This is a genomic window from Fibrobacter sp., assembly GCF_017545445.1.
Lineage (GTDB): Bacteria > Fibrobacterota > Fibrobacteria > Fibrobacterales > Fibrobacteraceae > Fibrobacter.
The window spans coordinates 1-57,110 of record NZ_JAFWOM010000136.1 but is presented as its reverse complement, the minus strand read 5'-3'; the positions used below and the strand labels follow the sequence as shown (position 1 = coordinate 57,110).

Genomic DNA, 57,110 nt, shown 5'->3' with positions numbered 1-57,110 from the left:
TCATTTATAGACTTGCCAACTTTTTGAGCGTAAGCAACGAGCGCACGATGATCATACCTACAAGACGGAGCATCTTTATAGGGATTCGGGAAACCCAAATATTCGCTTTGAATATCCGCTAAATTCATGGTCTTTTTATCAATTCCACTCATAAGTGTAATTCTCCAAAAGCTTTTGGAAGTCTTACTTGATTACGCCCATGTTTTTGAGGTCGGCTAGGATTTCGGTCTTGACACGAGTGGCGACTTTGGTCTCGAAGTCTTCTAACCCCTGTTGATGAGCGACAAGGATGCCGGGATCATTTGACATTTCCGGTGGAAGCTGAGACAAGCCGGAGGAATTTTGGAGAAGTTTATCAGCGCATTCCTTGCCAAAAAGTTCTTCGGCAGTCGCACCGTTATCAATAAGCCTTACAATTTTTTCATAGCTCGGCACAGCCTTGTTTGAAGCCCACATTCCAACCAAACCACAAGAAACTCCTATAAGAGAAGCAGCATCTTTCTGCTTCAACTGTTTGCGGTTCATAAAGTGGTTAAAATCGAATTTAGACTTCATATTCACAAAAAAAATAATTTTTTTTAATCAAACTAGGCGTATTTCAAAACGTAATTGAAAAAAAATAACGAAATTGATAGTTTTGAGCGATTAGAGAGCAGTTACAATAAGCAAAAAAGCTTTCTGACCGCCCAAAATCAAGCTTATAAAAATGCTCGCAGTAATGCGGGCGTTTTTTGTTATATATTACTCAGAAGCACAAGGAGTCTGACATGAAAAATGATAACGTAAAGGTAAATGAAATCAAATTATTAGATGCTATAAAAAACGTTGTCAAAGAAGACGTGACTCTAAAGAAAAATATTTCTCTAAGCAAATGGCTTGAACTCAAAAAAGCATTAAGTCCAATCAATAATTATATCACAAAAGAATTAACAAATAGATTTATAGAAGTTCTACCCAAACTATTCAAAAATACATCTAATATTTTTGAAAACATCGACATAAAAAAATTAAAAGACAATAACAGCATTGTAAATGTAAACGCTAACGGATATGATTTTGTTTATTCATCCGTCACAGCCGAAGTTAAGGCAAACATCCCCTATGAAAAGAAGAAATACGGAGGAAGCCAAAAAACAGGATTAAAAAAAGACATCAACGGCTTACTGAGCCCAATAAAAAAAACAAAAGACAAACATGATCCAACACAAGATTATAAGTTTCTTATTGTACTAGATTATAAATACAGCGATTATGACACATCAAAAGCCGTTGACGACCTTATAAAAAACGAAGAAAGAGTTAAAAAAATCGAGGATCTAAACAATCCTCCCAATTTAAGTACTAATAAAGTCTATATCATAATGCTAGAAGTACAAGAAAGCTTGAGTAAAGACATTGAATAGCAAAACATAATATCAACTTGCCGAGGTGGTCAAAAATTTTTACCACCTTTTTTATAGTTCCATAGGAAACACCAACAACACTTTTTCAATATTTCATCTTGTAAACAAGACAGTAACCCAATACATTTCTATTTTACTTGTCATGAGAAACATTTTTGAAGAAATTGGTAAGACTCCCGCCGAAATCGAGGCTAAACTCAACAAGGCTTTCACACAACTGTTCGAAGGCGACCGCGAAAACGAACGCATTTGCTTTGACAAAGGCGACGACATGGCGTACATCGTGGATATCGGTCACAACGACATCCGCTCCGAAGGCATGAGCTACGGCATGACGGTTGCCGCACTCCTCGGCAAGCAAGACCTTTTTGACAAGCTTTGGAAATTTGCCAAAACATACATGAAAAACACCGAAGGCGACCTCGCCGGTTATTACGCTTGGCAGGTATCAACAGCCGATTTCACGATGATGGACCCGGGTGCCGCCCCGGATGGCGAAGAATACTTTGCCGCGGCGCTCCTTTTCGCTGCCAAGATTTTCAAAAACGAACAATACAAACGCGACGCCGTCGAGCTCATCAACGACATGGCACACAAGCCGCAAGCTGGCGATGTTTATACAATGATGGATGCGAATGCAGGTCTCGTGCGATTTTCGCCAATGAAGGGCAACGATTACACCGACCCGAGCTACAACACAGTCGCGTTTTACAGAATGTACGGCGAAGCCAGCGGCGATGAAATTTGGAACAAAATTGCAGACAACAGCGTCGCCTACTTGAAAAAGGCTTGCCACCCGGTCACGGGACTTGCCGCCGACTACAGCGAATTTGATGGCTCACCGAAGAAAACACCGTGGCATCCAGAAAGCGATTGTTTCTGCGGTGACGCTTGGCGCGTCGTGTGGAACATCGGGCTTGATGCCGCAAAATTGCAAGACAAGTGCGAACGCACCGACGTTAGCGAATGGGAAGTTTCTGAAGTCCGTAAGATTCTCGGCTACCTCCACGGGCGTCGTCCGTATCTCGCCGACATGCGAGTTGACGGGAGTGCATTCCCGCGCGAGGCAAGGCTAGCAACAGGCGGCCTCATTGCAATGAACGGAGCTGCAACAATAGCACTCCCCGCCGGCGATCCGCTCATCAAGCCATTCGCCGAAGACTTGTGGAACATGGAAGTTCCGACAGGAACTTGGCGTTACTACGACGGATTGCTTTATATGCTCGGGCTCCTCGCCTGCTCCGCGAAGTTTGATGTTTAATTTTTATCGCATTCCGAAACTTAACTGGATTCCTCACTTCGTTCGGAATGACGAACACGTAACGTCATCCTGACACCGAAGGCGTAAGGATTCAGTAATGTCTAGTGTTTCTCGACAACTCTTCCGAGCGGGGTTTGCATCTGGCGGCGCTGTTCTGCATAGATGGTCGGCGCAACGATATGGTAAATAGCTTCTTTCACCATCGTCCCGACATTAAACGCAAACGAATCAAAAACATAGCGATAACTTTCAATCGTATCGTCAAAGCCGACCACGTACGGCGCCGGTAACTTTTTCGCCTTGAAGTAATCAATCAGCGAAGCTGCCACCCAGTCATTTGAACACACAAATCTATCCAAAATTGCGTTTTTCAAAAGCGATTCCAAAATGCGGTCCAAAAGCACCTGACGTTCAACGCCCTCACGCTCTGCGGTATCCGCCAAATCAAACGGAGAAGCAAAACGTACATCGACAAGCGGAACAACGTCCGTACCCGCATCAAGCAGACCCTGTAACCGTGCTTTCGACCAAAAGCTCGCATGGTACGGTGACAAGTAATGCACAGGCCCCACTTTTTTGCTCTTGAGGTAACGCCCGACAATCACGCCAGCTTCTTTGCCAAATGCAACATTATAGAATGCCCACTTTTTGCGGTTTCTCGCACTCACGGGCACCATATCCGGAGCATATTCCCACCACACCGAAATAGGGTTTTTGAATGTTGCAAAATGAGCAAAAAGTTTCGACGCATCATCGACTAGCCATGTTGAAAGGAATACGCCCAAACAATGCAATTCGTTCTTGATTGCATAGCAATCCCCGTTCGACAAATAGAACTGATTCGATGGTTCGTGATACCCGATAAACTTTACTGCAATTTTCTGCTCAGCGGCAATCTGTGCAAATGTGCGAAACACATCGGACTCGCGTTCCGATTCAATTCTCAAACGGCCAAATTCGTCCGAGCGATGGATAAACAAGACGTAATCAGACTTTTCAACAGGGCGTTCTTCACTAAAGAAAAAACGATGCCCGACGTGACGCAAAATTCCCTGTGCACTTTTTTGCATAAGGAACTTTTTGACAATATAAGGCGAAACATTGTAACGGTTCGAAAGTTCCTTGCACGAAGGGAGTTCATCGAATGCGTTCAAAAATCCGCTATCTAAATCATTCAAAAAATGACGTTCGACTACAGAATAAACGCTTTCTTCGGGCTTGACATCGAACGAAGGAGCAACACCCCAAAAACATCCTTTGCCGTGAACCAGCTGGATGATTTTTTCTTCAGACAACAACTTGTACGCCTTGTGAACCGTATTCACAGAAAGACCAAGCCGCACAGCCATTTTCCGCACAGAAGGCAATTTTTCGCCCTCGCGGAACCCTGCACTTATAATTGATTTTTTTACATCTTCGATTAGCAACTTTTAAAACCTCTACAATTCATAAAATAAAAATTTTTCAGCAATCAAATTTTGTACATTTGACCTTATGAGATTTGGATTAGTAATAACACTTTTAGTAACAAGTATCGCCATTGCCGCCCCCTCCAAAAAAGCGCCTTCGAAAAAAACATTCAAGGATCCTCGCGACGGACATACTTATAGAATCGTAAAAATCGGAAACCACAATTGGCTTGCCGAAAACCTCACGTACAAGACACGTGGCAGCTACTGCTACGACGATGACGACAAGAACTGCAACAAGTACGGTCGTCTCTATACGTGGAAAGCCGCCATGAACGCATGCCCTACAGGCTGGAGGCTCCCCGACCGCAAGGACTGGAATTTTTTGAGCAAGTATCTCGGTTCCAGCAAGAAAAACGGTTTCAGGGTCAAGCAAGTCGGGCAGCGAATCTGCTTTGGCAACAACGAAATGTGGAGTCCATACTGTGAAGCCACCAAAGCATTTGGAGCATCCGGTCAAAACGGCACTCACTTTGCTTACGAAGATATGGACAAGTCCGCATTTTTTTGGACAGCAACAGAAGAAACAACCTATATTGCAAATTTCGTAACCATCGGCGGCTATAATGAACGTTATGCGGAACGAGCCATCGAAGAAAACAACGCATTCTCTGTCAGATGCATAGAGAAATAGCGGCTATTTGGTCGCGTTTTCATGAACAACAGAAGGCAAATCGACTCCGCTGTCTGTTATGACGTTGCATTAAGAACGAATGATTAAAAGCAAGTCTCTAGGGTTAGAGGCTCGCTTTTTTTGAGCAAATTATTTTCATTTACTATAACAATTTACTATAGCAAAAACCCCGGAAGCAAATGCTTTCGGGGTTTGCAAATTGGAACGCAAGCAATTAGCGGAAGTCGCGATGTTTGTGGTGCTTGCGCGGCGGTTCCGGGCGGTTGGCTCGATTCTGGAGGTCTTCGCATTCGCGAATAGAACGAGCGGCAAAGAACTTCTTAGTACGCGGATCCATGCATTCGATACGGTCTGCACGGTCGCGACGGTAATCGATTTTCATCCAGACGTCACCGTTGTTGCAATAGAAATCGAAATTGCGTTCCTTTTCACCACGCATGCATTCGCCGCGACTAAACATTTTCTGATCGTTGTCGTAACGTTCTGCATGAATTCTATCATTGCGATCGCACCTCGGTTCCGCAAACTTACAGCTAATCACAGCTGACTGAGAATGTGGCGGAGGCGGAGGAGGAACCGGCGAAGTTCTAGGGACCGTTGCCGGAGGTGGCGGTGGCGGAGGAGGTGCTACACGGGTGTTTTCCTCCTTCTTGGGTTCAACGTTAATCGTCAACGCCATAGCAGAAGTGCTCAGCAACATGAACGACATAGCGAAGGTAAGCATAAGCTTATTCATAAAAGACCTCGTTATACTTTGATTGTTACAACAAAAATAATATATTAAAAAATTTATCACAAAACCAATTTTTTTTTACAAAAAAATAAGTTTAACCACTAGCCACGGATCACCAGCCAATAAATTTTTTCTAACATTTCCATCATGGTTTTAAACGTCATTTGGCTCATTTTCTTTTTCGGTGCATTTATCGCCTGCATCGTCCAGTGGCTCGCATTCGGCGATACCGGCATTTTCAACAAAGCAATCATCGGAGCGTTCGACATGTCCAAGACCGCGTTCGAGATTGCACTCGGCCTCACGGGCATCCTAAGCCTTTGGCTCGGCATCTTGAAAATCGGAGAAAAAGCGGGAGCAGTCCAAATTCTCGCCAAAATCGTACAGCCGCTCTTTTCAAGGCTCTTCCCCGAAATTCCGAAAGGCCACCCCGTCGTGGGCACGATGCTCATGAACATCAGCGCGAACATGCTCGGCCTCGACAACGCCGCGACACCGATGGGCCTCCAAGCGATGAAACAGTTGCAAGAGCTGAACCCGAACGAAGACAAGACCGTCGCAAGCGATTCGCAAATCATGTTCCTCGTCCTCAATGCAAGCGGACTTACGCTAATTCCTGTTAGCATAATGACTTACCGAGCTCAGCTCGGAGCCTCAAATCCAAGCGATGTTTTTCTGCCGCTTCTTTTATCCACATTTTTCAGCACAATCGCAGGTATTTTCGCCCTCAGTTTTTTCCAAAAAATCAAGCTCAAAGATCCCATCACCGTAGCATGGCTCGGCGGCATCAGCGCATGCGTCATCGCCATCATGTTCTACTTTAGCCACCTCACCGCAGAAGCCATCGGAACTACAAGCCTATTCATTAGCGGAATCGTGCTGTTCGGCATCATCGTTGCATTCCTTGGCCTCGCCTGCTACAAGAAGGTCCAAGCATACGAAGCGTTCGTCGAAGGAGCCAAAGAAGGCTTCAATACCGCCGTAATGATCATCCCAAACCTCGTCGCGATTCTCGTGGGCGTCGCCGTGTTCCGTGCAAGCGGCGCGATGGACCTCGTGATGAACGGAATTTCTTATTTACTCGGGCTCATTGGTGTCGGAAACGATGTCGTCCCGGCTCTCCCCACCGCGCTCATGAAGCCTCTCAGTGGAAGCGGAGCCCGCGGCATGATGATCGACGCCATGAAGAACTTAGGTCCGGACAGCTTTGCCGGTCGCCTCAGCTGCATGTTCCAAGGAGCCGCCGACACGACATTCTACATCATCGCCGTCTATTTCGGTTCCGTCGGAGTCAAAAAGACACGCCATGCCGTCACCTGTGCTTTAATCGCGGATGCAGTTGGCGTAATTGCTGCTATCATAATAGCTTACATATTCTTCCCGCCGGTTTAGACGAGAGACGATAGAGGATAGAGGGAAACTTTTGGGCTCGTCATCCCGAGGCGAAGCCGAAGGATCCAGTCACAGTTTTAATAAGCGCTAAAGGGCTAGAGCCCGTCATGATTTGTTTGCCATGACGTTGTTCTCTAATTATAAAATCACCGAAGCAATAAATACAATCTTCACTCCAAAAGATTAAGAAAAAATTACTTTGAAAAAATCCTGTTGTTTTTTTGAAAATTTTATTTACATTTAGAAACAAATTTGGTGTATATGAGATTTAATGCTTAGGGACGAGAAAATGGATCTAATCATTTTCAGTAGTGAATACAAAAATTTTAGGGAAGCGATTTTAGACAATATTCCCGATATTTTCGGGATGATGCGTCGTATTAGCATTGCAATCGGTCCAATTTGTAATATTCTAAATATCGGTTTTGTAAAAGTCAAACTCGTCGCCCCGGTTTCAATTATCGCGAGACACGGCACCAATGATGAAAAAATAATTTACGAAGATCCGAACGGTTACGAGACAGCCCCCATCATTCAGACATACAGAACTGGCGAAAACGGCATCTTTACCGTCGAAGTTCGAGCGAAGAAAAAACATAAATTCATAAACACTGAAATTCAAGCCGCGAAACTGATTTGTGACGATTTGTTCATCATCTTGGGCAGATGCCGTTTGATGAGCGCCGTCCACTACGCAAGCCACACCGATACCTTGACGGGCGCCCCCAACATGTCGAGACTCGTCCAACACTGTATCGGACTCAAAGCAGCGCAAAAGCTGCAAAATTTCGCCGGTCTTTTCATCAACCTCAAAAATTACAAGTACGTAAACCAGTCCAAATCCCCTGCTGTAGGAGACAAGGGAATCATCACGTTTGCCCGCACTGTCATGTCGATGTGCCACGAAGACGAAATGATTGCTAGACTGGGTGGCGATAATTTCTTTATTCTTGTCAGAAAAGAAAATAGGGACATGTTCATCCGCCAACTTACCCCCATGCGGATAGAAATCTTGATGCCCCAAATGCCAGTCTTTTCGCTGACCATCCATTGTAGGATTGGCGTCTATGACGCGAAGCCGACCGATACGTTGAACGAAATATTGCATTGTTCGTCCATCGCGATGAACGAATCGAGAATGCACCCCGGAATGGACGTCGTCTTCTTCGAAAAACGCATGTTCGAAACGGTATCGCACGAAAAAGAAATCTCGGCAATGTTCCAAGAGGCTTTGAACCGCAAGGAATTTGTGGTCTATTACCAGCCGAAGGTTTCTGTGAACGAACAAAGCCTGTGCGGCTGCGAAGCCCTCGTACGATGGAACCGCAATGGGCAAATTATTTCACCGGGTGAATTTTTGCCGATTCTCGAAAAAGAAGCCTCCGTCTGCCAGTTGGACTTTTACGTGTTCCACAGAGTGTGCGAAGACATTCGCTCCTGGCTGAACATGGGCTTTGACCCTGTCCGTGTTTCATCGAATTTTTCGAGACGTCACTTGAGCAACCCGCACCTTGCCCAAGACATTCTCGATATCATGAAAGAATTCAATATCGACAGCAAGTACATCGAAATTGAATTGACCGAAGCTTCGGATTTTGAAGATAAAGTCGCTATGCAAAAATTCGTGAACGAACTCCGCAGTCACGGAATTTCCGTTTCCATAGACGATTTCGGTACGGGCTACTCCACGTTCAACGCACTCAAGGACTTGAACGTGAACGTCATCAAGCTGGACAAATCCCTCCTCGACCACATTGGCGAAGAGAAGCATCATGACGAAGTAGTCGTAAAGAACATGGTCAACATGATCAACGAACTCCATCTCGAAGTCGTTGCGGAAGGTGTCGAAAACTCCAAGCAACTGGACTTTTTGCACGACGCCAAATGTTCGACGGTCCAAGGTTTTATTTACGACAAGCCCCTTTCGAAAGATGAATTTGAGCAGAGGCTTTCGAATAAATCGGGCTATAAGGATGCGCTCTAAAAGAACATCCAGACGGCCATCCACAAGACAATCAGCCCGAACTCAATTTCTCTTGAAATTCTGACCATAAAGCAGCAGCCGAGTCCTATTTCGGCAATTGCAGCCAAACGTAGCCACGGGGCATCCATTCCCGTTTGCAACAAAGAAACATTCCCGACAAGTTCCACCCAAAGCCAGAACGCCTGCGCAAGCACCATGAAGCGGCGGCGGTTTTCGCGCAACCCCGTTGTAAAAACGCACATCGTAAGAGCGAACATACGGAACGGGTAATTTTCTAAAGTTTCTATCGAAAAGTTCCCTGCAAAAGCCGTATAAAGGCAACTCGTCATGACGACAACGAACATCATGAGAGTAACATGAAGCATCCCCTTCTGTTTCCAGAGGAACGCTGCAAAGAACAGGCATAGGAGGCATGCCACAGCATTGGCAAACATGCTCATTTGCGGCCCTCCTCCCTGCGTTTTCTAAAAAAGCCCAAATGGACAAATGGTTTCAAGCAAACCAGTAAGCAACTCACATAAGCTCCAAACGGCCCAGCAAGATTGATCCAGTCTGAAGTAAAATAACCATACGCCACGGCGGCAAGGACTCCGCACAACACGGGCAAACGCACCACCTTGAATTCTGGAGCCGAAAACGAAGGATAATACTTCTTTTCGTTTTCGTCAGGAACTTCGCCGTCCGAAGAATCCAAGCTAGAATCCACCTCGCCCATCAGAATTTCGTCATTTTCAAAGAATCGCGATAACAAAAAACGTACACCCAAGAAAAGACAAACAAACAGCATCGCTCCAGCAAGAATCAGACTTACATCGGCAAAATTTGCATTTGAAAAGAAAAGCAATTCGTTAGAATTCACCAAGTAGTCACATTTAAGCAAAACCCCAAATAAAATAGACATCACAACAATCAAGCGCCCCCATACGTTTTCACGAACCGCTTCGATAAACAAAAGCTGCGGAACCAAACAGCAAAATACAAACGATGTAAAGCACCCCTCCCCTTTCAATAGAATAATCCACAAGAACATCAATAACATGAACCAGCTGCAAAGCACGAGAAGGCGTTCTATCAAGCGATTGAAGTAATTTTCAAACAAGAGAAGCGCGACCGCAATCGCAAGGCCTAAATAAAATGTACAAGCGACCAAGTACAGCGGAAAAAACGCACCTTGCCAAAAGGAATTCTCGACACGAGCAAAATCAAGGCCGAACGCCGACACGACCCAAAACACTGTCGGAAGAATGATCCATGCGAGCGGTCGCCTGATTTTTGCCAACTCCTTGCAAAGCGTGAGGTCTTCGGCGGAATCTGCTGCAATAAGATGCGTCACGAAATACAGTAGCGAAATAAAGCCGACAATGCCAATGCTATAAACATTGCAGTTCATCGCAAGGGAATTTTCATAAAGCCATGCGTAAAGGAACGATACGGCCAAACAGCAAAAAGAACTTAGCTCCAACAGAAGTGACGTACGCCGATGGATTCTCACCTTCATGATAAGCAAAAACGCAGAAAGCAGAATGCCAGACGGCGACAAGCCCAGCCAAAAGACAAATAACGTCTTGGGGAACTTCCAGCTACCGTTGTCGTGCAAAAGCAAATCAATGGAACCATCCCAAAACGAGCCCCCCACAGAAAGCAGGAGCATCAAGCTCAAGGCGACAAAAAATATGGTAACAATTTTGCTGTTCAATTTTAAGCTGCTATTTTTAGGTTATAGGAGTTAGGTGAATTAAGCATACTTAGCACAATCAATATTGCGCTCCCCCCCCTATTACCTAATACCTAAGACCTAATAACTACAATATATTTTTTATTTTTGGAATCGTTTTTCGATTTTTCTAAAAAAAGCAAATCATGACTGTTTTTGAAATCATTATCATTGCAATTGTCGAGGCGATGGACTGCTTCGCGGTCGCCATTTCTACCGGTCTTTGCAAATCGTGCGTCAAGCGTTCGCGTGCGTTGCTCCAAGCGGTTTCGTTCGGAGTTTTTCAAGGCGGCATGACGCTCCTCGGTTATTTTTTCGGGCTGTTCGCCGAACGCTGGTTCAATGCGGTCGGAACGCCGATTGCCTGCACCATTCTCTGCGTGCTGGGTTTACGCATGATTTGGGAAGCCATCAAGGGAGGCGAAGCGACCGCCGCCAAAGCACACTTGAGCATCATGAACATTTTGCTTTTGTCTATCGCGACAAGCATCGATGCGTTTGCCGTCGGCATCTCGTTTGCATTCATGAACGTCAACATGAGTTTTGCAGTAACAGCCATCGCCTTGGCAAGCTTTGTAATGGGAGTCATCGGCTTTGAAATCGGTCGCCATGCTTCCAAGCGATTCAAGACGAAGATTCCCGAAATTATTGCAGGACTTATTCTGATTGGAATCGGCGTGAAGATGTTTATTTAGCCGATGTTTCGTAATGGACAAAAGCCCAACAATTTTCTAAATTTGCCCAGCAAATAAGCATAAAGATTCTTGATCTCATTTATCACTCTGGAAAGCCCTGTAAGGGTTCGATAGGGGCTAAGGTGGCAAGAATCGAAAACCTAAAAGAGATAAATCTATGGGAAAATCACTCTATCAGAAAATTTTCGAAAGCCACACGGTAGCTAAGCTCCCGAGCGGTCAGTGCCAGCTCTTTATCGGGCTTCACCTCTGCCACGAAGTGACGAGTCCGCAGGCCTTCGCCCAGCTCCGCGAAGAAGGCCAGAAGGTGCTGTTCCCGGAACGCACTTTTGCAACGGTCGATCACATTATTCCGACCACTTTCCCGGAACGCAACCGCCCGCTCCAGGACGGCATTTCCGAAGAGATGTTCTCCCACATTGAAAACAACACCAAGAACAACGGCATCAAGTTCTTTGGCCCCGCTACCGCCGAACAGGGCGTTATCCACATCGTGGGCCCCGAAGAAGGCGTGACCCAGCCGGGCATGACCGTTGCCTGCGGTGACTCTCACACGGCAACGCACGGTGCATTCGGCGCAATCGCGTTCGGTATCGGTACGAGCCAGGTGGCAGACGTTTTGGCCACCCAGACGCTCGCCATGAGCCCGCTCAAGACTCGCCGCATCAAGTTCACCGGCAAGCTCAAGCCGGGTGTGACCGCCAAGGACGTGGCCCTCGCCTACATCGCTAAGCTCGGCGTGAACGGTGGTGTTGGCTACGCTTACGAATTTGCCGGTCCGGTCATCGAAGAAATGGGCATGGAAGGCCGTATGACGGTCTGCAACATGGCTATCGAAGGTGGCGCCCGCGTCGGTTACTGCAACCCCGACGAAAAGACTTTCGAATACCTCAAGGGCCGTCCGTACGCCCCGAAGGCCGACAAGTGGGACGAAGCCGTCGCTTACTGGAAGTCCGTGGCTACCGACGCCGACGCCCAGTTTGACGACGAAGTCGAAATCAACTGCGACAACCTCGAACCGATGGTCACTTGGGGCATTACGCCTGCCCAGGCCATTCCGCTCAACGGCAACATGCCGAAGATTGACGAATTCGAAGGCAGCGAAAAGAAGGTCATCTCCGAAGCTTATGAATACATGGGCTGGGAAGAAGGTTCCAAGATGATTGGCCGCCCGATCGACATCGCTTTCGTGGGTAGCTGCACCAACGGCCGCCTCAGCGACTTGCAGGCCGCCGCCGAAATCATCAAGGGCCACAAGGTTGCCCCGACGGTGAAGATGTGGGTCGTTCCGGGCTCCATGAAGATCAAGGTGGAAGCCGAAGCTCTCGGTCTCGACAAGATTTTCAAGGAAGCCGGTGCCGAATGGCGCGAAGCAGGCTGCTCGCTCTGCCTCGCCATGAACCCGGACAAGCTCAAGGGTCGCCAGGTGAGTGCCTCCTCCAGCAACCGTAACTTCAAGGGCCGTCAAGGCAGCCCTTCGGGCCGCACCATCCTCATGAGCCCCGCCATGGTGGCCGCCGCCGCCATCGAAGGCTGTGTCACCGACGTCCGCAAGTACATCAAGTAACGCTAAGGAGATTTAAAAAATGAATTCTATCGACATTGTTAAAGGTTCCGGCGTTCCTGTACGCGGCAACGACATCGACACTGACCGTATCATCCCGGCACGCTTCCTCAAGTGCGTCACCTTCGAAGGCCTCGGCGACAACGCCTTTGCCGACGATATCGCAGGCCTCGCCGCTCAGGGCAAGGTTCACCCGTTCCGCGATCCGGCCTACAAGAACGGCTCCATCCTCGTCTCGAACCAGAACTTCGGTTGCGGTTCCAGCCGTGAACACGCTCCGCAGGCTCTCAAGCGCTGGGGCATCCGTGCCATCATCGCCGAAAGCTACTCCGAAATCTTCTTCGGTAACTGCGTCGCTATCGGCGTTCCTTGCTACAAGGTAAGCCACGAAATTGCAGACAAAATCCTCGCCTGGATCGAAGCACACCCGAGCGAAGAACTCGTCACCAGCACCGAAAGCCGCACGCTCAAGATGGGTGACGAAACCATCGAGCTCACGCTTGCTGACGGCCCCCGCGGCCAGTTCCTCGACGGTTCTTGGCACGCACGTTCCGCCCTCATGGCCAACGCCGACAAGGTGCAGGAACTTGCAAGCAAGCTGCCGTATATGCAGTTCTTGAAGTAAACAGTGGTTAGTGGTTAGGAACAGCCATCCGGCCATAAGCTATGAGGTCGGCACTTCGTGCCTTTGAGCGATGAGCAAAAAGCATCAAGGGCACTGAGCTTGCCGAAGTGCTCTTACGACGAAGTGTCATCCTGAGCGAAGGGCGCCAGCCCGAAGTCGAAGGATCCAGACCAGCATTACAAAGCGCCCGGTTTAAAAGCCGGGTGTTTTTATAATTGACGAACGTAAAAAAAACTACATTCGTTTGCAGAGGATTTATCATGAAAATTTCAACCATCATCTCAACATTGAGCATCATCGCACTTATCGGCTGCGCAGGAGGCCATCGTCAACGCAGCATCAACGAAATTCCTGAATATGGCAACCAACCCAAGAGTCCAGAATTGTTGCAGGCCGACCAAGAATTTCTAAACACAGTCAAAGGCAAGGAAAAAGAATCCTTTGACCACATGATGAAAGTCGGATGGTCCTTTTTCCAACGTGGCGATATAGGTACGGCAATCAAGCGTTTTAACCAGGCATGGCTCATCGATTCTACCCGCTACGAGTCATACTGGGGGTTCGCTGCCGCCGAAGGCCGTCTAAACAATCTAGAAACATCTAAGCACTATTACGAAAAAGCGCTCAGCCATAACGGCGACACGAAAATTCTAAATCCGGAATACGCCATCGTGCTCCGCGAATCAGCCAAAAAAGAAAACAACAGCGAAAAACTAGCCGAAGCGGACAACCTATTCAAGAGCGAAATCGAAGCGGGAAACGAGAAAGCGGCCTGCATCTATGCCTATCAACTTTTCCGCGAAAAGAAGAACGAAGAGGTATGCCAAATCATGACATCTTCTTGCAAAAGCGACCGCGACAACATCAAGAAACGTGCAGGCTGCAACTAATTCGCCAAGCTGAGTTCATACAAGCTTATCGCCACAAGTATTACAAAGCGTCCAGGTTCAAAGCCTGGGCGTTTTTTATTTAAATTTCACCAAAGTCATGCTTATCTCACCCATCGACAACATTCTCGTAGAAAAGGCGAAGCGCCAAATGCACTTGCGCAACGGTGATAAAGTTGTCAAGACATACAGAATTTCTTTGGTCAAGAATCCTGTGGGAGCGAAAGTCAAATCCGGTGACAACAAGACACCCGAAGGTGAGTACACCATCAAACGTCACAACCCCAAAAGCAAGTTTCATTTGTCGCTGAAGATTTCGTATCCGAACGCAGAGCAAATCAAGGCCGCGAAAGAAGGCAACTACGAGCCCGGCGGCGACATCATGATCCACGGCTTTCCGAACAAAAAATCAGCGTTTCTCTTTAAATTCAAGCACAGGTGGAAAGACTGGACAGCAGGTTGCATTGCCGTCACGAACGACGAAATCGAAGAAATCTACGACGCCGTCAAGGACGGAACGCCGATAACCATCAAGCCTTAGAATTCACCCACATGCTCAAATATTAGCGATTTTCGATTAAATTCTAGCAAAAACGCCAATATATTAGCTGTTTTCATCCTAAGCTTCAAAAACATAGATTCTTTACTTGACCATTCACTTAACATTTTGTATATTACAAAATGTTAAACGGAGGCGTATATGGAAAATCCATTTGTCTTGCAACCTTACAAAAACGCAGAACTTTTTTGCGATCGAGAAAAAGAAACTCAGGAAATCATCGATGACTTGCTAAACGGAGTCAACGTTACGCTGATTTCCCCAAGACGCTATGGGAAAACAGGACTGATTTACCATGTCTTCAATGAAATCGCCCGTACACGCCCATCCATCACGCTTTGTTACTGCGATATTTATGCAGCAGACTGTCTCGATGGATTCATCAAACTTTTATCGGAATCAATCTTAGCAAGCACAAAGACTGAGTCCCTCATCAAAAAATTCTTTTCGGCTTTGAGCGGGATCCGTCCTCTGGTTTCTTTTGATCCAATTTCAGGAGATCCGCAAGTAAGTATCACATATCAAAATGAAGGTCAGAAGCAAACCACATTAAAAAATATTTTTGATTTTCTAGGAAGTCAAAAGAAATCATTTATCATCGCCTTTGATGAATTTCAAACTATTCGAAACTTCAAGGGTGTGAATATGGAAGCCTTATTGCGAACATACATGCAGCCTTTAAAAAATGTCCGATTCGTCTTTTGCGGCAGCCAGAAGCACGTTATGGCAGATATGTTCGTAAACGAAAAAAGCCCTTTCTACGAAAGCACGCACATCGTCTATCTTGATAAAATCAATCCAGAAATCTACGCAGTCTTCATCAAGAAACTTTTCGGCATGGATAAACGGCATATCGATGACGAAACAATCAATTTTATTTTAGAATGGTGCCGTTGCCACACCTTTTACGTCCAGTATCTTTGCCACCGAATTTTCCGCAACGGAAGCAAGGATATCACCTTAAATGATGTCCGTCAAGCTTGTTCAGAGATTTTGAACGAAAATGTAAACAGCTTCTTGGAACGCCGAAACTTGCTAACCGATAAGCAATGGCAATTTCTAAAAGCCGTAGCCAAAGAAGAAACGGTATTGCAGCCAACTGCAGGCAGTTTCATCAACAAATACAAATTAGGAACCAGTGCCGCTGTAAAACGTGTACTCACATCTTTGATTGACAAAGAACTCTTGTTAGAAACACTTTCTCTTGAAAGCAAGAGCTACTCTGTTTACAATGTATTTCTAAGCCGCTGGTTGGAAACCATTTAACATTTTGTATATTACAAAATGTTTAACACATAACATTTCAAAACATCTAATGATAATTAAACGAACACCCCTCTTACTTTTACTCTCATTTCTTGTGTTCTCTTGCTCTTCAGAAAAGGAATCTCCTAAAGCCATGACCACCTCACCCATCGACAACATTCTCGTAGAAAAGGCGAAGCGCCAAATGCACTTGCGCAACGGCGATAGTGTTGTCAAGACGTACAGAATTTCATTGGGCAAGAATCCTGTGGGAACGAAAGTCAAATCCGGCGACAACAAGACGCCCGAGGGCAATTATACCATCGAACTGCACAACCCCAAAAGCATTTTTCATTTATCGCTGAAGATTTCGTACCCGAACGCGGAGCAAATCAAAGCCGCGAAAGAAGGCAACTACGAGCCCGGCGGCGACATCATAATCCACGGCTACCCGAACAAAGTTCCTGCATTCCTCTTTAAATTCTGGCACAAGTGGAAAGACTGGACCGCCGGCTGCATCGCAGTCACGAACGACGAAATCGAAGAAATCTACGATGCCGTCAAAGATGGCACGCCGATAACAATTAAACCCTAGGCGGCTAGACCCATTCGACTTCGTGCTACGCACGACGCTCAGGGTGACAAGGAAACCACATTCTTGACCTCGCCCATTATCGTGCGGCAGCGTTCCATATTCAGCTTGCAGTTTTCGGCTACGGCGAGGATATCTTTTTCGCACGGTTTTCCGTTCCCGTTGACAGACATTTCGTGTTCAGCCTTCTCGGGTGTTTTCGTGATGTCGTATGCAGGCGAAAGCTTGTAGCCGCTAAGACATTCATCGTACAGGAAAGCAAAATTCTTGCCGTGATCGTCCTTGTTGCCGAATAACACATTAAAGCACATTCGTCTAAAAGCTTCGTAGAGGTCTTCCTTATTGATGCAAATTTTTTCGATGACTTGCAACAGGTGCGTGTAATCGAGGTTCGGAATCCGGTGCGATGTTTCTAGAACAGAAGAAAGCGAAATCATGTGGACTCGCCCGCCATCGCAGTAATCGAAGCGTTTCGCGCCAAAGAATCCCTTATACTTTTTTGACGGGAACAGTTTGAAATCGTTCGTGCAGATTCCCGCTGTACGGGCTAGCGTATTCGCATGAAACTCGTGCTTACCGATATTCGGGACATCATAAGAGCAAGGGAACTTAACAATCCAATGGTCGCCCTTTATATTGAGATGTACCTTCGGGCGCGCGCCGCCGCTGGAGCCGCCCAGCTTGTAGATTTCATCAAGATTCACGCCGTCGTCGCGATCTTTCCAGATGGTTTCCGCCTCTTGCGACAGTTCATCTAAATCAAAGTGTTCCGTCGCCGTCATTTCGGCATAATTCGGTTCATAGCGCAGCCCACCCAAACCGAATTCATTGACAAGCGAAAGCTTGGATAGCGGAGAGATTCTATCTGCATTCAGTCCCTGCCACGCAAGAAGGCGCCTAAACAAGAGTTCACCCCAACCATCCGGCAGCGAATCGTAAAAGACACCGAACAGTCCGCCAAAAGTCGGCTTATTACAAACAAAAACCTTATTCGAAATAGGAAGCGAAAACGGAGAAATAGAGAACCCGTTTTCTTGCCATTCGCGATCGTACTGAAATGCAATTTTTCCATTTACTTCCGCGAGATAGCCCACCACCCTGCCGTTATACTTGACAGTCAACTTTTTCACATCGACGATATTCATCGGCTACCTACAAATCTTTCAAGTTCTGCGGTTCGGGTTTATGGAAAAGGCTCGTAAAATCTTCGAGGCAATCAAGTGCAAGCGCAATTTTCAACAGCGAAAGGAACGCAATTTCGCCCGTAGTTTCAAACCTGCGAATAGACGCGTAACTTACGCCGGAACGCCTGGCGAGTTCCTGCTGCGAAACTTTCATGGCACGCCTGCGAACCTTCATGCGCTCCACCACCCTGGTTGCCGCCGCAGGAACAGTAAGTGTATCCACGAAAGTGCTGATATCGAATTTGTTGTTCATATATGCTAAAATATAAGCAATTTTCATATAAAAATCAAGTAAATTGCTAAAATATTAGCATAAATTGAAGTCAATTTCAGCATTGCCATCATCCATCGTTAATCCTCATCATCGAGATTGAACATTTTCGCATGTTCCTTAAAAGACAACATTACAGTCTCCGTTTTCGGCCACTTTCGCGACCATTTTTGTTTTTCCGAGGCGTCATCGCCATCCAGCTATCCCCCAAAATTGAAGTTGCATACAAAACTTTTGAAGCCCGCCTCCATCGAACACATTTAACATTCTGTATATTACAAAATGTTTAACAAACAACATTTTAAGCCATGCTCATCTCCCCCATCGACAACATTCTCGTAGAAAAGGCGAAGCGCCAAATGCACCTGCGCAACGGCGATAAAGTTGTCAAGACGTACAGAATTTCATTGGGCAAGAATCCTGTGGGAACGAAAGTCAAATCCGGCGACAACAAGACTCCCGAAGGCGACTACACCATCGAACGCCACAATCCCAAAAACGTCTTTCACTTATCGCTGAAGGTTTCGTACCCGAATGCGGAGCAAATCAATGCTGCAAAAGAAGGCAACTACGAGCCCGGCGGAGACATCATGATCCACGGCCACCCGAACAAGGTTCCTGCGTTTCTCTTTAAGTTCTGGCACAAGTGGAAAGACTGGACCGCCGGCTGCATCGCAGTCACAAACGACGAAATCGAAGAAATCTACGATGCCGTCAAAGACGGAACACCAATAACAATTCTTCCTTAATATAAACTATATTACTTATCATGGAAAAGATTTTATTTACCCTATTCACAATTTGCATTATACAAACTTTCGCAGCCAAAGCCACGCCAGAGCAATGGATTGCAAAAGCCAACGGAGTACTGAAAGAACAACTTCGCATTTCATCAAAATATATTTACCCAGGTATTGAACCGAGTAGCGTATTTGAAGCATCTGCAATACTGGATTCAGCAACCAAGGAATACCCCTACCGAATCGACATGTGGCTTGGGCAAGTACAGTTATTCGGCGAAATAAACGAATGCGGAATGCAGTCTAAATTTTTCGACAAGATTAACACATTGCTGAAAACGAAAAAAGATAAATGCGAACTTGCCGGTGGAAAAAAAATCGACAACGCCGAGAAGCTGCTCGAAGGCGAATTTACCATTGTCATAAAGAAATACTTTGATCTGGAGTACGATTCCTGCTACGAACACATGTCTCGCCAGATGTACAAACTTCTTCCCAACAGCGTCGAAGCGTTGAACGCCATGAGCATCCACTACATGCTTCAGAAAAACGACAGTGCGCTAGCACTTCTTGAACGAGCAAATAAAATCGCCCCTACCGATTGCATAGTCCTATCGAACCTAGCACTATATTACGAGCGAAAAGGCGATACGAAAAAAGAAGATGAATACAAGAAGAAAAAAGATTTGTTCTGCAAGGAATAATATTTCCATGAATTCCATTAAAAAGTTTTTAATTTTACTGGCAGCAACAATAGCATTTTCCTGTAGCGACAAGCAAGAACAACCGCAACAGAATTCAGCCGATCACCAGCCAGCCACAGTTCTGCAAGAATCAAGCAACGACAACGCTCTTGATACAAAAGCTATCGAAAAGATCCAAACGTTCTACAGCAAGCATATCTTCGGGAACGAATTCGCGAACGATTCCGTCATTGCTAAGTATTGCACAAAGAGTCTCGCCCAAGAGCTTTCAAAAGCGTACGACAACGAGTTCAGCGATGGTGGCGGCTACGCGGTCTGGAAATTCCGCAGCAACGCGCAAGATGGCGAGAACATTCACGAAGTCGAAAAAATCGAACCTCTTGGCAATGGCAGATACCTCGTTCATTACAACGACATGGGCAACAAAGGTACGCACACCATCTCAATCGTCCAGCAAAACGGCGAGATTTTCTTTGACAAACTAGATTAATTTATTTTTGTCGTCTAAAATTTGATGGTCACATCGACTCGTGTGGCATTAGGATTTTTCGCTATACGAATCATTCCCCAAGTGGAAAAACCAACAAAACCAGCAAGTGACGCTAAGCCCACATGTTTCCAGTTATAGTCTTCATCCAAAGCGTATGACACAGGAATTTCCACCAACATCGCGGCAAGAGCCACAATCGGTGTATAAACAATCCCACCCAATACTCCCCAACCTATGCTTGTTTCGGTATCTTGATACATATGAACCGATTTCACTTGATTGATTTTATCACCAAGAGAATTTTTCAGTTCCTCTTTTTTAAGGGGAATCCATTTGTCCATCGGAGTAATTCTGACTCTAGATTCTTCACAATTTTCCGTCTGATTTCCAAAACAATTCGTTTCGTTTTTGCGAACCACATTCCCCGTAAGAATAGGCTTCCCCGCCTCATCTAAAAATTCGATTTTGCAACGAGGAGAATCATCGCGTTGTGACCAACACCAGTAAAAATTCAAGATAGTCGCTATAGGCGCATTTTCCGCTTGTTCAGCGTCAAGCATAAAAGAAGTCGTTTTCACGGGACGATCAAAATCCAAGAACACCTCTTGAGAAGATTGAAATTCATACGTTCTTATTTCACGTTTTTCGTCATCACTAGCAAAAGAAAATGAAGCCGTTAAAAGTAATAAACAACAAATTAAATAAAATTTCATCTACCCATTCCGTAATTATTCAAATCATTACTACCCGCGATATTTTGTATTATACCCGTGATTTCCTTTGGGGCGCAAGTCGTTAGGGTACATCACATCAGCATACACATCTTGCTGGAGCTTTTTCACGATATTATAGACTTCGATGTAATTGGAAATACTATCGATAGAAATGCCGGCATTCGTAGAAGTCGTTCTTCCGTTCTGCGTTACAGGATTTGCCTGAGCAGACGTCGTGATAACATCCCCCACGCCAAACCATTGGTCAAATATTCCACGGTGCAAATCTACGTGCGAAAGTTCCGCAAACGGTTTTGAATTGTAGTGTTTGCTGAATACACCGCCTGACGCATATATCGCCTTGTCCGTGATGATATAGCTCGTATTGTGGTAACGCCTAAATGACAAGAGCGCCCCGCCGAGATAAATCCAGACCGGCATCAGATGTAGCAACATGAACGGGACTATAAAAAAACCGAGATGTTCATCTTTAGACGACATGGAAAAGCCGATAAAGCCAAAATCAATGATGCCCCAAATCAACGCAAACGGAAGCAGCGGATTAAAGATGCTTTCGAAGATGAAGCACTTTTTATTGGGCTTGCCCGTATAAATTATTTCTTCGTCTTTGCCAATTAACAGCTTAAGTTCGTTGTCCATAAAAAACGCTCCCAAATGACGTTCATTTATAAATTACATTTTTTATGGAATAACGGCAAATTACGGTCTAAAAGATTTAAGAGCGGCGATGGTTCGGGAAATGAGGTCGTTCAGTTCCCAACCGAGGAGGTTTGCACCGCGTTCAATGACTTCGCGAGAGCAGCCTGCCGCAAATTTCGGGGACTTGTACTTTTTCAAGACGGATTTCAGCTCCAAATCCTGTACGCTCTTGGACGGACGCATCAAAACGACCGCACCAATCAAGCCCGTGAGTTCGTCAACGGCATAAAGCACTTTTTCCATTTCATGTTCCGGCTTGACATCCACCGTGATAGACCAGCCGTGACTCGTTGTCGCGTGAATCAGCTCTTCCGAAAGACCCGCCTCTTGCATCAATTCGCGTTCCTTGATGCAATGCTGTTCCGGCCACTGTTCAAAATCAAGATCGTGCAAGAGTCCGACGATTCCCCAGAATTCTTCGTCTTCGCCATAGCCCAATTCGCGAGCAAAATAACGCAATGTTTTCTCTACGATTTCGCCATGTTCAAGGTGGAACGGATCCTTGTTGTATTTCTTAAGGAGTTCAAATGCTCCTTCACGTGTAATGTTTGCTGATAATGCCATGACCCGAAATATAAGAATTTTACGAGGATAATCGCCAGCGTTCGCCCACGTTTTTTCGTGCTTTGAAACGCAATATGCAGCGAGCTATAAATTTTTCTAATTGCTAATGATTACTTATTTCGATAGACAAGAAGTCACTGGATTCCTCACTACGTTCGGAATGACGTGCAAGGCGAGTGTTTTATATCACTAATAAATTAATTCTATAACTCACCATATTAATTTAGTATTGGACAAGGTAATAGTTCCGTTCTATATTTTCGTCGAACAAATAGAAAAATTTAAGAGCAAATATTTTGCTAAAGAGGAGTTTAAAAATGACAAAGACTTCATCTAAAAAGAAAATTGAATCTGCAAAGAATATAGCAAACGTTACCGATCCGAGCACATGGAATTTTGCAACAAAGTGTTTACAGGCTGGCTGGAAACCCAAGATTGGCGAGCCGCGCGTGCTCCCGATTTTTCAATCCACGACGTACAAGTACGAAGACGTCGATGAAGTGGAACGACTCTTTGCGCTCAAGCAATCGGGCAACAAATACACCCGCACAGGAAACCCGACCGTTGCGGCATTCGAAAGCAAGATTACGGAACTCGAAGGCGGCGTGGGAGCTGTCGCGACCGCTTCGGGACAAGCAGCAGTCCTCCTCGCGATTTCGAACCTCGTGAAAGCAGGCGACCATATTGTTGCCAGCAAGACCATTTACGGCGGCAGCTACACATTGCTCAGCGTGCGACTTTCCAAGCTCGGCATTGAAACGACGTTCATCAACCCGGAAGATTCCATCGCAGAACTTCGCAAAGCATTCCGCCCGAACACCAAGCTCATTTTCGGCGAAACGATTGGCAACCCCGCCTTGGGCATTTTGGACTTTGAAAAGTTCTCCAAGCTCGCCAAGGAATTTGACGTTCCATTCCTCGTCGATAACACGCTCGCAACGCCATTCCTCGTGAAGCCTTTGAAACTCGGTGCAAACGTCGTCATTCATTCAGCAACAAAGTACATCGACGGACATGCCGTTGCACTCGGCGGTGTCGTCATTGACGGCGGTAATTACAACTGGGAAAACGGAAAGTTCCCGGACCTCGTGGAACCTGACGCGCAATACGCAAACACTTCCTATACTCAAAAATTTGGCAGAGCCGCATTTATCGCGAAAGCACGTGCTCAATTTTTGCGCGATTTCGGAGCCGCATTAAGCCCGTTCAACGCATTCCTTTTGAATTTGGGCCTAGAAACGCTCCATTTGCGAATGCCGCAACACAGCAACAACGCACTCGCATTGGCTGAATTTTTGTCCAAGCACCCCGCCGTGAATTGGGTCAGCTATCCAGGACTCAAATCTAGCCCGAATTTCAAGCGTATCCGCAAATACTTTGATTATCAAGGCGGCAGCGGTGTGCTCACCTTCGGCCTCAAAGGTGGCAGAGCCGCCATCCGTTCCTTCGTCAAAGCATTGAAAGTCGCCGCCCTCGTCGTTCACGTGGGCGACGCCCGCACAAGCGTTTTGCACCCGGCGACAAGCACGCATTCGCAGCTTTCGCCAAAAGACAGGCTCGCCGCAGGCATCCCTGACGATATGATTCGCGTATCCGTGGGCATCGAAGATCCCCGCGACATCATTGCAGATTTTGAACAAACTATTGCAGCAAGCACCAAAGGCGGTAAGTAATGAGTATAGTTGTAGATGTCAATAAATACCTTGCATTGAACAGTGCGGCAAAACACATCAAAGATTATCTTTCGATTGAAGTTGCCGATCACGCCTACCTGCCGAAAACAGAAGATATCAAAAGCGACTGGGTCGCCTACATTGCAGCCCCTGCATTCAAGCTAATCCGCGAAAAGCTGGGCCACGACATTGATTCATTCGTTTCCATAGGCACTGGATCCGGCATTGACGTGTTGACCGGCATTGAACTTTTGGGAGCAAAACGCGTAGGCTTCACGGATTTGCAAAGAAGCGTTGTTGCAGCCGCGGCACAGAACGTTCGAAGCAATATCAAAGAGACCTCCAAAATCGAATTTGAATTCGGCAACGGCGATCTTTTGCAACCGCTCCAAAACGGCAAGCGTAATTTCGATGTGATTTACGAGAACCTCCCCAACGTTCCGCTTGCAAGCAATACAAAAATTGAAGACAAACGCAACAGCGGGCATTACTTGGAAAAACGCGAAGAGGCTATTCCCGAATTTGTGCATGAACAAATGCTCGACTTGCATTACTTGGCACTCAAGCAAGCACGCGATTACTTAGCCGAAAATGGGGCTGTCTATTCGACGCTCGGAGGCCGCGTTCCGCTCAATGCCTTCATCAAGCTTGGCGAACTCGCCGGACTCCGTTCTGAAATTTTCACGTATTCCTGGAAAGTCCAAGCCGAGCCGGAAGATGTGATTTCGGGATACGTCGCGCAAGAAAAAGCTGGCCTCGGCCCGTTCAGATTCTACCGCGCTGAAGACTTGCAAAAAGCATTTGCAAACATTTCTGTCAAGGATTCCGGCAAACGGGCTTTTGAAATTGAAAAAACTCTCGATTCCGTAAAGCTTACCGCAACCGCCGCATACGAAGCATTCAAAAAAGGCGAAATCATCGGCCATACCGTTGCCGTATTAAAATCAAGTGTAGAATAGGGATGCTATGAAAAACGTTATTCAAAATTTAATTGAGGAATCCCAAAAGTTTCTTTTCAAGAGAGCAAAAATAGACGATAAAATCGGGCTCGAAGCGGCCAATTTTGCAGTCCGTGACATCCCCAAGCCTGTTGGAAAATTCGAGAAAAGCGATTCGCCGTTAGTCCGCTATATCGAAGAAGCCATCAAGCACGGCACCCCCGAAACAGCGGATTTGCTAAAAGCACTAGAACCCGCCCTCCCCTATTTGCCATGGAAATACAATTACGAGCCGCGGCCCGACATGCCTGATTTAGCCGATCAAATGGGATGGGGAGAAATTCTCGGCCCGGAAGCCCCCTACCACGATGAGCATTTTTGTTTCGGCTTTACGCTCCTCGGCAAAAACACCTTTTACCCCTCCCACTTGCACCCCGCCACAGAACTTTACGTTATTTTATCTGGACACGCCATTTGGACACTAGACGGGATTTCAAAAGTACGCGGTCCCGGTGAATTTGTATTGCATCCATCCAATCATATTCATTCCATGCAAACCGAAAACGAACCCATGCTCGCGCTCTATACGTGGAGCGGAAACGATGTCAAAACGCTTTCAAAATATGTGTAAAAAAATTACACTATTTGATTGTCGGGTATCGAAATTTTCAATAACACTTTTGAGAAGTTCATTTTGTACATTACTGCACGAGATGGGGAATATGTCAAACCAATAACAAAGAGGATACAACATGTACTCGACCCACTATATGGATCTGCTGATGCAGAATTCTCCCTGGAATCTGATTCTCTTCATGGCAATTCCTGTCATTCTCGCAGAGACAATCGCCATAACGGAATTGTTCCTGCTCAAATCGCCAAATGCGTACCCGATGCTTTCCAAAGTGAATCACATTGCGGGTGTTCTAGCCGGGCTTGCATTTGTAGGAATCATAATCTATTTTATTCCAAATGTCATTATTCCGCTAGCAACTGCTGGTGAATTCAGAACTTGGATTGATGTCGTAGCCATATTCTCTTATATCCTCGCGGGCATCCCGATGATATTGCTCGCCCTTTTGAACTTGAAGCTTTTATTCCGCAAAGTTATTGAACAGAAAAGAACGACATACGCTATTCTTCTACTTGCGGCATTCCTTGTGCTTTCTCACATCGCCATGATTTTTGGAATGGTTGACCCGGGAATCGCAGGCTACAAACCCAAAGCGAAATCGTTTTCAGAAGTACAAGCCCCCACGCACCACATGGATTCCATGCACGAAGGCCATCACCATCATTAAGTGCCCGTTTTCTGGAAAAACTCCACCGCAAGTCATAGCTTTTTTGTATTAGCCAAGTTCCCACTTGGCTTTTATATTTGTCACAAAAATTCAACAAGCACAACGACGGTTTAAAAAATGGCAATTATAGATTATCTGACGAAGGATTGGGATGAAAGTAAAACACTTACTCGCGAAGAATGTTTGCAGATTCTGAATTTTCCTGACAATCAGCTAGATTTGCTAATTGAAACCGCATTCAAGTTGCGCACGAAGTACAAAGGCAACAGTGTCAACATCCAGCTTTTGACGAACGTCCGTAGCGGCAACTGCACCCAAAATTGTGCCTATTGCGCCCAATCTCGCGATTCCGAAGCGCCCATCGAAAAGTACAAAAGCGTCTCGGACGAAAAGCTTTACGGCGACAACAATCTTGTCGAAGAATTTCACCTATCCAGGCATTGCATCGGGCTTTCGGGCATGGGTTTCACAGACAAAGAAATCGAAGAACTCGCCGAACGCATTGCGCACATGAAAAAATCGGGCACGCATATTTGCTGTTCCATTGGATTCTTGACGGAACATCAAGCCCGCATTTTAAAGGCTGCAGGCCTCGACCGTATCAACCACAACTTGAATACGAGCCGCCGTTTTTACCCCGAGATTTGCAGCACCCACACATACGAGCGCCGCATCCAAAACATTCGCATGTTGCAAAGCATCGGCTTTGAAATTTGCTGCGGCGGAATCATCGGCATGGGCGAATCCAAAGAAGACGTGGTCGATATGCTTTTCGACTTGGTCGCCATCAATCCAGAATCCGTTCCCATAAACTTTTTGTTGCCGGTAAAAGGAACTCGCCTCGCCAACCGCGATATTTCTGGTCTCACATTCGAATACGGCATCAAAATTCTCTGCCTTGCACGTCTGTTGCTCCCTAAATCGGACATTCGCTGTGCAGCAGGTCGAGAAGTCTATTTCAAGGGACACGAGAAGGAACTGTTCAAAGTCGCCGATTCCATTTTCGCATCTGGTTATCTCACCGAAGGCGGCCAAAGCCTAGAAGCCACATTCCGCCAAATCGAAAACGCAGGCTTCACGTGGGCTGTAGAAAGCAAGGACGAATAATCACCGAACAGGTCGCTTAGTGTCATTAGAAGTAGCACTTTCTTTTTTACTATACGCATTCGTCTCGGGAATTACACCGGGACCCGCGAACCTCTGTTCACTCTCAGTAGCGATGGGGAGCGGGAAAAGCACCGCCATAAAGCAGTGGTACGGACTTTTCACCGGATACACAATCGTCTCGCTAATATCTGTTTTTATAGTTTATTTTATCAGTAGTGCATTTGAAAATTTCATCCGAGTATTTGCTTTCGTCGGAGCAATTTACATTGCATATTTGGCAATCAGCCTTTTAATTCAAGCGTTCAAGCCACTCGAAGAAATCCGCAACAGCCGCACAACCGGTAGTTTCCGCACAGGTCTTTTCGTGCAACTCACGAACGTTAAAATCATGGTGTTCTGCCTCACGGCAATCACAACCTACATTCTCCCCTACCACCAAGATTTTCCGCACTTGCTGCTGTTCGGCATACTATTGCCGCTTACAGGCCCCATCTGCAATTTGGCGTGGCTTTTCGCAGGCGTTTTACTGCAAGGGCTTTTCAAAAAGCACCACAGAATATTCTATACACTTATGGGACTCTCGCTATTGTATTGCGCCATTGGGATTGTGAAGTGAGGAACTTTTGTCCACACCTTTTGCAAGTCCGAAAATATTCAACAATACCACACCTACTGTTTTAGACTATCGAATTTTGTTAAAATCCAAACATTTAAATCAGTCATTTTCGTAAAAATCCAAACATTTTACCGGTTTAAAAGGATTAAAAGTCAAAACAAGAGCCTTTGTTTGGATTTAGCTTCCCACATTTGGAGTTCTGGATTGCAAAGCATCTCGTACATCTTCGAAAACATGATTTTTTGTAAGCGTCCATAGCTGAACAGCCATACTTTGGGCTAATCATCTGATAGACTTCGCGATTGTAGTAATCGAGAATGAAGGGTAAAGCAGTTTTGAGATCCATAGCAGAGTAAGATATATATTTCTAGTCAATAAACCAAGAGAGCCAACTACACGAAATTGAGTTTTTTTTCTTACCATTTTTCAATTTGCACTAGTGTACGTTATTAATTAAGCCACTGAAACAAGCAGAATGTCTCAGTTTGTCATTTTACTGACTTTTATTTTATGTATTTTTGAATTATGCTAAACATCATCTGTCAAAAAACAAATGACTTCATATCACAGATGCCCAAAACTTTGAGAAAAGAGTACGGGCAATTTTTTACGAGTATCGAAACAGCTCGTTTTATGTCGTCATTATTTGATTTGGCAGGTTTAAAAAAGAGTGTTTCCATTTTAGATGCGGGGGCAGGTTCCGGCATTTTGGCAATTTCGATTGCAGAAAGAATTTTGCAACAAGATTCTTCGGTAAAAGTTGAAGTTGTGTGCTATGAAAACGATCCACATGTTTTGCCGTTACTCAAGTCTAACCTTGAATTGGTAAAAAAGGAATACAAGAAGTTTTCTTACGAAATCATTGAAGACAATTATATCCTCTCCCAAAGAGATTCTTTCAATGGAAATCTTTTTGCTTCGGAAACGAAGAAATACGACTTGGTTATCGGTAATCCGCCCTACAAGAAAATATCGAAGGATGCCCCAGAGGCTTTGGCAATGCCAGAAGTTTGTCATGGAGCCCCCAATTTGTATTTCCTGTTTGCTGCGATGGGAATTTTCAATCTTAAAGAAAACGGGCAAATGGTTTACATTACGCCCCGCTCTTGGACATCGGGAGCCTATTTTGAAAGTTTTAGAAGATATTTAATCAGCAACTCTTCGTTAGAACGAATACACTTATTTGAAAGCAGAACCGATGTGTTTGACAAGGAATCCGTTTTGCAAGAAACGATGATTTTCAAGTTGAAAAAGCAACAAAATCATTCTCCAAAGGTTACTATTTCAACAACAAATGGAAATGGCGATTTTAGCAAAATACATCATTTCGAGGCTCCATACGATACAGTTGTGTCCCCATTGACCAATTACGTTTATTTGCCAGCAAACAAAGAAAACCTGAAAGTCTTAAAGACAATTAGTTCTTTCGGAAACACATTACCGAGCTTAGGAATGAAAATGAAAACTGGCTTGGTTGTTGATTTTCGTGTTCCTGAGTTACTCGAATCAGAAAAATCTGAAAATAATGTTCCCCTATTCTACAGCCGCCACATCAAAGAAGGAAAAGTTTCATTCCCTGCGGGAATTGAACATGAATTCGTATCCAACGAAAAACAAAGCCTGCTGCAAAAGAATAGAAATTACCTTTTCGTAAAACGATTTACCTCCAAAGAAGAAAAACGCAGATTGCAAAGCGGAATCTACTTAAAACGAAAATTCCCTGGGTATCAATTTATAAGCACACAAAATAAGATTAACTTCATAGATGGCGAAGAAGAACTTTCTGAATGCACAGTTTATGGACTGTACGTATTGTTCAATTCAACTCTTTATGATTCTTACTATAGAATTTTGAATGGTTCAACCCAGGTCAATTCAACCGAAGTAAATTCTATGCCTATTCCGAACCTGATTCAGATTCAAGAAATGGGCAGAAAGCTTATAAAAAGTAAAGATTTTTCAGAAGAGAACTGCGATGAAATTCTTCAGGAGGCCTGTGCATGAACAACGTTGAAAAAATTCGCAATATTTTAATATCTCTAGGCGTTCCTGAAAAGCAGCAAAACGATTTATGCTGTTATGTATTACTTGTCATGGGTAAAATTTACCCAGACAGCAAGTGGAAAGACGCGAAAAACGAATGGATACGCATTCATGACATGATGAGTTTTATCAACATGTTCTATCGTGAAACCCCATACGCAGAAAACACACGCGAAACCGTTCGTAAAAATGCACTTCATCATTTTAGAACAGCAGCATTTGTTGAAGATAATGGATTAGCAACGAACAGCCCTAATTACCGCTATCGACTGACAGAAGAATTTTTAGAAGTCTTAAAAGCAAACGGCTCGGAAGAATCTGTCAAAAAATTTTTGAAAAAGCATGATTCACTCAAGCATATTTACGCTTCAAAGAAAGACAAGCAAAAACAAGCCCTATCTGTGAATGGATTGCAGTTAACTCTTTCGCCAGGCAAACACAACAAGCTGCAAAAAGCGATTATCGAAGATTTTGCACCTAGATTTGCACCAAACTCCAAATGTCTATATGTGGGCGATACTACCGAGAAAGATTTGGTGAAGGACGTTGAAACTCTAAAGAAGCTTGGCTTTACAATTACACTACACGACAAAATGCCAGATGTCGTCCTTTATGACGCGAAAAAGAACTGGATTTTCTTTGTAGAGGCTGTTACATCTGTCGGACCAATGGATCCAAAGAGAATTGTTGAACTTGGCGACTTGACCAAGAATGTTACCGCAGGAAAAATCTTTGTGACCGCATTCTTAGATTTTGCAACCTATAAAAGATTTGCATCAGATTTGGCGTGGGACACAGAAGTATGGATTGCTGATATGCCTGAGCATATGATTCATCTTAACGGTGATAAGTTCTTAGGACCGAGATAATCATTAAGCCGATTTTTCCATGCGGAAAAACCGATATTCAAAAAAAAAGAAATTTTAAGATTTCTTTGAAATTCATGTGTAAGCTTCCCCATAATTAGGACTGTTCATAACTAGACAAAAGGCAATTCCGCCTGCGTCAAAATGCTACCTTTGGTAGCAAAGGAACAGCCATGAAGAAACTGACTCATTCCGAATCGGAAATCGTCAAAAGCGTAAACGAACTTGAAGCTGGGGTGTCTGCAGATGAAATCTGCAGGCGACTCAACGTTTCCAGAGCCACGCTCTATCAATGGAAACGGAAGTACGGCGGTCTCGAGGTTAGCCAGCTTAAGAAACTGAAGGAACTCGAAGAAGAAAACGCCAAGCTCAAGAAGATGTACGCCAATCTCGCCCTGGATAACGAGATTCTCCGCGAGGTTATCGAAAAAAAACTCTGACGCCCGAGGCCCGCAAGGAAATTGTGGGCGAAATAGCAGAGGACCACGACATCAGCATTACTCGGGCGTGCAGATTGATGGGCATCCACAAGTCATACTTCTACTACGAATCAACCAAGGACGATTCCGAAGTCGAGGCTGCGATACGGCAGAAGGCCGAGGCTGCCAACGACGGCTTCTGGAAAATATTCAGGCTGATTCGCAAGGATGGGCATCCGTGGAACCATAAGAAGGTCCACCGCGTCTACGAGGCGATTCATTTCAACAAGCGAAAGCCGTTGCGCAAACGCTTGCCAGCCCGAGTCAAGAATCCGCTCGTGACACCGGACCAGGAAAATGTCACCTGGTCGATGGACTTCGTTACTGACGTTTTGCAAAGCAACCGCAAGTTCCGCGTACTCAACGTCATCGACGACAGCGACCGTGTGGCCGTTGCACAGAAGGTTGCGCATTCCATACCGGCATCCCGCTTGATTCGATTCATGGAGGAAATCATTTGGGAGAAAGGCAAGCCGAGCAACATTCGCTGCGACAACGGTCCGGAATTCATTTCGCATAAATTTCAAGATTGGTGCGATGGGAACGGAATCAAAATTTTGTACACGCAGCCCGGGTGTCCGACTCAGAACAGCTACATCGAACGGTTTAACGGATCGTACCGAAGGGCTGTTCTTGACGCCTATATTTTCAGGACTTTAGATGATGTAAGGGAAATTACCGAAAAGTGGACGGATTACTACAACAACGAAAGACCCCACGACTCCTTAAACAACCTCGCTCCAATGGAGTATCGGTTGATGAGAACAGGGTGATTTTGTATACTTTAAACCAGTCCTAAAAATGGGTAGCTGACACATGCACTATCCCCCTTTGCATAAAAGGGGTGGGTTGGGCGGGCAAGCCAGGCGTTGCGGGGCGGCGTCTGAGCCCCGCAGAGGAGGTGGAGAGCAACGAAGTGCGAACCAGGGGGATTCATCCCCCTTTTTATAAAATAATTTCATATTGCCAATAAAATTTTACGATCATTCTCAATAAGAAGGAATTTCACTATGAATCTGCATTTTTTCAAGACAGTTTTTGCAGTGGCGCTGGTGGCGGGCGCGGGTTGTTTTTTCGGTTGCAGTTCGGAAAAGGCTCCCGAGATTGAGAACAACACGCTTGTCAACGCGTCTTACGACCCGACGCGTGAATTCTATTCCAATTACAATCATATTTTTATGAAGCATTGGAAAGAGGCGACCGGCAAGGATGTGAAAATTACGCAGTTTCATGGCGGTTCGGGCAAGCAGGCGCATGAGGTGGTGAATGGGCTTGAAGCGGATGTGGTCACGCTCGCGCTGGAATACGACGTGAACATCGTCCGTGACGCAGGGCTTATTGAAAACGGCTAGGTCAAGGAATTTCCGCGCAACAGCGCTCCTTACACTTCGACGATTGTGTTTCTCGTGCGCAAGGGGAATCCCAAGAAAATCAGGGACTGGAACGATCTCGTCAAGGATGGCATCGGCATCATCACGCCAGATCCCAAGACTTCGGGCGGTGCGCGCTGGAATTATCTCGCGGCTTGGGCTTATGCAGAAAAGCAGTTCAACGGAGATGAGGAGCAAGTCAAAGGTTTCATGAAGAAGCTTTATCAAAATGTTCTTGACCTCGCTTCGGGCGCACGCGGTTCAACAAATACATTCATTGAAAAACGCAAGGGCGATGTGCTGCTTTCTTGGGAAAACGAGGCTTTCCTTTCGCTCAAGGACTACCCCAAGGATTACGAAATCGTGATGCCGAGTGTGAGCGTTTTGGCAGAGCCTTCTGTCGCGATTGTAGATAAGATTGTAGACAAACGCAACACGCGCAAACTTGCGACGGAATACCTAAATTATCTATACTCTGACGAAGTGCAGCATGTTGCGGCAAGGCATCATTACCGTCCGACAAACAAGGCGATTCTTGACGAGTACAAAGAATTCGATCAGAATGTCAATCTGATCACGATTGAGCATTTTGGCGGTTGGGATAAAGCACAAGCCAAGCACTTTGCCGACGGCGCCATTTTTGACCAAATTCGCTAAATAAAGTAGGTCAAGTCCGATTTTTCAGTGGAGCCGAGCATTGTCGCGACACCACCGAGTTCAACGCCGTCAATCAGCTCTTCGGGCTTAATCCCCATCAGTTCCATTGACATTTGACATGCGACAAATTTTACGCCTTTTCGCCTTGCACTTTCAATCAGTTCTTCAAGTGAAGAAACGCCGTTCTGCTTCATCACGGCACGAATCATCTTCGCACCGATTCCGCCAAAATTCATGCGAGAAAGCCCTAGCTTTTTGGAACCTCGCGGGAGCATAAAGCTAAATATTTTTCCGATAAACGTTTTTTTGACGCGAACTTTTTCGGGCCTACGCAAAAGACTCACACCCCAAAACGTAAAGAACATCGTCACCGGGCGACCCATTGCAGCAGCGCCATTCGCCATAATGAACGACGCAATAGCCTTATCCAAATCGCCACTGAAAACGACAAAAGTCTTGGCGTGTTCAAATTCTATTTTTTCAGGAACGGGTGCATTTTGCTTGACGATTGTCGCATAAATCACGCCATCTTTTTCATCGAGCGATTTCAATAGATTTCCCGTCCGTTCGCACCAAGTTTTGACATCAAGCGCAAATGCTTTTTCCGTCGCTTCCACATGAAATTCATCACCGACAAAAGCATCGCGAATAACATCGTTCACTTTTACAATCGGCCCAGGACAACACAATCCCTTTGCATCGACGAAATGGATTTTGGGAACAGCATTAAGACCGCCCTCCACATTATACGCGTCAAAATCGCGATCGACAAGAATTTCTGAGACCTGTTCAGAACGATCTCCCGTCGAACAAAAAACATAAACAGGTTTATCCTTCGGAATAGAGTCAATTTTTTTCGAAAGTTCAAAAAAAAGGAATCTGGATAGCGCCATTCACGGGCCGCACAAGCACTTCGCCCGGTTCACGAACATCGAGCAATGTTGAGTTTTCCAAATCAATCTTAAAAAAATCTTTCGCAGAAAATCTTTTCACATCGGACATGGATAGGCCTTCATCGTTTCTATTTTCAACTGCAATTATAGAATTGATATTTTACTGCGTCCAATACAAAATTTCAATTATCCGTTATCAGAAATTTTTATAACAGCAAACCACCTTACAAATTTAGATTACTAATAAATTAATTTTATCATACGTGATATTTATTAAGTATTGGACATGAGCACTCCCCCATTCTATATTTGCATGCAAAAAATGGGAGACATTCTATGGCAGTTGATTACTCTACACTCAAAAAGGGCGGCTGGATGCGCCAAAAGCAGAAGAACAATTTTTCGCTGCGCGTTCGCGTTGTTGGCGGAAACCTCACTGCAACACAGCTAGCCAAAATCGCCGAAGTCGCTGAAAAATTTGGCGAAGGTTACGCTCACTTGACTTCGAGACAGAGCGTCGAAATTCCGTTTATCAAGCTTGAAAATATTGACGATGTGAAAAACGCGCTTGCCGAGGGTGGCGTAGAACCCGGCGTTTGCGGCGCACGTGTGCGTACCATTACGGCATGCCAGGGCGAAGCTGTTTGCCCGAGCGGTTGCATTGACACATACGCTATCGCCAAGGAACTTGACGACCGCTACTTTGCACGAGAACTTCCGCACAAGTTCAAATTTGGCGTGACGGGCTGCCAGAACAACTGCCTCAAGGCCGAAGAAAACGACGTAGGCATCAAGGGCGCAATCAAGGTGGATTGGCTTGAGAACAAATGCATTGGTTGCGGGCTTTGCGCAAAGGTCTGTCGTAAAGAGGCCATCAAGATTGATAACAAGAAAGTCATTTTCGACAAGGAAAAATGCAATTACTGCGGTCGTTGCTACAAGTCCTGCCCCACTGACGCGTGGAGCCACATTCACGGCTACATTGTATCGTTTGGCGGCCTCTTTGGCAACAACATCAACAAGGGCGAAACGATTATTCCGTTTGTGGAAGACAAGCAGAAGCTCTTGGACATTTGCGATGCAGCCATCCAGTTCTTTGCAGACAACGGAAAGAGCGGTGAACGTTTCAAGTACACGATCGACCGCGTCGGTCGCGACGTTTTTGCAAAGAAAATCCAGGACGTGTATAACGGTTAATCCGTTCCCAGTCATAGCTAGCCAAAAGCACAAAAATGAAAATTGAAAAAATAAAGACAGGCTTGCTGATTATTGGCGGCGGAACGGCTGGATGTTATGCAGCGATTACAGCCGCTGGAATACGGGATGTTGCAAATAACGCCACGTTAAATGCCGCAGAAAATAAAGGTGCCGGCTTCAAGATACTCGTCGTCGAAAAAGCGAATATCAAGCGGAGCGGTTGCCTTGCCGCTGGCGTAAACGCGTTGAACGCCTACATTACCGAAGGCCGCACGCCCAAGGATTACGTGGATTACGCGAAGAAGGATGCCGACGGAATCGTCCGCGAGGATTTGCTGTATAGCATTTCCGAGAAGTTCAACGAGGTCACGGCACACTTGGAAAAGCTGGGGCTTGTCATCTTGAAAGACAAGGACGGCAAGTATGTGACTCGCGGGAACCGTAACATCAAAATCAACGGCGAGAACATCAAGCCGATTTTGGCGGCGGCTGTCGCGAAGGCCCCGAACGTTCAGGTGTTGAACCACGTGAACATTTTCGATTTTTCCGTTCACGACAACAAGATTGACGGTGCTTTCGGATTCGGAATAGAGAACGACACTTTCTATGCCATCGAGGCAGATGCCGTGATTGTCGCGACAGGCGGTGCGTCCGGGCTTTACCGCCCGAATAATCCGGGATTTTCGCGGCACAAGATGTGGTACCCGCCGTTCAACACGGGTGCAGGCTACGCGATGGGTATCCGTCACGGAGCCGAGATGACGACTTTCGAGATGCGATTTATTGCGCTGCGTTGCAAGGACACGATTGCCCCGACGGGGACGCTCGCGCAGGGCGTGGGTGCCAAGCAGGTGAACGCTCTCGGCGAAGTTTACGAGACGAAGTATGGTATTTCTACATCGGAACGCGTTTACGGAACTGTGGCGGAAAACTTGGAAGGCCGCGGGCCATGCTACTTGCGCACCGTCGGGATTACGCCCGAGCAGGAAGAATCGCTTTTGAAGGCTTACCTGAACATGGCGCCGTCGCAGACGATTCGCTGGATTGAAAACAACACGCCGTCGAAGGCGAATGTCGAAATTGAAGGTACGGAACCCTACATCGTGGGCGGCCATACCGCAAGCGGTTACTGGGTCGATACCAGACGCGCAACGACAATTGACGGGCTTTACGCTGCAGGCGATGTAGCAGGAGGCGCTCCGCAAAAGTATGTGACGGGGGCCCTTGCCGAAGGCGAGATTGCAGCGAAGAGTGCCGTGGAATATATAGAGAGTTTGTCGGCCCTTCGGCTGATTCGACAAACTCATCAACCAGCTCAGGGACCTGATGCACGATTTAAGGTTGCTGAGCCTGCCGAAGCAACCATCAAAGAAGCCGAAATCGCAAGCCACGTCGCAGAAATCGAAACATATCTATCACAGAAAAATTCGCTGTACACGACAGAGCAACTTGAAGAAGCCATGCAAATCGCCATGGACGAATATGCAGGCGGAATCACGACAGGCTACGGCTATACCGAAAAGCAGCTCAATATCGCCAAAGAAAAAATTGACGAAATCGAAAGCCTTACGGGCAAGCTTAGCGCCACCGACTTGCAAGAAGTCATGTACATCTACGAGCTAAAGGAACGCCTCACGGTCTGCAAGAGCGTAATTGAGCACTTGGCCGCGCGTCACGAGACTCGCTGGCACAGCTTTGCCGAAAACACCGACTACCCCGAAAAGGACAACATAAATTTCCGCAAGTACGTCAATTCCCGTCTCGAAAACGGACAAATTAAAATCATCTTGCGCGAACTCACCGCAGAAGGGCAAAAGAACTATGAGCATCATCATTGATCAAGGCAAGTGCATTGGATGCAAGCGCTGCCACGACGTTTGCCCCGGCACGTTAATCAAGATAAACGAAAATAAAAAAGCGTTTATCAAGTACCCCAAAGATTGCTGGGGTTGCACCTCGTGCATCAAGGAATGTCCGGTTCACGCCATCAGCTTCTTCCTCGGCGAAGACATCGGAGGCAAGGGCTGCAAGGTGCATACCGAAAAAGTCAAGGGCGAAAAGAACGATATCGTGCGTTGGTTCTTTGAACTGAACGACGGAAGCGTCAAGACTATCGATATCGACCCCAAGGAATCGAACAAATACTAGGAGTTTCACCAAACGTTATTCCGGGCTTAATCCGGAATTTCACAGGAGATTTAATTTGAGCGAATTTTCTCACCTCGACGAGCTGGAAGCCGAAGCCATCTACATCATTCGCGAAGTCGCCGCAGAATGCGAAAAGCCTGTGATGTTGTATTCCATTGGCAAGGACAGTTCCGTCATGTTGCATTTGGCTATGAAGGCCTTTTACCCTGAAAAGCCACCTTTCCCGTTCTTGCACGTGAACACCACGTGGAAGTTCCGCGAGATGATCGAGTTCCGCGACCGCACGGCGCAAAAACTCGGCATCGAGATGTTGGAATACATCAACCAGGACGGCGTTGATCGCGGCATCAATCCCTTTGACCATGGATCCGCCTACACCGACATCATGAAGACGCAGGCATTGAAGCAGGCTTTGAACAAGTACGGCTTTACCGCAGCCTTTGGCGGCGGTCGCCGCGACGAAGAAAAGTCCCGCGCGAAGGAGAGAATTTTCTCGTTCCGCAATTCTGCCCACGCCTGGGATCCGAAAAACCAGCGCCCTGAAATGTGGAAGCTTTACAACACCAAGATCAACAAGGGCGAAAGCATCCGCGTTTTCCCGATTTCGAACTGGACCGAAAAGGACATCTGGCAGTACATCAAACGCGAAAAGATTGATATCGTACCGCTTTACTTTGCGGCACCGCGCCCGGTTGTGGTGCGCGACGGCAACATCATCATGGTGGATGACGAACGCTTCCCGCTGCGCGAAGGCGAAACGCCCGAAATCAAGTCGGTACGTTTCCGCACACTCGGTTGCTACCCGCTCACGGGCGGCATTGAATCGACCGCCACGACGCTTGACGAAATCATTGACGAAACATTGAGCGCAGTATCCTCAGAACGCACATCCCGCGTGATTGACAACGAAGCCGCTGGCAGCATGGAACGCCGCAAGAGGGAGGGATATTTCTAATGAAAGGTTTGTTGAAGTTTATTACATGCGGCTCAGTAGATGATGGAAAATCTACACTCATCGGGCATATTCTTTACGATTCCAAATTGCTTTACACCGACCAGGAAAAGGCTTTGGAACTCGATAGCAAGGTAGGTAGCCGCAGCGGAAAAATCGACTATTCCCTTTTGCTTGACGGTCTGATGGCAGAACGCGAGCAGGGCATTACCATCGATGTCGCGTACCGCTATTTCACTACGGATCATCGCAGTTTTATTGTAGCCGATACGCCGGGGCACGAAGAATATACACGCAACATGGCGGTGGGAGCATCTTTTGCAGACCTCTCCGTGATTCTTGTGGACGCGTCGCAAGGCGTACTTGTGCAGACTCGCCGTCACGCCCGCATTTGCAAACTCATGGGTATCCGTTACTTTGTCTTTGCTGTAAATAAGATGGACCTTGTAGGTTACAGCGAAGATGTATTCAACAAAATCAAGGTACAAATCGCAGAACTTGCACAGACTCATTCCCTGAGCAACATACAAGTTATTCCGCTTTCGGCAACAGAAGGCGACAACGTTACCATCAAATCGAAAAACATTGCATGGTATCAAGGCCCCGCATTGCTTGAATACCTTGAAAATGTCGATACATCAAGCTCCGCGCAAGAAAAGGGATTTTACATGCCCGTGCAGCGAGTGAGCCGCCCCAACCGTACATTCCGTGGATTTCAAGGACAGATTGAATCCGGAACGATTCGCGTCGGAGATGTCATCAAGTCTCTTCCGAGCTACGAGAAAGCATCCGTCAAAAGCATTCTCTACACAAACAGGAATGTCGAAGAAGCCCACGCTGGCGAACCGGTCACGATTACGCTAGACCGTGAAGTTGACGTATCGAGAGGTTGCGTGCTCGCTAGAGATGCAAGCATCGGTAGCTACAAGAAAATCAAGGCGTCACTTTTGTGGATGGATGACGAGCCGCTTTCGCTAGGCAAAGACTACCTCGTCAAAATCGGGACAAAGATTATTCCTGGAACACTCACGAAAATCGACTATGCCATTGACGTGAACACAGGCGCACACTTAGAAACAGAAAGCATTTCCAAAAACGGGATTGCCGTCTGCGAACTTGTTTTCGCCGAAGCCATTGTCGTTGATCTTTTTGAAAAGCACAAAACGCTTGGCGAGCTCATTCTCATTGACATCGTAACGCATGCAACAGCCGCTTGCGGCGTTGTTGAAGGGCTCTACGAAAAGCAACTTCAATCCAACGAAAAGGCAGCCTTTGTGCAAGGCGAGCGCCATGGTCGAGGAGAAATTTTTGAAGAATTTTTCTACGATACAGCAACGCTCTCTGTCGTAAAACAGCAACCCGTAAAGCAACACTACACAGTTGGCGACGAAATTCCCACCACAGGCGAAAGCTACCACTACCCCGACGATTTCGACATCATCATTTTGCGCGACAGCACCGCCGTCAAGGTGCGCGGCAAGCGCATTGCCGAAATCACGGCTGCAAACGAGTATCTCTACGACGGTTTCCCGGTCATCAACGGACGTGGCTTTGAAATCAAGGTGCACTCCGACGAAGACGTGTCGCGACTCCTCCGCGAATATGCCGAAGCAGGCGAAACAGGTCGCGAGGGATTCTTCAAGAAGTGGACAGTTTTTGACACATACAGAAAAGTCGTGATCAAATAATATTCAATCGCACTTTGTTTCAGCTCCCGATTCTGCATCGGGGGCTTTTTCACATTGCAAGATTTTTTTCACATTACAAGAGCGTTCTATTTCAATCAAGCCCATTAATAAATTACTTTACATTTAATAAAACAAATAACTTTATATTCATTTATAATAATAAAAATAACCAATAGCTCAGCATAAAAATTTAGTATTGGACAAAACAAAAAACGCCTTCTATATTTGTGCGCACAAAAAAAAGAACAACAAAAATCAAAACAAGGAGTTTGGAATGAATCAGAAAATTTCTAGACTTGCCGCAGCTGCGGCCATCACAACATCCCTTTTTGTTTCCAGTGTTTTCGCCCAAGATGCAGCACCTATTGCAGACGCTCCGAAGGCGGAAACTCCTACAGAAGCACCTGTGGCAACAACCTCCGCATCAGCAGCTCCTGTAGAAGCTCCCGTGGCAACAACCCCCGAATCTGCGGCACCTGCAGAAGCACCCGTGGCAACAGCCACCGAATCCACAGTTCCTGTAGAAACCGCCCCAGTCGTTGCAGCGATTGAAGCAGAAGCTCCTGTTGCAGAAGCACCGAAGGAAAAAGCCTCAAAGAAAAAAGAAAGCTCCTTCAAGCTCACCGGTAACGTTCAAGCACAGGCCATCAAGTCGCTGTACGATAACGATGCAGACAATACGCTTGACAATTCCTTCTTGCGTGCAAACATTGGCGGAAAATTCACATCAGAAAGCTTTGAAGCTGTAATCAACTTGCGCATTTTCAGCCCCGCTTTTGGCAACACCATCGAAGGCAAGAGCTACGACAAGATTTCCGCCGATACCTACTACGCCAATTACAAGTGGGACACCGAATACGGTAAATTTAATGTTCAATTCGGTCGTTTCCGTACAGACTGGACTGTTGCAGGTAACTTCGGTACTTATGTAGATGTGCACCTGAACAAGCGCGGATTCCTCGCTCGCGATTACCAGCACGATGCTATCGCCTTTGGTTTTGAAAAAGGCATTTCGACATTCAACGCCTTGCTCGGCACTTACGATTCCAAGTTCAACACGGGTTACATCCGCATCGAAGAAACACTCAAGTTTGGTGATGCAAAAATCGGCGCCGCTTACCGCGTGAACGCCCTTGATGTCATCCAGCACACGGCCCAACCCACCCACCGTGCAGCAGCACGCGCCAGCTACTACTTCCAAAAGAATTTCGGCCTCTACGGTGAAGTCGCCCTTATCGCCACCGGTGATGGAGAAAACCTCAAGGCTCCAAACGCCATCAAGTCGGAATACGCTCAAGATACGAAATACGTACCGTTTTTCGTCGGTCTTGAAATTCCCACCGCAGGCATTTTCAACAACGTTTATGCAGAACTTGAATACGTCTCTCATCGCGATGAGTTGAACGCTGATGCAGACAATCTCGCCTGGACCGTGAGCTTGATCAAGAAACTCGGCTCCCATTCCAAGATCCAGCTGACCGCATTCAGCGAAAAGAAAACATCCGATGTCGCACTTGCAGCACGATTCACGGCAACAATCAAATAACCTAAGCACAATCCGAACGCCCTCGGCATATTTCACGCTTCTTTGATCCATTTTTGCCGAGGGCGTTTCTTTGAAACAAGGAGCTCATTTTCAACAGTTTGACATTAAAAAAGCCCGATTACAATGGCCAAGAACAACAACAACCAAAAAATTTAAATAAAGAGGTATTCTACATGAATTTCAAAAAAATCACCATTGCATCCATCGCACTCATCTCCATCGCTTTCACCGCTTGCTCTTCTAACGAAGAAAAGGCTGCATCCGCTGAAAAGCAGACACTCACCAACGTGTCTTACGACCCGACACGCGAACTTTACGCGAACTACAACCAAGTCTTTGCAAAGCATTGGAAGGAAAAGACCGGCAAGGATGTAGAAATCACGCAGTCTCACGGCGGTTCCGGCAAGCAGGCTTTGGAAGTTGCCAACGGCCTCGAAGCCGACGTCGTAACGCTCGCCCTCGAATTCGACGTGAACGCCGTACGCGATGCAGGTCTTATCGAACCGGGTTGGGTCAAGGAATTCCCGCTGAACAGCTCTCCTTACACATCAACAATCGTCTTTCTCGTTCGCAAGGGTAACCCGAAAGGCCTCAAGGACTGGGGCGACCTCGTCAAAGACGGCATCGGAGTCATCACGCCGAACCCGAAAACTTCCGGAGGCGCACGCTGGAACTATCTCGCCGCTTGGGCATGGGCAGAAAAGCAGTACAAGGGCGACGAAGCCAAAGTTAAAGACTTCGTGAAGAAACTCTACAAGAACGTACTCGTACTCGCTTCAGGCGCTCGCGGCTCCACGACAACGTTTATCGAAAACGGCCAAGGCGACGTTTTGCTCGCTTGGGAAAACGAAGCATTCCTCTCGCTCAAGGACTACCCCAACGATTACGAAATCGTCATCCCGAGCGTGAGCATCTTGGCAGAACCCTCTGTCGCTATTGTAGATAAAGTTGTTGACAAGCGTGGCACCCGCGAACTCGCTACCGAATACCTGAGCTACCTCTATTCTGATGAAGGCCAGCACATTGCCGCAAAGAACCACTACCGTCCCTCCAACAAAGCTATCCTTGACCAATACAAGGAATTTGACCAAAACGTGAACCTGATTGACATCAGCTACTTCGGCGGTTGGGACAAGGCTCAAGGCAAGCACTTCTCGAACGGCGGCATTTTCGACCAGATTTACGAAAAGAAGTAAGCAAAGTGTCACCCTGAAGTGCATAAAAAATGTGTCACCCTGGAGTGCGCAGCGCGATAGGGCCTAGGTGAAATTTGTCATAACATAAATCCTCGCATTAGGTGCGGGGATTTTTTTGTTGGCGATTTTTCTTGACTTTTACAATCCATACGTCAACTAGAAATCATTTTCAGTGTCCACTTTTTGCATCTGGTACAAACCTTTTTCAGTGATGATCACCCCGACATTTCCACTAACAAATTCCCCGGCATTCACCGCATGCTCAATTCCCTTTGTACGTTATACGGCCAAGCATTTTTATTTTATCGGTAATAAAAAATTTAGGAGCCTATCGTTCCTCGTTTGATATAGAAAAAAACGATAATTCAGCATAATTATTTAGTATTGGACAAACGCAATAACACGTTCTAAATTTGGCTACACCTATGAAAAGAACAAATAGAAGTGTTATACCGGGTTTCGGCCTTACTACAGGCATCACGCTTACAATTTTGAGCGTCGTGGTGCTGATTCCGCTTGCGTCGCTTATGGTGTTTACAGCGCAAATGAGTTTTGATGAAATCATTGAAACCGTTACGCGTGACCGCGTGCTTTCAAGCTTTCGCGTGAGCTTTACGACGGCATTTATCGCATCGCTTATCAATGCCGTCATGGGCGTCGTGCTCGCATGGGTGCTTGTGAAATACACGTTCCCGTGCAAGCGTCTGATCGACGGCATGATCGAGCTTCCGTTTGCGTTACCGACAGCGGTCGCAGGCATCGCCCTCACGGCACTCACAGCAGACACCGGGCTTGTTGGCGGATTCTTTGCAAAATTCGGCATCAAAATTGCGTTTACGCAAGTCGGAATTACGGTTGCGCTCGTGTTTATCGGCATTCCTTTTGTGGTTCGTGCGGTACAACCTGTACTCGAAAAACTGGACCCCGCTTACGAAGAAGCCGCAGGCGTGCTGGGAGCCTCCAGGAGCCGCATCTTCTGGAAGGTGATTTTCCCGGAAATCGTGCCAGCCGCATTGACCGGATTCGGCCTTGCTTTTGGTCGCTGCCTTGGCGAATACGGAAGCGTGGTGTTTATCGCAGGCAACAAGCCTTTCGAAACAGAAATCGCACCACTGATTATCATGTCAGAACTTCAGGAATACGATTACGCGAGTGCGACGACAATTGCGCTTGTCATGCTCATCGCCTCGTTTGTAACGCTTTTCCTCGTGAACTTAATACAAACTAGAAACACCAGAATTCTGAAAGGAGGCGCTTGATGTACAAAGAGACGACTTCATCAAAAATTGTCAAGTGGACCTTGATTGGCATAAGCATCGCCTTTGTGATTCTCATGCTTTTGCTCCCGCTGATTACCGTTATCGCCGAAGCGTTCAAGCAGGGTTTCGACATTTACGCAAAGGCCGTGAGCGACAACTATACGGTTAAAGCCATCTGGCTCACGCTCGAAGCAACTTTACTTGCCGTAATCATCAACACGGTTTTCGGTCTGAGCGCTGCATGGTCTCTCACCAAGTTCCATTTCAAGGGAAAGAAGGTCCTTACGACTTTAATTGACTTGCCGGTAACGGTTTCGCCGATTATCGCAGGACTTATTTTCTTGCTCACGTTCGGTCGCCAAAGCCCCATTTACCCGCTATTGCAAGATTGGGACATCAAGATTGTCTTTGCGGTGCCGGGCATTGTACTAGCGACGATTTTTGTCACGTTCCCGTTCATTTCACGCGAGCTGATTCCCGTGCTCGAAGCCCGCGGAAACGACGAGGAAGAAGCCGCAGCACTGATGGGTGCTAAAGGTTGGACCATTTTCCGCAAGATTACATTTCCGCACATCAAGTGGGCATTTCTGTACGGCGTGGTACTTTGTGCCGCCCGTGCCATGGGTGAATTCGGTGCGGTATCCGTGATTTCAGGGCACTTGCGCGGAAAGACGAACACCCTCCCCTTGCATGTCGAAATTCTCTTCAACGAATTCCAGTACGTGCCAGCTTTTGCAGTTTCGTCAATCCTTGTGATGCTCGCCATTGTCATTTTGATTGCACGAAGCGTGATTGAATATAGAGGTCGAAAGAAAATATAAAAGGAGTTTTTATGTACGTAGAATTAAAAAACATCAACAAGCATTTCGGTAGTTTTAAAGCATCAGACAACGTATCTTTCGGCATCGAAAAAGGCAAGCTCATCGGACTCTTGGGTCCGAGCGGTTCTGGCAAGACGACGATTCTCCGCATGATTGCAGGCCTTGAAAATCCCGACAGCGGCGAAATCATCATCGACGGAAAAGTCATAAACAACGTCCCTGCAAGCAAACGTGGCATCGGCTTTGTGTTCCAAAGCTACGCCCTTTTCCGCTACATGACCGTTTTCGAAAACATTGCATTTGGCCTTCGCGTGCTCAAGAAAAGCGAAAACGAAATTAAGGAACGCGTTGCCGAACTGGTAAAGCTCATCGGCCTGGAAGGTCTCGAAAGCCGCTACCCGAGCCAGCTTTCGGGCGGCCAGCGCCAGCGTGTCGCATTCGCCCGCGCCCTCGCACCGAACCCGCAATTGCTTTTGCTGGACGAACCCTTCGCCGCCATCGACGCAAAAGTCCGCCAGGAGCTCCGCCACTGGCTCAAGGAGATGATCGCAAAACTTGGCGTTACAAGCATTTTCGTGACTCATGACCAAGACGAAGCCATCGAAGTCGCGGACGAAATTATCATCACGAACAAAGGCCGCATCGATCAAATCGGCAAGCCGCTTGACGTTTACAGCAAGCCGAAAACCGCTTTCGTCGCCTCGTTCTTCGGGCAGCCGAGCATATTCAAGGACTACAACAAGTTCCACAGCTTTGACACCGTCCCGAATGTCGAGCAGGCAATAGTCCGCCCGGAATTCGTCAAGGTCACCAAGAAAAACGAAGTCCAGAAATTCAAGAACTCCGCCGAAGAAGGCGTCGTGACGGACGTTGCATTCCGCGGGAGCGGCATCGAGATTACAGCACTCGTCAACGGGGAAACGCTTACGGCACGCCGCAGTTTCGATGAAGCCGCCATTGCCGTGGGCGAAAAAGTCGATGTTTTCATCTACCGCCTCTTTGTGACCGTAGGCGAAAACGCTTTTTTGCTTGAGAACAAATCCCTTCGTGAACCCGTCGTCGTCATTTAAAAATCCAAAAAAAGCAAAACACAGAACGCTCCGATTTTTCGGAGCGTTTTTCACGTCGATTTAAACCATACTTTTTAATAATTTTTGAAATTTCCCTTGAATATATAGGAAAAAGAAATATCTTTTATACTCAGGTATTTCAGCTATGAAAAAATTTTTGACAGAAACAAAAGACAGAATTGTAAAAAAACTGCAAAGTTTTTCGTTCAGAACGGGTATAATCGTTTTTTTACTCTGCATCCCCTTTTACATATTGTCTTTTGCGCAAATGGCTCTCCCCATTTCTGCAGAAGCGAAAGGCGTGCTTTGGGTCGTGCTGTTTGGACTTGCCAAACTTTTTCAGTACAGCGGACTTTCCATTTTGGGTGTCGAAGGTATAAAGAGGCTCAAAAACTTTTTCAAGAAAAAATCCGCCGCTTAAATTGCGGCCTAAAAGTTTGCTCCGCACGAGTTCTTTCCCAATGATAATTGCTTGCTCTCGAAACATTGGAAAGTACAAATAAAAACAAAATTACAGTTTTCCCCCACTCTAAATGAGTGAGCATTCCCCTCCACATATAGACAAAATCTATAAAAAGCCATATAAAATTAGTATTTGACAATTACATGTTCGCGTTCTATATTTGCCTACAAATTTTATAGGAATATGTACGGAGAATGTTGAATGGATTTTAATACGGCTTTATTGCATCATAATTTTGGAAGTGAAAAAAATTCGGGATCGACACTGACACCTATTTACCAGGTGAGCGCCTTTTCGCAGGAATCTGCCGAAAAACTCGAAGCAGTTTTCAACAACAGGGCACCTGGTTTTGCATACACCCGTATCGGAAATCCAACAACAGACTCCTTTGAACGCCGCATTTCATCACTCGAAAAAGGCATCGGAGCGGTCGCTTGCTCTTCGGGCATGGCGGCAGTAACGCTTTCGCTTTTGAACATTTTACAGGCAGGCGATGAAGTTATCGCAAGCACGGCTTTGTTTGGCGGCACGATTGACTTGTTCCACGATTTGGAAGCATTCGGCATCAAGACGCGCTTTGTCTCGGAAGTCACAGCAGAAAACGTCAGGCAGCAGCTGAGCGAAAAAACGAAAGCTGTATTCACAGAACTTATCGGCAACCCGAAACTGAACGTTGTCGATTTGCAGAGCGTCGCTGATGTCGCCCACGAAAATGGCGTCCCGTTCATTGTCGATAGCACGACAGCCACCCCTTACCTTGTACGTCCTTTTGAATTTGGAGCCGACATTGTCGTGCATTCCTCTTCGAAGTACATCAACGGGAACGGAAGTGCGATTAGCGGCATTATCGTTGACAGCGGCAAATTCAAATGGGATCCGGCACGCTACAAGGGATTCGAAGAATACAAACGTTTTGGCAAATTCGCTTACCTCGCGAAGCTCCGCAACGGAGTCTGGCGCAACATCGGCTGTTGTATCGCACCCGCTACGGCATTTCTCAATTCGCTCGGTCTAGAAACTCTCGGCCTCCGCATGGAACGCCTTTGCGATAACGCCTTGCAGCTCGCAGAATTTTTGCAAGGTTTCGAAGGTATCAAGGTCAACTACCCCGCTTTGAAAGGGAACCCCTATTACGACCTTGTTCAAAAACAGTTCAACGGCAAGGGCGGCGCCATCATTTCGATTGACGCAGGCTCCAAGAAAAAGGCTTTCAAGCTCATCAACAACTTGAAATACGCCACGATTGCCACGAACATTGGAGACTTGCGCACGCTCGTCATCCACCCGGAAAGCACAATTTTCACGCACGCCACCAAAGAGCAAAAAGAAAACGCAGGCGTGTTCGAAGGAACGGTTCGAATTAGCGTAGGCATCGAAGATATTGAAGACCTCAAAGGAGATTTTGAACAAGCTATAAAGCAGATTTCGTAACTATCAACCAACAACCATTAACTATTGACCAACAACCATATAAAAAAAATCAATAACTCAGCATAAAAAATAAGTATTGGACAAAGTAAAAAACGCGTTCTATATTTAGCATCAAAATTAAAGTACGGAGATAAATAAATGTCAGAAGAATTCAAAATTGACGATACCGTTGACGTTACCGACGTCAAATGCCCCACTACATTTGTCAAGGCTAAAGTCGCCATCGAAGAACTTGACGAAGGCCAAATTCTCGCCATCCGCCTGAATGACGGCGAACCGGTGCAAAACGTGCCGCGCAGCCTCAAGGAAGAAGGCCACGAAATCCTCAAGCTCGACGACAACCAGGACGGAACCTTTACGCTGTTTGTGAAGAAAGTCGGGGATTAAGTAAAAAGGCGATCCCGGAATAAATCCGGGATGACAGCGAAAACATTTAACAAAAAGGAATTTCAAACATGTATATTACTGTTGCAGGAAACAAAAAAGAAGTTAAAGACGGCCTCACCGTCGCAGAACTCATTGAACAGGAAAAGGTCGAAACGCCGCAATACGTGACCGTTTCCGTGAACGATGAATTTGTCGAAAACGGAAATTTCGCAACTACCGCTCTCAAGGACGGCGACAACGTCGAATTCCTCTACTTCATGGGAGGTGGCTGCTAATGGCATTTACTAACGAACAACTCGAACGCTATTCCCGCCACATCATCCTCAAGGAAGTGGGTGCGAAGGGCCAGAAGAAGCTTTTGAACGCTAAAGTACTCGTCATTGGCGCTGGTGGTCTCGGTGCTCCTGTCGCCATGTACCTCGCCGCAGCAGGCGTTGGCACCATTGGCATCGCCGATGCCGATGTCGTTGACCTTTCCAATTTGCAGCGCCAGATAATACATGCAACAAAGGATGTGGGCAAGCCCAAGGTGCAGTCCGCCAAGGAAACGATGGAAGCGATGAACCCGGATGTCAAGGTGATTACGTACCACACGTTCGTCACTAGCGAAAACATCATGGACCTCATCAAGGATTACGATTTTATCATTGACGGAACCGACAACTTCCCGGCAAAATTCCTCATCAACGACGCATGCGTCATGGCCAAGAAGCCGTTCTCTCACGCGGGCATCATCCGCTTCCAGGGTCAGCTCATGACGTACGTTCCGGGTCAAGGTCCGTGCTACCGCTGCGTCTTCAAGGAACCCCCTCCGAAAGATGCCGTGCCGACTTGCAAACAGGCAGGCGTGATCGGCGCTATGGGCGGTGTTATCGGCAGCCTCCAGGCGATGGAAGCTGTCAAGTACATTCTCGGTGTCGGCAATTTGCTCACGGGCTACTTGCTCACCTACAATGCACTCACGATGGAATTCCGCAAGATCAAGCTCCCGACGCGCACGGACGATTGCGCGGTTTGCGGCACCCACCCGACAATCGATCATCTGATTGATTATGAACAAGCCGTTTGCGAGATGAAGCACTAAGCGAGTCGGAAGTAGGAAGTAGACGGTAGGAAGTGACACGAATGCGTCATCCTGGAGCTGTCATCCTCGAAGCGAAGCGTAGGGGAACCATTATTTCTTGTTCCTACATTTGCGACGGGAACCATAATTTCTCGTTTTACAATCGCAACGGGAACAAGCACTGGATTCCCTCCCTACGGTCGAGAATGACTTGGGAGCCGAGAGCAGCGATAGCCATTTATGGGCTAACATTGCCGAGGCGAATCCGTCAAGCTACGAAGTGGAACGACAGAGCACAAAAAGGAATTTCAATGATAACATTACCAAAAACTGAATATCAAAAAATCCTGGAGCATGCCCAGAAGAACCTCCCTGAAGAGGCTTGCGGGCTGATTGCCGGGAAAATCGAGGGGAACGACAAGCATATTGAAAAGGTTTACTTGCTCACGAATATAGACCATTCCAATGAGCACTTTTCGCTTGACCCCAAAGAACACTTGGCTGCCATCAAGGATATGCGTCAAAACGGCCTTTCCCCGCTTGGCAACTGGCATTCTCATCCCGAGTCCCCGTCGCGTCCGTCGCAAGAAGACAAACGCCTCGCTTTCGACAGCAAGGCAAGCTACTTGATTCTTTCGCTGATGGACCGCGAAAATCCGGTACTCAATTCGTTCCATATCGAAGGCGACAACGCCACGAACGAAGGCTTGGTGATTGAGTAATTAAAAAGCGCTCCGCTCAATAGCGAAGGCGCTCTTTTTGAATCTCCGTACAAACGGTGCCCCTGGGGTCCTTGTGAAATTCCGACTCTGGGGGCACTTCTTACAGGAGAAGATTTTGACAACCAAATTTAGTAAAATAGTTTCAGAACAAATGGCTTTAGCCGCAAAAAAAGCATACCCAAGTGAATGCTGCGGCATTTTGGTTGGGAAAAAGTCCGAAAGGGGTGAAATCGAGGTCACCGAAATTCGCGAAGCATCCAACCAAACTCAGGGCGGAGAAGAAGCCACCCATTTCAGCATCGACCCGCTATTTCTTTACAACATCGAACGCGAGCTCGAAAGTCGCGGTCTTGAAATCGTCGGTTTTTACCACTCTCACCCGGATTGCAAAGCCATCCTTTCGGATGAAGACATCAAATACATGGTGCCGGGACTCGTTTACACCATTTTATCCGTATCCACCCAAGGCGTGGTGGACGTGAAAAGCTATACGCGAAATAGCGTGTAATTTACCTTTAAAATTTTCTACTCATAATCCTTGACACAACGTACTGAGTGATAGCCAGAATAATCGCTTTGAAAATCAGCACCAAGCCCATTTGCAATAAGAGAGCCATCATCCACAAGACCGCAAGGTGCACAAATAAGCCAACGATGTCCCTGAGTCGATGTACTAAAGAGGGCAGCAGACCCCACATCAGAAACCTGACCAAAACCACCACTTAGCCAATATACTCCTGCAGCTAATGCAGAAAAGCCATATTCATCTGTAGCGTCAGGCCACCGATTATTCCCCACGGCTTCGAGAGCATATGCAGATTCACCCACCTCTTTAAACAATTGTCTCCATTCAGTTGTATCAGGTAAATGCCATCCCTCTGGGCAAACACCACGAACTGGGTAAACGGTTTCACAGAAAATATAATGAGATTTACAACCTGGTTCAGTTTTGCGGTCACACTGTTCCAATACAGGAACTCCACACCCCTTTCCATTTGTAGAAAACACAGCTGCACTATCCATAGAGGCTGCCAGATTGTAATAACGCCCGAACTCCTTTACGCTATCGGCATAATATACACCGAAACTCTTTCCATCTATCTTGTAATCAAAATTCAAGTTTTCAGCCATCCATGTTTGGTTACCTATTTTCACTGTCTTGTAAGTTTGACCATCGCGAGAATCGGTCAACGTTCCCTTAACGGGCTTGGATGTTTTAACGCTAGAATTATCAGAAGACACTTTTCTTGCAATGCACGAAGGTTTTACTTTTGGTTCAGAATCATCACGCACACAACGAAGGGAAGCTCCGAACCTTTTTGTAGCATCATAGATATCGGCCTCGTCTTTTGCCATATACCAAAGCGTAGCCTCGCTGCTACCACACTCTGAAGAAGTCCAAAAATACGCACTTTCGTCAATAAAGTTCGTCCGAGAATAACCACCGCCGGCTGGATATGCAGAAAAAGCAAAAGCATCCGTGGCATCCGCCCATTTTTCAATTCCCTCTATCTGCAATGCATAGGGATTCTTTCCAACGGCTTTGTAGAGAACTAGCCACTCCTCAGATGCAGGGACATGCCAACCTTCAGGACAAATTCCACGTACGGTCTTACTCGGCATACATTCCTTACTGTAACCACAGCCTTCACCATTCGTACTGAGCACGGCAGCACTGTCCATAACAACGGACCAAATATAATGCGGACCATGTTCATCATCACCATAATCACGATACGCATTGTCATTCACCTTGTATTCGTAAGCAAGGTTTTCCGCCATCCAGGTCTGCGTGCCGATGGTTACTGTTTTGTAGATTTTGCCGTCGCGGGTATCGGTCACAGTACCCTCAATCACATCGCTTGGGGCGACAATTTTAATCAATTCGCTATTTTTATCTGAATTCTTTTCGGATGATGAAGATTTTTCGCTGCTAGAACTGTACGCTTTTACAGCGTTATCATCCTCGATCCATTCACCACCTTGGCAGATGTAACCCTGATCCTGGTCGGCAACATATGCTGTCTTGCCCTCGTGCTTTTCAGCACACGATGGCAACTGGCTATAGGAGTCCACTTCCATGTCGGCATTACTGAGTTTTGCAGAAAGCTCCGACGTTGTGCCGGAATCGTCACCGCAAGCGGAAAAGACCAACACCATCAGCAATATAATCGAAATGAAAAATTTTTCCATAATTCATTTTTTCCTTTTAACTTAATAGCAAAATTTCATACACTTTTACAGATAAAGTTACCATTCAATTCAATCGTATATTCATTCATTTGAGTTGAATCATAATTTGCAGAATTCTTACTACTTTCTTCAAATGCATAAATTTTTTCATACCGATTCAAAAGAGCTGGTCTACATTTAGAACATGGCGCCCAGCGAATGAAAAAAGTATTTTTTTCGTGAACACTGGGATTTGCTAAAATTTTTCTTTCACAGCATCCATACATTCCGTCATCAATTCCGTTCTTTTCGCAGAAAAGCAATGGTCTATAGGCAAAGACAGAACCATCCATCATTGGAACCAATTCATAACAAACCATATTATCAGAAACCATACAACGAACAGAGTTTTGTCCAACAAAGACATTTTGCTCTATTGCTTGACAAAGTTTATCAAAATTATGTTCGTTATTTTTTTCTCCACTCAATGCATAGTAGAGATTATTTGACGCATCCGTCATTATAGCAAAACATCCCGTACCTTTCTTTACCTTTTTGAATTTACCAACATCCTTACAAGATATACACTTTTTTGAATCATTAAAAAAATCATCCAATTCAGTAGCATACTTTATATCAGGAATATGCTTAGCCGTATACGCTAATTTTTTGCACAAACTAAAAACATTATTTTCAACAACATTATTATTTAAAGTCAACGAAAATACAAAATTCAACGAATTACCAGAATTCATTTTATAGTAAATTTGATTCGCATTCGCAAAGCGACGATATACCTCCACACCTCTTTCTTCTAAAAAAAACAATTCTTACTTATACACCATCCAATAAAGGAATCGTCTTTTCATATATGCAACAGATATATTTGTACTTTTCAGTTGCATCTTTTCAAAAAACATCCCATAATTGTTCGTAATATAATTCCACAAAAAGGTATTAAATAAAGGTCGAAAGTCTTGAAGGGTTCTCTCAAATTTTTGTAGCATTGGTTCCAATATTTTGAAATCATAAATATTCTCATTGAGTTCCGTAATTTGTTTCCAGCAATTTTGCAGCCATTTTTCATATGCTTTAATGTTCTTTTCTTTAGTCAATTCCCTAACAATTGGGATTTCTTTTTTTAATGTTGTATAAAATGAACTGAGAACACTACAAATATTTGAAACAGAAACCAAATTTGTTTTGTATTCCCCAACCGAATGATACTTATAAGCATAAAAAACAGGAATAAAATCCATCATTATTTCAAATGAAGACACGTCCAATTGATCATCAATGTCATCTACAAAAAGAATATGTTTTCCATCTACTTCTACAGTATATTCCTGAATCATATTTCAACCTTAATTTTTTCTTTAACAAATTTTATCAAATCAATCAGATTTAAGATTTGAAGGAGCACAGGTACACAACCATACGACAGCCCCGTTGCCTACCGCCCTTGGCGGTTGGCAACCTGCTAGTCCTTGACGCAACGAACTGAATAACCGTAAATCTTATAACCATTGTCGTCTAGGTACGCATCGTCCGCCTCCACACCCCAGTAGAAGACATTGCTGCCATCATACTCCTCAGCACTCCAAAAGGCAGTGAACACACCAACAGCATAGAAGCTGCCATCGTAATAGAAACCAGCAGGAAGGGCAGAGAAACCGTAGTCATCGATTGCATTAGACCAATCGACAAATCCTTTTGCCTGCATAGCATAAGGCGACGAATCCATCGCCAAATACAACATATCCCAATCGTCCCCCCCCCAATCGTAGAATGATGGAATCTGCCAGCCTTCGGGACAGATTCCCCTTACCGGGAACTTTACAGTGCAGGTCTTACCGAAACCGCAACCCATACCATTTTCAGAATATATTCCAGCAGAATCCATTGCCGCAGCCCACGTATAATAATGACCACAAGTATTGCACCCTGTATTGGAATAAGAACCATAAGAAGAACCATCAACCTTATAATCGAAATTCAAATTTTCCGCCATCCAAATCTGAGTACCAATTTTAACGGTCTTATAGGTTTGACCATCACGGGAATCCTTCAAAATTCCATAAACAATCCCATCTGAGCAACTAAAACCACCTACACTCACATTTTCTGTATAACTAGCACATGTAAAACCGCCGAACGACACATTCGAAGAATCCTGTTTCGTAGCCACTCTGAAGGTATCCGCATCACAGACAAAGCATTTCTTCGAATCTATTTCATCATAGACAAGTTCCTGAACGGAACCATCCTTAGCACAATTGCTCGTCGACCAGTCATCATTCATTTTCCAGGAATTATTTTCACAAGTATAAGTATGGATAGCAGCTTTGCGTTCAGAAGTTTTTCCATTGGTATAACTGACGCAGGCAAAGTCATACATAGAATCTACTACGGTCGCCACACGGAAGGTATCGGAGTCACAAACATATTTATTTTCAGGATATTCCTTACCACTTAATATTTTTCCACTTTTATTACAAGAAAGTCCCTTTGTATCCCATTCCATAAGCTCGGATTCAGTTGCTTCACGCCAGCCATCTTCTCCACAGCAATAGAACATAGACTCATCTTCTCTCGTTTTAGTAATTTTACCAATACGCTTCATAGTGCACGCAGTCAAAATAGAATCTAATTGCGTAGTTTCTCGCCATATTCCTTGTTCAACATCATACTTATAATTCGTACCCGATTCATCACCTTTCCTTATTTCGCCATCCTTGCCATTAGACCACTTATATGTATCAACTTCTAGATTCGTCGCTTCTCGCCACATACCTAGTTCCGTATCATACTTGTAATACGTACCCGTTTCACCACCTTTCTTTATTTCACCATCCTTTCCCTTTGACCACTTATATGTATCAATTTCCAGATCCGTCGCTTTTCGCCACATACCTAATTCCGCATCATACATGTAATACACACCCGTTTCATTCCCCTTCTTTATTTCACCATCCTTTCCTTTGGACCACTTATATGTATCAGCTTCTTTCTGAGACATACAAATCCATTCGCCATCCCGGCAACGAGAATATTTTGAACAGACCCCTCCAACATTCCTATGGTCAGAACTCCACTCACAAAGCACTTCATCTTCAATAGACGATGTACAATACCTCCCTACATTTTCCCAAGATTGTACAAAGTGGCATATTTTTCGACAAACACGATCATCTTCACTACAGCCACATCTATTTTCATCGTCATTAACAAAGTCCATCGTACGTTGAGCCCGTTTGGCTATTTGCCACTTATTATCCCAAGGGCAATAATCACCAGGAGAATTATTCGTACCACCGATATTTTTCCACTCGCCATCTTCTTCAAGGTCTGTCGCTATTTCAGCCAATATTCCAGTCAAGTCTTCTTCATTGCGATTCATCCCCTTGTCTTTTCCAGCAAGAAGCATCTTACTAATGGCTACAAGAGCGACATCCGACTCTGATTCGCCGAACACATTCATATCTTCTGTATTTTTGAATTTTCCTTCAATTCCAAATGCAGCCAATACCTCGCGTTCAGCCTGTTTCTTAGCCGATGTAAAGTTCATCCCCTTGCCAAGCAGATAAAGCACACGATCATATTCCAGATGCGTAAGGATGTTCACGTTTACATTATCACGTTTGCTCAAGTCCGTTACTGCAGTCAAGGTCGCATGGACACTTTCGCCATTGATTTCACTCTTAAAATACCCCGTTACCCTGAGCAAAGCATATTGGCTTTTTAGCGAAACGTTCGATATTTTGAAAAAACCACTATCGTTAGACACTTTTCCAGTAAAGCTTTTACCCGTCTGGGCAAAGGTCTTTCCGTCCAATTCAAGTTCGAAAATATCAACAACGGAACCAGCTTTAAAGGGTCCTTTCTGTGCTAGTCCGCTAATAGTCTTATTCTTAATAGAGACAGTTTTTTCCGAGACATAAGAAGACGGGTCATCTTCTTCGGAATGAGAAGACGACAATTTATTTTCTTGTTTACTACTGCTAGAACTTTTTATTTCTACAGAAGATTCATCCTCTTTCCATTTGCCATTTTTGCAAACATAGGCTTGGTTCTTATCTATAACGTAAGCTGTTTTTCCATCGCTTTTTTCAGAACACGATGGAAGATCCTTATAGGAATCTACTTCAACATCGGCATCGCTAAATACATTGTCATTTGAATCTGAGCCGCTAGAACTGCCGCAAGCTGCAAGAAGGAACGCCGCATAAGTCGCTATAGCAAAAGCCAAATACAATTTTTTCATTACACACACCTTTCTGCTAATTCAATATGTCAATGGAAATATAACTTCTAACAGCCGCAATAGGTCAATAAAAGCCTCCCTAAGCCCCTTTCAAGCAGAACATTTCAAAGCCGAAAGTGTCCAAAACTTGCGTTTTTAGTCGGGAAAAATTTCAGCCCCGTTTACAAGAATAGCAGCGATTTCATGGCGGCATTGAATGCTTGATTTACGGTTCATAAACCAGTTCAAGAAAGATTACAAACTCGCCCAGTTTAGCGCATTCACGAAAACGAACTAATTCTGGAAATGGTCCGCATGGGAACACATTCGGACTTGTTCAAGAAGTAGCATCTGCATTAGCCCTCCAGAATGACAATGCTGCGTGGAGCGTTATAAGGAATCTCGCAAAAAACCGTTTGGTTATAAAGAAAATCAATAACTCTACATAAAAATTAAGTATTGGACAAACGCGTTTTTACGTTCTATATTTCAGCACGAAAAAATCCTACAACTATTGTGGGAAAATTTGTACGGAACAACCACTTTTTAATGTACGGAGAAAAAAGTGAGAATTTATATATCAGCAACCCTTAGGAATTTCTTCGGGAAAAACGCGCAAGTCAGCGTCCCCGAAAACACGGTTAGAAAGGCTCTCGCCAATTTAAT

The 57,110-nt window shown here is 45.7% G+C and carries 59 protein-coding genes and 1 pseudogene (1 of these 60 running past the window's edge); 43 read left to right on the top strand and 17 right to left on the bottom strand.

The genetic code is table 11. From position 1 onward, the window contains the following. Positions 1–152: the 5' portion of a hypothetical protein gene (locus tag IKG78_RS15390; RefSeq protein ID WP_290945076.1), read on the bottom strand. Its footprint begins 40 nt before the window's first position; only the first 152 of its 192 coding nucleotides appear in the window; it begins with the start codon at positions 150–152; the stop codon falls past the left edge of the window. Positions 153–183: 31 nt separating this feature from the next. Then, positions 184–555: a helix-turn-helix transcriptional regulator gene (locus IKG78_RS15385; RefSeq protein ID WP_290945073.1), complete on the bottom strand. Its 372-nt coding sequence runs from the start codon at positions 553–555 to the stop codon at positions 184–186. 212 nt (positions 556–767) lie between these two features. Here IKG78_RS15385 and IKG78_RS15380 point away from each other — a divergent pair, with 212 nt between their 5' ends. Further along, positions 768–1,403: a hypothetical protein gene (locus IKG78_RS15380; RefSeq protein WP_290945071.1), complete on the top strand. Its 636-nt coding sequence runs from the start codon at positions 768–770 to the stop codon at positions 1,401–1,403. Positions 1,404–1,545: 142 nt separating this feature from the next. After that, the gene (locus IKG78_RS15375; RefSeq protein ID WP_290945069.1) at positions 1,546–2,664 is read left to right on the top strand and encodes a glycosyl hydrolase family 8; all 1,119 of its coding nucleotides are present in this window, start codon (positions 1,546–1,548) and stop codon (positions 2,662–2,664) included. A 101-nt stretch (positions 2,665–2,765) separates the two neighbouring features. On the opposite strand, the gene IKG78_RS15370 is transcribed toward IKG78_RS15375, so the two are convergent. Further along, positions 2,766–4,091 (bottom strand): GntR family transcriptional regulator, encoded by a 1,326-nt coding sequence (locus IKG78_RS15370; protein ID WP_290945067.1) that lies wholly within the window; start codon positions 4,089–4,091, stop codon positions 2,766–2,768. A 67-nt stretch (positions 4,092–4,158) separates the two neighbouring features. Between IKG78_RS15370 and IKG78_RS15365 the strand changes: the two genes are divergently transcribed. Beyond that, positions 4,159–4,767: an FISUMP domain-containing protein gene (locus tag IKG78_RS15365; protein ID WP_290945064.1), complete on the top strand. Its 609-nt coding sequence runs from the start codon at positions 4,159–4,161 to the stop codon at positions 4,765–4,767. A gap of 214 nt (positions 4,768–4,981) precedes the next feature. Here the strand turns inward: IKG78_RS15365 and IKG78_RS15360 are convergent, their stop codons facing one another. Further along, a complete protein-coding gene (locus IKG78_RS15360; RefSeq protein ID WP_290945061.1) occupies positions 4,982–5,503 on the bottom strand; it encodes a hypothetical protein in 522 nt (173 codons plus the stop codon). 144 nt (positions 5,504–5,647) lie between these two features. Here IKG78_RS15360 and IKG78_RS15355 point away from each other — a divergent pair, with 144 nt between their 5' ends. Together IKG78_RS15355 and IKG78_RS15350 are read left to right on the top strand one after the other, a co-directional pair. Then, positions 5,648–6,892, top strand: a complete 1,245-nt coding sequence (locus tag IKG78_RS15355) for a nucleoside recognition domain-containing protein (protein WP_290945060.1) — start codon at positions 5,648–5,650, stop codon at positions 6,890–6,892. Positions 6,893–7,181: 289 nt separating this feature from the next. Further along, positions 7,182–8,876: a GGDEF domain-containing protein gene (locus tag IKG78_RS15350; RefSeq protein WP_290945058.1), complete on the top strand. Its 1,695-nt coding sequence runs from the start codon at positions 7,182–7,184 to the stop codon at positions 8,874–8,876. Here the strand turns inward: IKG78_RS15350 and IKG78_RS15345 are convergent. Then, complete coding sequence (locus tag IKG78_RS15345; protein WP_290945056.1) at positions 8,873–9,316, bottom strand: hypothetical protein; 444 nt, start codon at positions 9,314–9,316, stop codon at positions 8,873–8,875. The genes IKG78_RS15350 and IKG78_RS15345 overlap by 4 nt on opposite strands. Beyond that, entirely contained in the window at positions 9,313–10,572 is a 1,260-nt protein-coding gene (locus IKG78_RS15340; RefSeq protein ID WP_290945054.1) for a hypothetical protein, read from the bottom strand. The genes IKG78_RS15345 and IKG78_RS15340 overlap by 4 nt, the downstream gene beginning before the upstream one ends. 164 nt (positions 10,573–10,736) lie before the next feature. Between IKG78_RS15340 and IKG78_RS15335 the strand changes: the two genes are divergently transcribed. From IKG78_RS15335 to IKG78_RS15305, 7 genes are all read left to right on the top strand, one after another. Further along, positions 10,737–11,285, top strand: a complete 549-nt coding sequence (locus tag IKG78_RS15335) for a manganese efflux pump MntP family protein (protein ID WP_290945052.1) — start codon at positions 10,737–10,739, stop codon at positions 11,283–11,285. A 157-nt stretch (positions 11,286–11,442) separates the two neighbouring features. After that, positions 11,443–12,852, top strand: a complete 1,410-nt coding sequence (gene leuC, locus IKG78_RS15330; RefSeq protein WP_290945050.1) for a 3-isopropylmalate dehydratase large subunit — start codon at positions 11,443–11,445, stop codon at positions 12,850–12,852. A gap of 19 nt (positions 12,853–12,871) precedes the next feature. Further along, a complete protein-coding gene (locus IKG78_RS15325) occupies positions 12,872–13,474 on the top strand; it encodes a 3-isopropylmalate dehydratase small subunit (RefSeq protein ID WP_290945048.1) in 603 nt (200 codons plus the stop codon). Between the two features lie 260 nt (positions 13,475–13,734). Next, complete coding sequence (locus IKG78_RS15320) at positions 13,735–14,364, top strand: hypothetical protein (RefSeq protein WP_290945046.1); 630 nt, start codon at positions 13,735–13,737, stop codon at positions 14,362–14,364. A gap of 97 nt (positions 14,365–14,461) precedes the next feature. Beyond that, positions 14,462–14,902 (top strand): L,D-transpeptidase family protein, encoded by a 441-nt coding sequence (locus tag IKG78_RS15315; RefSeq protein WP_290945044.1) that lies wholly within the window; start codon positions 14,462–14,464, stop codon positions 14,900–14,902. A gap of 159 nt (positions 14,903–15,061) precedes the next feature. Further along, positions 15,062–16,186, top strand: a complete 1,125-nt coding sequence (locus IKG78_RS15310; protein ID WP_290945042.1) for an ATP-binding protein — start codon at positions 15,062–15,064, stop codon at positions 16,184–16,186. Positions 16,187–16,319: 133 nt separating this feature from the next. After that, complete coding sequence (locus IKG78_RS15305; protein WP_290945040.1) at positions 16,320–16,760, top strand: L,D-transpeptidase family protein; 441 nt, start codon at positions 16,320–16,322, stop codon at positions 16,758–16,760. A gap of 38 nt (positions 16,761–16,798) precedes the next feature. Here IKG78_RS15305 and IKG78_RS15300 read toward each other — a convergent pair whose 3' ends face one another. Both IKG78_RS15300 and IKG78_RS15295 read right to left on the bottom strand, forming a co-directional pair. Continuing rightward, positions 16,799–17,902, bottom strand: a complete 1,104-nt coding sequence (locus tag IKG78_RS15300) for a type II toxin-antitoxin system HipA family toxin (protein ID WP_290945038.1) — start codon at positions 17,900–17,902, stop codon at positions 16,799–16,801. A gap of 7 nt (positions 17,903–17,909) precedes the next feature. Next, on the bottom strand, positions 17,910–18,194 hold the full coding sequence (locus tag IKG78_RS15295; protein WP_290945036.1) for a helix-turn-helix transcriptional regulator: 285 nt from the start codon (positions 18,192–18,194) through the stop codon (positions 17,910–17,912). Positions 18,195–18,520: 326 nt separating this feature from the next. Between IKG78_RS15295 and IKG78_RS15290 the strand changes: the two genes are divergently transcribed. From IKG78_RS15290 to IKG78_RS15280, 3 genes are read left to right on the top strand one after another with little or no spacing between them, the layout of a single operon-like run. Further along, positions 18,521–18,961, top strand: coding sequence for a L,D-transpeptidase family protein (locus IKG78_RS15290; RefSeq protein WP_290945034.1), 441 nt, complete (start codon positions 18,521–18,523; stop codon positions 18,959–18,961). A gap of 20 nt (positions 18,962–18,981) precedes the next feature. Beyond that, entirely contained in the window at positions 18,982–19,656 is a 675-nt protein-coding gene (locus IKG78_RS15285; protein WP_290945032.1) for a hypothetical protein, read from the top strand. Positions 19,657–19,663: 7 nt separating this feature from the next. Further along, a complete protein-coding gene (locus IKG78_RS15280) occupies positions 19,664–20,146 on the top strand; it encodes a hypothetical protein (protein ID WP_290945030.1) in 483 nt (160 codons plus the stop codon). 14 nt (positions 20,147–20,160) lie between these two features. Here the strand turns inward: IKG78_RS15280 and IKG78_RS15275 are convergent, their stop codons facing one another. Genes IKG78_RS15275 through IKG78_RS15265 form a run of 3 tightly spaced genes read right to left on the bottom strand, consistent with a single transcriptional unit; the run spans position 20,161 to position 22,143 of the window. Continuing rightward, positions 20,161–20,859, bottom strand: coding sequence for a hypothetical protein (locus tag IKG78_RS15275; RefSeq protein ID WP_290945028.1), 699 nt, complete (start codon positions 20,857–20,859; stop codon positions 20,161–20,163). Between the two features lie 30 nt (positions 20,860–20,889). Continuing rightward, positions 20,890–21,519: a PH domain-containing protein gene (locus IKG78_RS15270; RefSeq protein ID WP_290945026.1), complete on the bottom strand. Its 630-nt coding sequence runs from the start codon at positions 21,517–21,519 to the stop codon at positions 20,890–20,892. Positions 21,520–21,579: 60 nt separating this feature from the next. After that, entirely contained in the window at positions 21,580–22,143 is a 564-nt protein-coding gene (locus IKG78_RS15265) for a hydrolase (protein ID WP_290945025.1), read from the bottom strand. Positions 22,144–22,460: 317 nt separating this feature from the next. Here IKG78_RS15265 and IKG78_RS15260 point away from each other — a divergent pair, with 317 nt between their 5' ends. The 11 genes and pseudogenes from IKG78_RS15260 (at position 22,461) to IKG78_RS15205 (ending at position 33,193) form a co-directional block, all read left to right on the top strand. Further along, a complete protein-coding gene (locus IKG78_RS15260) occupies positions 22,461–23,816 on the top strand; it encodes an O-acetylhomoserine aminocarboxypropyltransferase/cysteine synthase family protein (RefSeq protein WP_290945024.1) in 1,356 nt (451 codons plus the stop codon). Beyond that, positions 23,816–24,775 (top strand): 50S ribosomal protein L11 methyltransferase, encoded by a 960-nt coding sequence (locus tag IKG78_RS15255; protein WP_290945022.1) that lies wholly within the window; start codon positions 23,816–23,818, stop codon positions 24,773–24,775. The genes IKG78_RS15260 and IKG78_RS15255 overlap by 1 nt, the downstream gene beginning before the upstream one ends. 7 nt (positions 24,776–24,782) lie before the next feature. After that, positions 24,783–25,385 carry a dimethylsulfonioproprionate lyase family protein gene (locus IKG78_RS15250; RefSeq protein ID WP_290945019.1) on the top strand — a complete coding sequence of 201 codons (603 nt, stop codon included), beginning with the start codon at positions 24,783–24,785 and terminating at the stop codon, positions 25,383–25,385. 121 nt (positions 25,386–25,506) lie between these two features. Beyond that, the gene (locus IKG78_RS15245; RefSeq protein WP_366075599.1) at positions 25,507–26,055 is read left to right on the top strand and encodes a DUF6803 family protein; all 549 of its coding nucleotides are present in this window, start codon (positions 25,507–25,509) and stop codon (positions 26,053–26,055) included. A 117-nt stretch (positions 26,056–26,172) separates the two neighbouring features. Continuing rightward, the gene (bioB, locus tag IKG78_RS15240; protein WP_290945015.1) at positions 26,173–27,162 is read left to right on the top strand and encodes a biotin synthase BioB; all 990 of its coding nucleotides are present in this window, start codon (positions 26,173–26,175) and stop codon (positions 27,160–27,162) included. A gap of 19 nt (positions 27,163–27,181) precedes the next feature. Next, positions 27,182–27,778 carry a LysE family transporter gene (locus tag IKG78_RS15235; protein ID WP_290945013.1) on the top strand — a complete coding sequence of 199 codons (597 nt, stop codon included), beginning with the start codon at positions 27,182–27,184 and terminating at the stop codon, positions 27,776–27,778. A 525-nt stretch (positions 27,779–28,303) separates the two neighbouring features. Continuing rightward, positions 28,304–29,782 (top strand): N-6 DNA methylase, encoded by a 1,479-nt coding sequence (locus IKG78_RS15230; protein ID WP_290945011.1) that lies wholly within the window; start codon positions 28,304–28,306, stop codon positions 29,780–29,782. Continuing rightward, positions 29,779–30,690: a BsuBI/PstI family type II restriction endonuclease gene (locus tag IKG78_RS15225; RefSeq protein WP_290945009.1), complete on the top strand. Its 912-nt coding sequence runs from the start codon at positions 29,779–29,781 to the stop codon at positions 30,688–30,690. Before IKG78_RS15230 ends, IKG78_RS15225 begins: the two co-directional genes overlap by 4 nt. A gap of 170 nt (positions 30,691–30,860) precedes the next feature. Further along, on the top strand, positions 30,861–31,127 hold the full coding sequence (locus IKG78_RS15220; protein ID WP_073058387.1) for a transposase: 267 nt from the start codon (positions 30,861–30,863) through the stop codon (positions 31,125–31,127). A gap of 23 nt (positions 31,128–31,150) precedes the next feature. Beyond that, positions 31,151–31,939, top strand: coding sequence for an IS3 family transposase (locus IKG78_RS15215; protein ID WP_158223265.1), 789 nt, complete (start codon positions 31,151–31,153; stop codon positions 31,937–31,939). Positions 31,940–32,176: 237 nt separating this feature from the next. After that, positions 32,177–33,193, top strand: a pseudogene (locus tag IKG78_RS15205) (sulfate ABC transporter substrate-binding protein). Here the strand turns inward: IKG78_RS15205 and IKG78_RS15200 are convergent. Together IKG78_RS15200 and IKG78_RS15195 are read right to left on the bottom strand one after the other, a co-directional pair. After that, on the bottom strand, positions 33,190–34,086 hold the full coding sequence (locus IKG78_RS15200) for a DsrE/DsrF/DrsH-like family protein (protein ID WP_290945005.1): 897 nt from the start codon (positions 34,084–34,086) through the stop codon (positions 33,190–33,192). The pseudogene IKG78_RS15205 and the gene IKG78_RS15200 sit on opposite strands and share 4 nt — an antisense overlap. After that, positions 34,058–34,195 (bottom strand): hypothetical protein, encoded by a 138-nt coding sequence (locus IKG78_RS15195; RefSeq protein WP_290945003.1) that lies wholly within the window; start codon positions 34,193–34,195, stop codon positions 34,058–34,060. Before IKG78_RS15195 ends, IKG78_RS15200 begins: the two co-directional genes overlap by 29 nt. Positions 34,196–34,422: 227 nt before the next feature. Between IKG78_RS15195 and IKG78_RS15190 the strand changes: the two genes are divergently transcribed. From IKG78_RS15190 to IKG78_RS15110, 17 genes are all read left to right on the top strand, one after another. Beyond that, positions 34,423–35,283 carry a 4Fe-4S binding protein gene (locus tag IKG78_RS15190; protein WP_290945001.1) on the top strand — a complete coding sequence of 287 codons (861 nt, stop codon included), beginning with the start codon at positions 34,423–34,425 and terminating at the stop codon, positions 35,281–35,283. A gap of 35 nt (positions 35,284–35,318) precedes the next feature. Then, positions 35,319–37,121 carry an adenylyl-sulfate reductase subunit alpha gene (locus IKG78_RS15185; protein ID WP_290944999.1) on the top strand — a complete coding sequence of 601 codons (1,803 nt, stop codon included), beginning with the start codon at positions 35,319–35,321 and terminating at the stop codon, positions 37,119–37,121. After that, the gene (locus IKG78_RS15180) at positions 37,105–37,431 is read left to right on the top strand and encodes a ferredoxin family protein (protein ID WP_290944996.1); all 327 of its coding nucleotides are present in this window, start codon (positions 37,105–37,107) and stop codon (positions 37,429–37,431) included. Before IKG78_RS15185 ends, IKG78_RS15180 begins: the two co-directional genes overlap by 17 nt. 55 nt (positions 37,432–37,486) lie before the next feature. Continuing rightward, positions 37,487–38,386 carry a sulfate adenylyltransferase subunit CysD gene (cysD, locus tag IKG78_RS15175; protein WP_290944994.1) on the top strand — a complete coding sequence of 300 codons (900 nt, stop codon included), beginning with the start codon at positions 37,487–37,489 and terminating at the stop codon, positions 38,384–38,386. Next, positions 38,386–40,071, top strand: coding sequence for a GTP-binding protein (locus tag IKG78_RS15170; RefSeq protein ID WP_290944992.1), 1,686 nt, complete (start codon positions 38,386–38,388; stop codon positions 40,069–40,071). Before cysD ends, IKG78_RS15170 begins: the two co-directional genes overlap by 1 nt. Positions 40,072–40,345: 274 nt before the next feature. Then, positions 40,346–41,617, top strand: coding sequence for a hypothetical protein (locus tag IKG78_RS15165; protein ID WP_290944990.1), 1,272 nt, complete (start codon positions 40,346–40,348; stop codon positions 41,615–41,617). A 173-nt stretch (positions 41,618–41,790) separates the two neighbouring features. Beyond that, positions 41,791–42,813: a sulfate ABC transporter substrate-binding protein gene (locus tag IKG78_RS15160; RefSeq protein ID WP_290944988.1), complete on the top strand. Its 1,023-nt coding sequence runs from the start codon at positions 41,791–41,793 to the stop codon at positions 42,811–42,813. Between the two features lie 425 nt (positions 42,814–43,238). Further along, a complete protein-coding gene (cysT, locus tag IKG78_RS15155; protein WP_290944986.1) occupies positions 43,239–44,072 on the top strand; it encodes a sulfate ABC transporter permease subunit CysT in 834 nt (277 codons plus the stop codon). Then, a complete protein-coding gene (gene cysW, locus IKG78_RS15150; protein ID WP_290944984.1) occupies positions 44,072–44,893 on the top strand; it encodes a sulfate ABC transporter permease subunit CysW in 822 nt (273 codons plus the stop codon). The genes cysT and cysW overlap by 1 nt, the downstream gene beginning before the upstream one ends. 11 nt (positions 44,894–44,904) lie before the next feature. Next, positions 44,905–45,963: an ABC transporter ATP-binding protein gene (locus IKG78_RS15145; RefSeq protein ID WP_290944982.1), complete on the top strand. Its 1,059-nt coding sequence runs from the start codon at positions 44,905–44,907 to the stop codon at positions 45,961–45,963. Between the two features lie 145 nt (positions 45,964–46,108). After that, on the top strand, positions 46,109–46,384 hold the full coding sequence (locus IKG78_RS20430) for a hypothetical protein (protein WP_366075591.1): 276 nt from the start codon (positions 46,109–46,111) through the stop codon (positions 46,382–46,384). Between the two features lie 243 nt (positions 46,385–46,627). Next, entirely contained in the window at positions 46,628–47,857 is a 1,230-nt protein-coding gene (locus IKG78_RS15135) for an aminotransferase class V-fold PLP-dependent enzyme (protein WP_290944978.1), read from the top strand. A gap of 138 nt (positions 47,858–47,995) precedes the next feature. Continuing rightward, entirely contained in the window at positions 47,996–48,244 is a 249-nt protein-coding gene (locus IKG78_RS15130) for a sulfurtransferase TusA family protein (protein ID WP_290944976.1), read from the top strand. Between the two features lie 68 nt (positions 48,245–48,312). After that, complete coding sequence (gene thiS, locus IKG78_RS15125; RefSeq protein WP_290944974.1) at positions 48,313–48,519, top strand: sulfur carrier protein ThiS; 207 nt, start codon at positions 48,313–48,315, stop codon at positions 48,517–48,519. Then, complete coding sequence (gene thiF / locus IKG78_RS15120) at positions 48,519–49,328, top strand: thiazole biosynthesis adenylyltransferase ThiF (protein WP_290944971.1); 810 nt, start codon at positions 48,519–48,521, stop codon at positions 49,326–49,328. Before thiS ends, thiF begins: the two co-directional genes overlap by 1 nt. 290 nt (positions 49,329–49,618) lie before the next feature. Next, the gene (locus IKG78_RS15115; RefSeq protein ID WP_173800892.1) at positions 49,619–50,029 is read left to right on the top strand and encodes a M67 family metallopeptidase; all 411 of its coding nucleotides are present in this window, start codon (positions 49,619–49,621) and stop codon (positions 50,027–50,029) included. A gap of 151 nt (positions 50,030–50,180) precedes the next feature. Continuing rightward, on the top strand, positions 50,181–50,537 hold the full coding sequence (locus IKG78_RS15110; protein ID WP_290944968.1) for a M67 family metallopeptidase: 357 nt from the start codon (positions 50,181–50,183) through the stop codon (positions 50,535–50,537). Between the two features lie 17 nt (positions 50,538–50,554). Here the strand turns inward: IKG78_RS15110 and IKG78_RS15105 are convergent, their stop codons facing one another. The 4 genes from IKG78_RS15105 to IKG78_RS15090 all read right to left on the bottom strand — a co-directional run bounded on the left by IKG78_RS15105 (position 50,555) and on the right by IKG78_RS15090 (position 56,465). Beyond that, the gene (locus tag IKG78_RS15105; RefSeq protein ID WP_290944966.1) at positions 50,555–52,222 is read right to left on the bottom strand and encodes an FISUMP domain-containing protein; all 1,668 of its coding nucleotides are present in this window, start codon (positions 52,220–52,222) and stop codon (positions 50,555–50,557) included. Positions 52,223–52,257: 35 nt separating this feature from the next. Then, complete coding sequence (locus IKG78_RS15100) at positions 52,258–52,956, bottom strand: hypothetical protein (RefSeq protein WP_290944964.1); 699 nt, start codon at positions 52,954–52,956, stop codon at positions 52,258–52,260. Positions 52,957–53,031: 75 nt separating this feature from the next. After that, positions 53,032–53,556 carry a hypothetical protein gene (locus IKG78_RS15095; RefSeq protein WP_290944962.1) on the bottom strand — a complete coding sequence of 175 codons (525 nt, stop codon included), beginning with the start codon at positions 53,554–53,556 and terminating at the stop codon, positions 53,032–53,034. A gap of 125 nt (positions 53,557–53,681) precedes the next feature. Beyond that, a complete protein-coding gene (locus IKG78_RS15090; RefSeq protein ID WP_290944960.1) occupies positions 53,682–56,465 on the bottom strand; it encodes an FISUMP domain-containing protein in 2,784 nt (927 codons plus the stop codon). Between the last annotated feature and the right edge of the window lie 645 nt (positions 56,466–57,110).

What these genes read in the sequence shown, in the direction of transcription:
- IKG78_RS15385 (WP_290945073.1), bottom strand. Translation starts at nt 555, where the DNA reads ATGAAGTCTAAATTCGATTTTAACCACTTTATGAACCGCAAACAGTTG.
- IKG78_RS15380 (WP_290945071.1), top strand. Translation starts at nt 768, where the DNA reads ATGAAAAATGATAACGTAAAGGTAAATGAAATCAAATTATTAGATGCT.
- IKG78_RS15375 (WP_290945069.1), top strand. Translation starts at nt 1,546, where the DNA reads ATGAGAAACATTTTTGAAGAAATTGGTAAGACTCCCGCCGAAATCGAG.
- IKG78_RS15365 (WP_290945064.1), top strand. Translation starts at nt 4,159, where the DNA reads ATGAGATTTGGATTAGTAATAACACTTTTAGTAACAAGTATCGCCATT.
- IKG78_RS15360 (WP_290945061.1), bottom strand. Translation starts at nt 5,503, where the DNA reads ATGAATAAGCTTATGCTTACCTTCGCTATGTCGTTCATGTTGCTGAGC.
- IKG78_RS15355 (WP_290945060.1), top strand. Translation starts at nt 5,648, where the DNA reads ATGGTTTTAAACGTCATTTGGCTCATTTTCTTTTTCGGTGCATTTATC.
- IKG78_RS15350 (WP_290945058.1), top strand. Translation starts at nt 7,182, where the DNA reads ATGGATCTAATCATTTTCAGTAGTGAATACAAAAATTTTAGGGAAGCG.
- IKG78_RS15345 (WP_290945056.1), bottom strand. Translation starts at nt 9,316, where the DNA reads ATGAGCATGTTTGCCAATGCTGTGGCATGCCTCCTATGCCTGTTCTTT.
- IKG78_RS15335 (WP_290945052.1), top strand. Translation starts at nt 10,737, where the DNA reads ATGACTGTTTTTGAAATCATTATCATTGCAATTGTCGAGGCGATGGAC.
- leuC (WP_290945050.1), top strand. Translation starts at nt 11,443, where the DNA reads ATGGGAAAATCACTCTATCAGAAAATTTTCGAAAGCCACACGGTAGCT.
- IKG78_RS15325 (WP_290945048.1), top strand. Translation starts at nt 12,872, where the DNA reads ATGAATTCTATCGACATTGTTAAAGGTTCCGGCGTTCCTGTACGCGGC.
- IKG78_RS15320 (WP_290945046.1), top strand. Translation starts at nt 13,735, where the DNA reads ATGAAAATTTCAACCATCATCTCAACATTGAGCATCATCGCACTTATC.
- IKG78_RS15315 (WP_290945044.1), top strand. Translation starts at nt 14,462, where the DNA reads ATGCTTATCTCACCCATCGACAACATTCTCGTAGAAAAGGCGAAGCGC.
- IKG78_RS15310 (WP_290945042.1), top strand. Translation starts at nt 15,062, where the DNA reads ATGGAAAATCCATTTGTCTTGCAACCTTACAAAAACGCAGAACTTTTT.
- IKG78_RS15305 (WP_290945040.1), top strand. Translation starts at nt 16,320, where the DNA reads ATGACCACCTCACCCATCGACAACATTCTCGTAGAAAAGGCGAAGCGC.
- IKG78_RS15300 (WP_290945038.1), bottom strand. Translation starts at nt 17,902, where the DNA reads ATGAATATCGTCGATGTGAAAAAGTTGACTGTCAAGTATAACGGCAGG.
- IKG78_RS15295 (WP_290945036.1), bottom strand. Translation starts at nt 18,194, where the DNA reads ATGAACAACAAATTCGATATCAGCACTTTCGTGGATACACTTACTGTT.
- IKG78_RS15290 (WP_290945034.1), top strand. Translation starts at nt 18,521, where the DNA reads ATGCTCATCTCCCCCATCGACAACATTCTCGTAGAAAAGGCGAAGCGC.
- IKG78_RS15285 (WP_290945032.1), top strand. Translation starts at nt 18,982, where the DNA reads ATGGAAAAGATTTTATTTACCCTATTCACAATTTGCATTATACAAACT.
- IKG78_RS15280 (WP_290945030.1), top strand. Translation starts at nt 19,664, where the DNA reads ATGAATTCCATTAAAAAGTTTTTAATTTTACTGGCAGCAACAATAGCA.
- IKG78_RS15275 (WP_290945028.1), bottom strand. Translation starts at nt 20,859, where the DNA reads ATGAAATTTTATTTAATTTGTTGTTTATTACTTTTAACGGCTTCATTT.
- IKG78_RS15270 (WP_290945026.1), bottom strand. Translation starts at nt 21,519, where the DNA reads ATGGACAACGAACTTAAGCTGTTAATTGGCAAAGACGAAGAAATAATT.
- IKG78_RS15265 (WP_290945025.1), bottom strand. Translation starts at nt 22,143, where the DNA reads ATGGCATTATCAGCAAACATTACACGTGAAGGAGCATTTGAACTCCTT.
- IKG78_RS15260 (WP_290945024.1), top strand. Translation starts at nt 22,461, where the DNA reads ATGACAAAGACTTCATCTAAAAAGAAAATTGAATCTGCAAAGAATATA.
- IKG78_RS15255 (WP_290945022.1), top strand. Translation starts at nt 23,816, where the DNA reads ATGAGTATAGTTGTAGATGTCAATAAATACCTTGCATTGAACAGTGCG.
- IKG78_RS15250 (WP_290945019.1), top strand. Translation starts at nt 24,783, where the DNA reads ATGAAAAACGTTATTCAAAATTTAATTGAGGAATCCCAAAAGTTTCTT.
- IKG78_RS15245 (WP_366075599.1), top strand. Translation starts at nt 25,507, where the DNA reads ATGTACTCGACCCACTATATGGATCTGCTGATGCAGAATTCTCCCTGG.
- bioB (WP_290945015.1), top strand. Translation starts at nt 26,173, where the DNA reads ATGGCAATTATAGATTATCTGACGAAGGATTGGGATGAAAGTAAAACA.
- IKG78_RS15230 (WP_290945011.1), top strand. Translation starts at nt 28,304, where the DNA reads ATGCTAAACATCATCTGTCAAAAAACAAATGACTTCATATCACAGATG.
- IKG78_RS15225 (WP_290945009.1), top strand. Translation starts at nt 29,779, where the DNA reads ATGAACAACGTTGAAAAAATTCGCAATATTTTAATATCTCTAGGCGTT.
- IKG78_RS15220 (WP_073058387.1), top strand. Translation starts at nt 30,861, where the DNA reads ATGAAGAAACTGACTCATTCCGAATCGGAAATCGTCAAAAGCGTAAAC.
- IKG78_RS15200 (WP_290945005.1), bottom strand. Translation starts at nt 34,086, where the DNA reads ATGGCGCTATCCAGATTCCTTTTTTTTGAACTTTCGAAAAAAATTGAC.
- IKG78_RS15195 (WP_290945003.1), bottom strand. Translation starts at nt 34,195, where the DNA reads ATGTCCGATGTGAAAAGATTTTCTGCGAAAGATTTTTTTAAGATTGAT.
- IKG78_RS15190 (WP_290945001.1), top strand. Translation starts at nt 34,423, where the DNA reads ATGGCAGTTGATTACTCTACACTCAAAAAGGGCGGCTGGATGCGCCAA.
- IKG78_RS15185 (WP_290944999.1), top strand. Translation starts at nt 35,319, where the DNA reads ATGAAAATTGAAAAAATAAAGACAGGCTTGCTGATTATTGGCGGCGGA.
- IKG78_RS15180 (WP_290944996.1), top strand. Translation starts at nt 37,105, where the DNA reads ATGAGCATCATCATTGATCAAGGCAAGTGCATTGGATGCAAGCGCTGC.
- IKG78_RS15170 (WP_290944992.1), top strand. Translation starts at nt 38,386, where the DNA reads ATGAAAGGTTTGTTGAAGTTTATTACATGCGGCTCAGTAGATGATGGA.
- IKG78_RS15165 (WP_290944990.1), top strand. Translation starts at nt 40,346, where the DNA reads ATGAATCAGAAAATTTCTAGACTTGCCGCAGCTGCGGCCATCACAACA.
- IKG78_RS15160 (WP_290944988.1), top strand. Translation starts at nt 41,791, where the DNA reads ATGAATTTCAAAAAAATCACCATTGCATCCATCGCACTCATCTCCATC.
- cysT (WP_290944986.1), top strand. Translation starts at nt 43,239, where the DNA reads ATGAAAAGAACAAATAGAAGTGTTATACCGGGTTTCGGCCTTACTACA.
- cysW (WP_290944984.1), top strand. Translation starts at nt 44,072, where the DNA reads ATGTACAAAGAGACGACTTCATCAAAAATTGTCAAGTGGACCTTGATT.
- IKG78_RS15145 (WP_290944982.1), top strand. Translation starts at nt 44,905, where the DNA reads ATGTACGTAGAATTAAAAAACATCAACAAGCATTTCGGTAGTTTTAAA.
- IKG78_RS20430 (WP_366075591.1), top strand. Translation starts at nt 46,109, where the DNA reads ATGAAAAAATTTTTGACAGAAACAAAAGACAGAATTGTAAAAAAACTG.
- IKG78_RS15135 (WP_290944978.1), top strand. Translation starts at nt 46,628, where the DNA reads ATGGATTTTAATACGGCTTTATTGCATCATAATTTTGGAAGTGAAAAA.
- IKG78_RS15130 (WP_290944976.1), top strand. Translation starts at nt 47,996, where the DNA reads ATGTCAGAAGAATTCAAAATTGACGATACCGTTGACGTTACCGACGTC.
- thiS (WP_290944974.1), top strand. Translation starts at nt 48,313, where the DNA reads ATGTATATTACTGTTGCAGGAAACAAAAAAGAAGTTAAAGACGGCCTC.
- thiF (WP_290944971.1), top strand. Translation starts at nt 48,519, where the DNA reads ATGGCATTTACTAACGAACAACTCGAACGCTATTCCCGCCACATCATC.
- IKG78_RS15115 (WP_173800892.1), top strand. Translation starts at nt 49,619, where the DNA reads ATGATAACATTACCAAAAACTGAATATCAAAAAATCCTGGAGCATGCC.
- IKG78_RS15110 (WP_290944968.1), top strand. Translation starts at nt 50,181, where the DNA reads ATGGCTTTAGCCGCAAAAAAAGCATACCCAAGTGAATGCTGCGGCATT.
- IKG78_RS15105 (WP_290944966.1), bottom strand. Translation starts at nt 52,222, where the DNA reads ATGGAAAAATTTTTCATTTCGATTATATTGCTGATGGTGTTGGTCTTT.
- IKG78_RS15100 (WP_290944964.1), bottom strand. Translation starts at nt 52,956, where the DNA reads ATGAATTCTGGTAATTCGTTGAATTTTGTATTTTCGTTGACTTTAAAT.
- IKG78_RS15095 (WP_290944962.1), bottom strand. Translation starts at nt 53,556, where the DNA reads ATGATTCAGGAATATACTGTAGAAGTAGATGGAAAACATATTCTTTTT.
- IKG78_RS15090 (WP_290944960.1), bottom strand. Translation starts at nt 56,465, where the DNA reads ATGAAAAAATTGTATTTGGCTTTTGCTATAGCGACTTATGCGGCGTTC.